General features: G+C 63.8%; 45 protein-coding genes, 3 tRNA genes and 3 pseudogenes (2 of these 51 only partly in view). 23 read left to right on the top strand and 28 right to left on the bottom strand.

The genetic code is table 11. From position 1 onward, the window contains the following. From N5C28_RS05030 to N5C28_RS05050, 5 genes are all read left to right on the top strand, one after another. On the top strand, window positions 1–149 hold the end of the coding sequence (locus N5C28_RS05030; protein WP_279821074.1) for an ABC transporter substrate-binding protein. Its footprint begins 1,405 nt before the window's first position; only the last 149 of its 1,554 coding nucleotides appear in the window; the start codon falls outside the window, past its left edge; its stop codon occupies window positions 147–149. A 67-nt stretch (window positions 150–216) separates the two neighbouring features. Beyond that, window positions 217–1,227: an ABC transporter permease subunit gene (locus tag N5C28_RS05035; RefSeq protein WP_279820775.1), complete on the top strand. Its 1,011-nt coding sequence runs from the start codon at window positions 217–219 to the stop codon at window positions 1,225–1,227. 200 nt (window positions 1,228–1,427) lie between these two features. Beyond that, entirely contained in the window at window positions 1,428–2,336 is a 909-nt protein-coding gene (locus N5C28_RS05040; protein WP_279820776.1) for an ABC transporter permease subunit, read from the top strand. A 39-nt stretch (window positions 2,337–2,375) separates the two neighbouring features. Next, window positions 2,376–3,350 carry an ABC transporter ATP-binding protein gene (locus N5C28_RS05045; RefSeq protein WP_279820777.1) on the top strand — a complete coding sequence of 325 codons (975 nt, stop codon included), beginning with the start codon at window positions 2,376–2,378 and terminating at the stop codon, window positions 3,348–3,350. Beyond that, window positions 3,350–4,324 carry an ABC transporter ATP-binding protein gene (locus tag N5C28_RS05050; RefSeq protein ID WP_279820778.1) on the top strand — a complete coding sequence of 325 codons (975 nt, stop codon included), beginning with the start codon at window positions 3,350–3,352 and terminating at the stop codon, window positions 4,322–4,324. Before N5C28_RS05045 ends, N5C28_RS05050 begins: the two co-directional genes overlap by 1 nt. 31 nt (window positions 4,325–4,355) lie before the next feature. Here N5C28_RS05050 and N5C28_RS05055 read toward each other — a convergent pair whose 3' ends face one another. The 10 genes from N5C28_RS05055 to N5C28_RS05100 all read right to left on the bottom strand — a co-directional run bounded on the left by N5C28_RS05055 (window position 4,356) and on the right by N5C28_RS05100 (window position 16,795). After that, window positions 4,356–5,099, bottom strand: a complete 744-nt coding sequence (locus N5C28_RS05055) for a LamB/YcsF family protein (RefSeq protein WP_279820779.1) — start codon at window positions 5,097–5,099, stop codon at window positions 4,356–4,358. A 145-nt stretch (window positions 5,100–5,244) separates the two neighbouring features. Continuing rightward, window positions 5,245–6,408: a type III PLP-dependent enzyme gene (locus tag N5C28_RS05060; protein WP_279820781.1), complete on the bottom strand. Its 1,164-nt coding sequence runs from the start codon at window positions 6,406–6,408 to the stop codon at window positions 5,245–5,247. A gap of 429 nt (window positions 6,409–6,837) precedes the next feature. After that, entirely contained in the window at window positions 6,838–7,116 is a 279-nt protein-coding gene (locus N5C28_RS05065; RefSeq protein WP_279820783.1) for a DUF2218 domain-containing protein, read from the bottom strand. 13 nt (window positions 7,117–7,129) lie between these two features. Then, window positions 7,130–7,912 carry an ABC transporter ATP-binding protein gene (locus tag N5C28_RS05070; RefSeq protein ID WP_279820784.1) on the bottom strand — a complete coding sequence of 261 codons (783 nt, stop codon included), beginning with the start codon at window positions 7,910–7,912 and terminating at the stop codon, window positions 7,130–7,132. Further along, window positions 7,909–8,970, bottom strand: a complete 1,062-nt coding sequence (locus tag N5C28_RS05075; protein ID WP_279820785.1) for an iron ABC transporter permease — start codon at window positions 8,968–8,970, stop codon at window positions 7,909–7,911. The genes N5C28_RS05070 and N5C28_RS05075 overlap by 4 nt, the downstream gene beginning before the upstream one ends. Continuing rightward, window positions 8,967–10,082, bottom strand: a complete 1,116-nt coding sequence (locus tag N5C28_RS05080; RefSeq protein ID WP_279820786.1) for an ABC transporter substrate-binding protein — start codon at window positions 10,080–10,082, stop codon at window positions 8,967–8,969. Before N5C28_RS05080 ends, N5C28_RS05075 begins: the two co-directional genes overlap by 4 nt. Next, entirely contained in the window at window positions 10,082–12,031 is a 1,950-nt protein-coding gene (locus N5C28_RS05085) for a TonB-dependent receptor (protein WP_279820787.1), read from the bottom strand. Before N5C28_RS05085 ends, N5C28_RS05080 begins: the two co-directional genes overlap by 1 nt. Window positions 12,032–12,119: 88 nt before the next feature. Then, window positions 12,120–13,454: a sensor histidine kinase gene (locus N5C28_RS05090; RefSeq protein WP_279820788.1), complete on the bottom strand. Its 1,335-nt coding sequence runs from the start codon at window positions 13,452–13,454 to the stop codon at window positions 12,120–12,122. Next, a complete protein-coding gene (locus N5C28_RS05095; RefSeq protein ID WP_279820790.1) occupies window positions 13,451–14,149 on the bottom strand; it encodes a response regulator transcription factor in 699 nt (232 codons plus the stop codon). Before N5C28_RS05095 ends, N5C28_RS05090 begins: the two co-directional genes overlap by 4 nt. 117 nt (window positions 14,150–14,266) lie before the next feature. After that, the gene (locus N5C28_RS05100) at window positions 14,267–16,795 is read right to left on the bottom strand and encodes a sulfite reductase flavoprotein subunit alpha (protein ID WP_279820792.1); all 2,529 of its coding nucleotides are present in this window, start codon (window positions 16,793–16,795) and stop codon (window positions 14,267–14,269) included. A gap of 252 nt (window positions 16,796–17,047) precedes the next feature. On the opposite strand from N5C28_RS05100, the gene N5C28_RS05105 reads away from it, so the two are divergent. Further along, entirely contained in the window at window positions 17,048–18,631 is a 1,584-nt protein-coding gene (locus tag N5C28_RS05105; protein WP_279820794.1) for a peptide chain release factor 3, read from the top strand. A 233-nt stretch (window positions 18,632–18,864) separates the two neighbouring features. On the opposite strand, the gene N5C28_RS05110 is transcribed toward N5C28_RS05105, so the two are convergent. Both N5C28_RS05110 and N5C28_RS05115 read right to left on the bottom strand, forming a co-directional pair. Next, window positions 18,865–21,258, bottom strand: coding sequence for a membrane-bound PQQ-dependent dehydrogenase, glucose/quinate/shikimate family (locus tag N5C28_RS05110; protein WP_279820796.1), 2,394 nt, complete (start codon window positions 21,256–21,258; stop codon window positions 18,865–18,867). A 152-nt stretch (window positions 21,259–21,410) separates the two neighbouring features. After that, window positions 21,411–23,453, bottom strand: coding sequence for an AsmA family protein (locus N5C28_RS05115; protein WP_279820797.1), 2,043 nt, complete (start codon window positions 23,451–23,453; stop codon window positions 21,411–21,413). 308 nt (window positions 23,454–23,761) lie between these two features. Here N5C28_RS05115 and N5C28_RS05120 point away from each other — a divergent pair, with 308 nt between their 5' ends. Next, a complete protein-coding gene (locus N5C28_RS05120) occupies window positions 23,762–24,553 on the top strand; it encodes a TatD family hydrolase (RefSeq protein WP_279820799.1) in 792 nt (263 codons plus the stop codon). Window positions 24,554–24,818: 265 nt separating this feature from the next. On the opposite strand, the gene N5C28_RS05125 is transcribed toward N5C28_RS05120, so the two are convergent. From N5C28_RS05125 to N5C28_RS05140, 4 genes are all read right to left on the bottom strand, one after another. Beyond that, a complete protein-coding gene (locus tag N5C28_RS05125; protein WP_279820800.1) occupies window positions 24,819–26,849 on the bottom strand; it encodes a methyl-accepting chemotaxis protein in 2,031 nt (676 codons plus the stop codon). A 501-nt stretch (window positions 26,850–27,350) separates the two neighbouring features. After that, window positions 27,351–28,187: a regulatory signaling modulator protein AmpE gene (ampE, locus tag N5C28_RS05130; protein WP_279820801.1), complete on the bottom strand. Its 837-nt coding sequence runs from the start codon at window positions 28,185–28,187 to the stop codon at window positions 27,351–27,353. Further along, on the bottom strand, window positions 28,184–28,747 hold the full coding sequence (gene ampD, locus N5C28_RS05135; protein ID WP_279820803.1) for a 1,6-anhydro-N-acetylmuramyl-L-alanine amidase AmpD: 564 nt from the start codon (window positions 28,745–28,747) through the stop codon (window positions 28,184–28,186). The genes ampE and ampD overlap by 4 nt, the downstream gene beginning before the upstream one ends. 445 nt (window positions 28,748–29,192) lie before the next feature. Then, a complete protein-coding gene (locus tag N5C28_RS05140) occupies window positions 29,193–31,490 on the bottom strand; it encodes a DUF1631 domain-containing protein (RefSeq protein ID WP_279820805.1) in 2,298 nt (765 codons plus the stop codon). 394 nt (window positions 31,491–31,884) lie between these two features. On the opposite strand from N5C28_RS05140, the gene nadC reads away from it, so the two are divergent. Then, entirely contained in the window at window positions 31,885–32,733 is an 849-nt protein-coding gene (gene nadC / locus N5C28_RS05145; protein ID WP_279820808.1) for a carboxylating nicotinate-nucleotide diphosphorylase, read from the top strand. Between the two features lie 554 nt (window positions 32,734–33,287). On the opposite strand, the pseudogene N5C28_RS05150 reads toward nadC, so the two are convergent. Then, window positions 33,288–33,392 (bottom strand): annotated as a pseudogene (locus N5C28_RS05150) (prepilin-type N-terminal cleavage/methylation domain-containing protein); the annotation flags it as partial. A 358-nt stretch (window positions 33,393–33,750) separates the two neighbouring features. Beyond that, window positions 33,751–33,852, bottom strand: a pseudogene (locus N5C28_RS05155) (prepilin-type N-terminal cleavage/methylation domain-containing protein); the annotation flags it as partial. 228 nt (window positions 33,853–34,080) lie between these two features. Between N5C28_RS05155 and pilB the strand changes: the two are divergent. From pilB to yacG, 5 genes are all read left to right on the top strand, one after another. Further along, on the top strand, window positions 34,081–35,787 hold the full coding sequence (pilB, locus tag N5C28_RS05160; RefSeq protein WP_279820810.1) for a type IV-A pilus assembly ATPase PilB: 1,707 nt from the start codon (window positions 34,081–34,083) through the stop codon (window positions 35,785–35,787). Between the two features lie 2 nt (window positions 35,788–35,789). Beyond that, window positions 35,790–37,013 (top strand): type II secretion system F family protein, encoded by a 1,224-nt coding sequence (locus tag N5C28_RS05165; protein WP_279820812.1) that lies wholly within the window; start codon window positions 35,790–35,792, stop codon window positions 37,011–37,013. 3 nt (window positions 37,014–37,016) lie between these two features. Then, complete coding sequence (locus N5C28_RS05170) at window positions 37,017–37,889, top strand: A24 family peptidase (RefSeq protein ID WP_279820813.1); 873 nt, start codon at window positions 37,017–37,019, stop codon at window positions 37,887–37,889. Window positions 37,890–38,111: 222 nt separating this feature from the next. Beyond that, window positions 38,112–38,723 carry a dephospho-CoA kinase gene (gene coaE, locus N5C28_RS05175; protein WP_279820814.1) on the top strand — a complete coding sequence of 204 codons (612 nt, stop codon included), beginning with the start codon at window positions 38,112–38,114 and terminating at the stop codon, window positions 38,721–38,723. Beyond that, the gene (yacG, locus tag N5C28_RS05180) at window positions 38,720–38,920 is read left to right on the top strand and encodes a DNA gyrase inhibitor YacG (RefSeq protein ID WP_279820816.1); all 201 of its coding nucleotides are present in this window, start codon (window positions 38,720–38,722) and stop codon (window positions 38,918–38,920) included. The genes coaE and yacG overlap by 4 nt, the downstream gene beginning before the upstream one ends. A 4-nt stretch (window positions 38,921–38,924) precedes the next feature. Here yacG and N5C28_RS05185 read toward each other — a convergent pair whose 3' ends face one another. Further along, the gene (locus N5C28_RS05185; protein ID WP_279820817.1) at window positions 38,925–39,140 is read right to left on the bottom strand and encodes a hypothetical protein; all 216 of its coding nucleotides are present in this window, start codon (window positions 39,138–39,140) and stop codon (window positions 38,925–38,927) included. A 162-nt stretch (window positions 39,141–39,302) separates the two neighbouring features. Beyond that, the gene (locus N5C28_RS05190) at window positions 39,303–39,992 is read right to left on the bottom strand and encodes an energy-coupling factor ABC transporter permease (RefSeq protein ID WP_279820819.1); all 690 of its coding nucleotides are present in this window, start codon (window positions 39,990–39,992) and stop codon (window positions 39,303–39,305) included. 140 nt (window positions 39,993–40,132) lie between these two features. On the opposite strand from N5C28_RS05190, the gene N5C28_RS05195 reads away from it, so the two are divergent. The 4 genes and pseudogenes from N5C28_RS05195 to N5C28_RS05210 all read left to right on the top strand — a co-directional run bounded on the left by N5C28_RS05195 (window position 40,133) and on the right by N5C28_RS05210 (window position 42,861). Then, entirely contained in the window at window positions 40,133–40,762 is a 630-nt protein-coding gene (locus N5C28_RS05195) for a DUF1780 domain-containing protein (RefSeq protein ID WP_279820820.1), read from the top strand. After that, window positions 40,759–41,252 (top strand): annotated as a pseudogene (locus tag N5C28_RS05200) (MOSC domain-containing protein). The gene N5C28_RS05195 and the pseudogene N5C28_RS05200 overlap by 4 nt, the downstream one beginning before the upstream one ends. A gap of 70 nt (window positions 41,253–41,322) precedes the next feature. Beyond that, complete coding sequence (locus N5C28_RS05205; RefSeq protein WP_279820821.1) at window positions 41,323–41,496, top strand: DUF3094 family protein; 174 nt, start codon at window positions 41,323–41,325, stop codon at window positions 41,494–41,496. Between the two features lie 63 nt (window positions 41,497–41,559). Beyond that, window positions 41,560–42,861: an NAD(P)/FAD-dependent oxidoreductase gene (locus tag N5C28_RS05210; protein WP_279820823.1), complete on the top strand. Its 1,302-nt coding sequence runs from the start codon at window positions 41,560–41,562 to the stop codon at window positions 42,859–42,861. A gap of 194 nt (window positions 42,862–43,055) precedes the next feature. On the opposite strand, the gene N5C28_RS05215 is transcribed toward N5C28_RS05210, so the two are convergent. The 3 genes from N5C28_RS05215 to N5C28_RS05225 all read right to left on the bottom strand — a co-directional run bounded on the left by N5C28_RS05215 (window position 43,056) and on the right by N5C28_RS05225 (window position 43,299). Beyond that, window positions 43,056–43,131 (bottom strand) — tRNA-Lys (locus N5C28_RS05215). Between the two features lie 5 nt (window positions 43,132–43,136). Further along, window positions 43,137–43,213 (bottom strand) — tRNA-Pro (locus N5C28_RS05220). Window positions 43,214–43,223: 10 nt separating this feature from the next. Then, window positions 43,224–43,299, bottom strand: a tRNA-Asn gene (locus N5C28_RS05225). A gap of 212 nt (window positions 43,300–43,511) precedes the next feature. On the opposite strand from N5C28_RS05225, the gene N5C28_RS05230 reads away from it, so the two are divergent. Both N5C28_RS05230 and N5C28_RS05235 read left to right on the top strand, forming a co-directional pair. Next, the gene (locus N5C28_RS05230) at window positions 43,512–45,839 is read left to right on the top strand and encodes a DUF1631 domain-containing protein (RefSeq protein WP_279820825.1); all 2,328 of its coding nucleotides are present in this window, start codon (window positions 43,512–43,514) and stop codon (window positions 45,837–45,839) included. 9 nt (window positions 45,840–45,848) lie between these two features. After that, a complete protein-coding gene (locus tag N5C28_RS05235) occupies window positions 45,849–46,181 on the top strand; it encodes a PilZ domain-containing protein (RefSeq protein WP_279820826.1) in 333 nt (110 codons plus the stop codon). Window positions 46,182–46,394: 213 nt separating this feature from the next. Here the strand turns inward: N5C28_RS05235 and clpB are convergent, their stop codons facing one another. From clpB to rluD, 3 genes are all read right to left on the bottom strand, one after another. Continuing rightward, window positions 46,395–48,959 (bottom strand): ATP-dependent chaperone ClpB, encoded by a 2,565-nt coding sequence (gene clpB / locus N5C28_RS05240; protein ID WP_279820827.1) that lies wholly within the window; start codon window positions 48,957–48,959, stop codon window positions 46,395–46,397. Between the two features lie 188 nt (window positions 48,960–49,147). Then, a complete protein-coding gene (gene pgeF, locus N5C28_RS05245) occupies window positions 49,148–49,885 on the bottom strand; it encodes a peptidoglycan editing factor PgeF (protein ID WP_279820828.1) in 738 nt (245 codons plus the stop codon). Then, window positions 49,882–50,856 (bottom strand): 23S rRNA pseudouridine(1911/1915/1917) synthase RluD, encoded by a 975-nt coding sequence (gene rluD, locus N5C28_RS05250; protein WP_279820829.1) that lies wholly within the window; start codon window positions 50,854–50,856, stop codon window positions 49,882–49,884. The genes pgeF and rluD overlap by 4 nt, the downstream gene beginning before the upstream one ends. A 149-nt stretch (window positions 50,857–51,005) precedes the next feature. Between rluD and N5C28_RS05255 the strand changes: the two genes are divergently transcribed. Beyond that, complete coding sequence (locus tag N5C28_RS05255; protein WP_279820831.1) at window positions 51,006–52,022, top strand: outer membrane protein assembly factor BamD; 1,017 nt, start codon at window positions 51,006–51,008, stop codon at window positions 52,020–52,022. 60 nt (window positions 52,023–52,082) lie between these two features. On the opposite strand, the gene N5C28_RS05260 is transcribed toward N5C28_RS05255, so the two are convergent. Further along, complete coding sequence (locus N5C28_RS05260) at window positions 52,083–53,714, bottom strand: NAD+ synthase (RefSeq protein ID WP_279820833.1); 1,632 nt, start codon at window positions 53,712–53,714, stop codon at window positions 52,083–52,085. Between the two features lie 209 nt (window positions 53,715–53,923). Between N5C28_RS05260 and N5C28_RS05265 the strand changes: the two genes are divergently transcribed. Genes N5C28_RS05265 through N5C28_RS05275 form a run of 3 tightly spaced genes read left to right on the top strand, consistent with a single transcriptional unit; the run spans window position 53,924 to window position 57,082 of the window. Further along, the gene (locus N5C28_RS05265; RefSeq protein WP_279820834.1) at window positions 53,924–54,160 is read left to right on the top strand and encodes a PP0621 family protein; all 237 of its coding nucleotides are present in this window, start codon (window positions 53,924–53,926) and stop codon (window positions 54,158–54,160) included. Further along, window positions 54,150–55,742, top strand: a complete 1,593-nt coding sequence (locus tag N5C28_RS05270; RefSeq protein ID WP_279820836.1) for an ATP-binding protein — start codon at window positions 54,150–54,152, stop codon at window positions 55,740–55,742. Before N5C28_RS05265 ends, N5C28_RS05270 begins: the two co-directional genes overlap by 11 nt. A 2-nt stretch (window positions 55,743–55,744) precedes the next feature. After that, window positions 55,745–57,082, top strand: a complete 1,338-nt coding sequence (locus tag N5C28_RS05275) for a sigma-54 dependent transcriptional regulator (RefSeq protein WP_279820837.1) — start codon at window positions 55,745–55,747, stop codon at window positions 57,080–57,082. Between the two features lie 192 nt (window positions 57,083–57,274). Here the strand turns inward: N5C28_RS05275 and thiO are convergent, their stop codons facing one another. Further along, on the bottom strand, window positions 57,275–57,671 hold the 3' end of the coding sequence (gene thiO, locus N5C28_RS05280) for a glycine oxidase ThiO (protein WP_279820838.1). The gene runs 722 nt beyond the window's last position; only the last 397 of its 1,119 coding nucleotides appear in the window; the start codon falls outside the window, past its right edge; the stop codon is at window positions 57,275–57,277.

Raw genomic sequence — 57,671 nt, forward strand, 5'->3', positions numbered from 1 at the left:
ACCGCGAAGCCCTGGCGATCTTCCACCAGCAGGCCCCGTGGATTCCCCTGGCCCACCCGAAACAGTTCGTTGCCCTGCGCAAGAGCGTGCAGGGCTTCACCCTCAGCCCCCTGGGCTCGAACAACTACGCCCGGGTTACCCGGCGCTGATACCAAAGAACAGCCCCTGGCCACGTAGCCAGGGGCACCGTGTTAACCGTTGGAGTGCTGATATCGCATGCTGTCCTTTATCGCCAGACGCCTGGGGTTGCTGATCCCCACCTTTTTCGGCGTCACCCTGCTGACCTTCGCGCTGATCCGCATGATTCCCGGCGACCCCGTGGAAGTGATGATGGGCGAGCGCCGGGTCGACCCGGAAATGCACGCCCAGGCCATGGAGCGCCTCGGCCTGAACAAACCGCTGTACGCCCAGTACCTGGACTACATCGGCCAGCTCGCCAGCGGCGACCTGGGCGAATCGCTGCGCTCGCGCGAAAGCGTGTGGAGCGAATTCATCGCACGCTTCCCGGCCACCCTGGAGCTGGCCCTGGCCGCCCTGCTGTTCGCCGGCACCCTGGGGGTGATCGCCGGCGTGGTGGCGGCGCTCAAGCGCGGCTCGCTGTTCGACCATGGTGTGATGGGCATTTCCCTGACCGGCTACTCGATGCCGATCTTCTGGTGGGGCCTGCTGCTGATCATGTTCTTCTCGACCGGCCTGGGCTGGACGCCGGTCTCCGGGCGCAACGACGTGCTCTACGACATCCCGCCGGTCACCGGTTTCATGCTGATCGACACCCTGCTCTACGACGAAGAAGGCGCGTTCCTCGACGCCGTGCGCCACCTGATCCTGCCTGCCATCGTGCTGGGCACCATCCCGCTGGCGGTGATCGCCCGCATGACCCGCTCGGCCATGCTCGAAGTGCTGCGCGAGGACTATGTGCGCACCGCCCGGGCCAAGGGCCTGTCGCCGGCCCGCGTGGTGTTCGTCCACGGCCTGCGCAACGCGCTGATTCCGGTATTGACCGTATTCGGCCTGCAGGTGGGCAGCCTGCTGGGCGGCGCCGTGCTGACCGAAACCATCTTCTCCTGGCCGGGCATCGGCAAATGGCTGATCGAAGCCATCGGCGCCCGCGACTACCCGGTGGTACAGAACGGCATCCTGCTGATCGCCTGCCTGGTCATCCTGGTCAACTTCGTCGTGGACATCCTCTACGGCCTGGTCAACCCCCGCATTCGCCACCAGCGCTAAGAGGAGCTGCCCATGTCCCTGCACCCGTCCTGCTGGCCAAAGCTCTATGTCATAGGGTGGACGACGCTTCAGCCGTCCCCCCTGAATAAACCGCAATGCGTAACCTGGGTTGAGCGCCGCGATACCCGGGAAACCTTCTCCCGGGTGTCGCCTCGCTCGACCGGGGTTACCCCAACATCACATATTCGTGAGGTGCGTCCATGACCTCGACCCCAGCAACGCCCCTCGACCAGAGCCTGCTCTACCCCTCGCCGCTGAAGGAATTCTGGCAGGCGTTTTCCCACAACAAGGGCGCCGTGGCCGGCCTGGTGCTCATCCTGATCATCGTGTTCTGCGCGCTGTTCGCGCCCTGGGTGGCGCCGCACGACCCGAGCGAGCAGTACCGCGACTTCCTGCTGACCCCGCCCGCCTGGCTGGAGGGCGGCCAGTGGCAGTTCCTGCTGGGCACCGACGAACTGGGCCGCGACCTGCTTTCGCGGCTGATCCACGGGGCGCGCCTGTCACTGATGATCGGCCTCGCCTCGGTGCTGCTGTCGCTGATCCCGGGCATCCTGCTGGGTCTGGTCGCGGGCTTCTTCCCGAGCCTGATCGGCCCGTCGATCATGCGCCTGATGGACATCATGCTGGCCCTGCCCTCGTTGCTGCTGGCGGTGGCCATCGTCGCCATCCTCGGCCCTGGCCTGATCAACACGGTGATCGCCATCGCCATCGTCTCGCTGCCGTCCTACGTGCGCCTGACCCGCGCCGCGGTGATGGGCGAGCTGAACCGCGACTACGTGACCGCAGGCCGCCTGGCGGGGGCTTCACTGCCACGCCTGATGTTCATCACCGTGCTGCCGAACTGCATGGCGCCGCTGATCGTGCAGGCGACCCTGAGCTTTTCCTCGGCGATCCTCGACGCTGCGGCCCTGGGCTTCCTCGGCCTCGGCGTGCAACCGCCGACCCCGGAGTGGGGCACCATGCTGGCGTCCGCGCGGGACTACATCGAACGCGCCTGGTGGGTGGTCACCCTGCCCGGCCTGACCATTCTGCTCAGCGTGCTGGCCATCAACCTGATGGGCGACGGCCTGCGCGACGCCCTCGATCCGAAACTCAAGAATGCCGTCTGAGGAGGCCACCATGCAGATCAACCCCGTGGAGCGCCGCCCATGAGCCTGCTCGACATCAAGAACCTCAGCGTGCGCTTCGGCGACGCCAACGCCGTGCCCGTGGTGGACGGCCTCGACCTGTCGGTGGGCAAAGGTGAGGTGCTGGCAATCGTCGGCGAGTCCGGCTCCGGCAAGTCGGTGACCATGATGGCCCTGATGGGGCTGATCGACGCCCCCGGCATCGTCACCGCCGACAGCCTGCAATTCGACGGCACCGACATGCTGCGCCTCAAAGGCCGGCAGCGTCGGCACATCATCGGCAAGGACCTGTCCATGGTGTTCCAGGACCCGATGACCGCGCTCAACCCGAGCTTCACCGTCGGCTTCCAGATCGAGGAAGTGCTGCGCCAGCACCTGGGCCTCAAGGGGCGTGCCGCCCGCCAGCGCGCCCTCGAACTGCTGGAACGGGTGGAAATCCCCGCCCCGGCCAGCCGCCTCGACGCCTACCCGCACCAGCTGTCCGGAGGCATGAGCCAACGGGTGGCGATTGCCATGGCGATCGCCGCCGAACCCAAGCTGCTGATCGCCGACGAACCGACCACCGCCCTGGACGTGACCATCCAGGCGCAGATCATGGAGCTGCTGCTGAACCTGCAGCGCGAACAAGGCATGGGTCTGGTGCTGATCACCCACGACCTGGCCGTGGTTGCCGAAACCGCCCAGCGCGTCTGCGTCATGTACGCCGGCCAGGCCGTGGAAATCGGCACCGTGCCCGCGCTGTTCGACGCCCCGACCCACCCCTACACCGAGGCGCTGCTCAAGGCGATTCCCGAGCACAGCCAGGGCGAACGGCGCCTGGCGACCCTGCCAGGCATCGTTCCCGGTCGCTACGACCGCCCCCAGGGCTGCCTGCTGTCGCCACGCTGCCCGTACGTCCAGCAGCGCTGCCGCGACCAGCGCCCGACCCTGGACCCACACGAGCGTGGCGCAGTGCGCTGTTTCTACCCCCTTAACCTGACCGCCGAGGTGGCTTGATGGACGCGCCCATTCTTTCCGCCCGTGAACTGACCCGGCACTACAGCGTGTCCCGCGGCCTGTTCAAACCCGCCGCCAACGTGCAGGCACTCAACGGCGTGTCGTTCGAGCTGCACGCGGGCAAGACCCTGGCCGTGGTCGGCGAATCCGGTTGCGGCAAATCCACCCTGGCCCGCGCCCTGACCCTGATCGAAGAACCCAGCTCCGGCTCCCTGCAGATCGCCGGGCAGGAAGTCGCCGGGGCCAGCCGGGCCGAGCGCAAGCAACTGCGCCGCGACGTGCAGATGGTGTTCCAGAACCCCTACGCCTCGCTCAATCCGCGGCAGAAGGTCGGCGACCAGCTCGCCGAGCCGCTGGTGATCAACACCTCGCTGTCGCGCAGCGAGCGGCGCGAGAAGGTCCAGGCGATGATGCAGCAGGTCGGCCTGCGCCCCGAGCACTACCAGCGCTACCCGCACATGTTCTCCGGCGGCCAGCGTCAGCGCATCGCCCTGGCCCGGGCGATGATGCTGCAACCCAAGGTGCTGGTGGCGGACGAGCCGACCTCGGCCCTCGACGTGTCGATCCAGGCCCAGGTGCTGAACCTGTTCATGGACCTGCAGAAAACCTTCAACACCGGCTACGTGTTCATCTCCCACAACCTGTCGGTGGTGCGCCACGTGGCCGACGACGTGCTGGTGATGTACCTCGGCCGCCCGGCGGAGATGGGCCCCAGCGAGCGGATCTACGAGCGACCGCTGCACCCCTACACCCGCGCCCTGCTGTCCGCGACCCCGACCATCCACCCGGATCCGGCCAAACCGAAGATCAAGATCGTCGGCGAACTGCCCAACCCGCTGGACCCGCCGGCCGGCTGCGCCTTCCACAAGCGCTGCCCCTATGCCAGCGAACGCTGCCTGAGCGAGGTGCCGCTGCTGCGTCCCCTGGATGGGCGGCAGGTGGCCTGCCACAACGCCGAGACCATCGGCGCCTGAAACCGCCGGGGCTTGCCTTGGCGGCCGTCGCTCAGGCCGCGTCCAGCTGCGCCCGCAACCGGCGCAGCACGGCCAGCGCCTGCGGGTTGTCGCCATGCACACAGAGGCTGTCGGCCTGTAGCTGCAATGGCTTGCCGTCGATGTCCGGGAAGGGCTCGCCCCGGGCGATCGCCAGGGCCTGGTCGAGAATGCGCTGCGGATCGTGGTGCAGCGCCCCACTCAAGCGCCGGGGCGCGAGCTGGCCATCGGCTTGGTAGGCCCGGTCGGCAAAGGCTTCGAACATCAGCGGCACGTCGGCCTCATCGGCCAGTTGCAGCTCGCGCCGGTTGTCGCGTAGCGCCAAAACCATCAGCGGCAGGCCCTTGCGGTACAGGGCGCAGGCCTCCAGCACCGCCGCCAGCAAGGCATCGTCACGCACCAGGTCGTTGTACAGCGCACCATGGGGTTTGACGTAGGCCAGCTGGGTGCCAGCGGCTCGGCAGAACGCTTCCAGCGCACCGATCTGGTACAGCACCAGCGCCGTCACTTCTTCGGCCGAACACTGCATCTGGCGCCGGCCGAACCCCACCAGGTCCGGATACGCCGGGTGAGCGCCGATGCGCACGCCGTGCTCCACCGCCAGGGCCACGGTGCGCTGCATGGTCAGCGGGTCCGCGGCATGGAAACCACAGGCCAGGTTGGCCTGATCCACCAGCGGCATGGCATGGGCATCGTCGCCCATGCGCCACGCGCCAAAGCTCTCACCCATGTCGCAATTCAGCAGGATTCTGTTCATGCCTTCAGCGTAGAAGGGCGCGGGCCTGAGGAAAAGCGCCGCCGGCCGATCACACGTGCAAACGGCTCGGCCCGTTCCGCAACGCGCCAGGCTGTACAAACAAAAACGCCGCGAATGATCGCGGCGTTTTCGTCAGCTCCAGGCCTTACAGGTAGAAGGCCTTCAGCGGTGGGAAGCCGTTGAATTCCACGGCGCTGTAGCTGGTGGTGTAGGCACCGGTGGACAGCCAGTACAGGCGGTCACCGCTGGCCAGGTTCAGCGGCAGGCCGTACTTGTAGTTCTCGTACATGATGTCGGCGCTGTCGCAGGTCGGGCCGGCGATGATGACTTCTTCCATCTCGCCCTTGCGCTCGGTCCAGATCGGGAACTTGATGGCTTCGTCCATGGTTTCGATCAGGCCGCTGAACTTGCCCACGTCGGTGTAGATCCAGCGCTCGACGGCGGTGCGCGACTTGCGGGCGATCAGCACTACTTCGCTGACCAGGATACCGGCGTTGGCGATCAGCGAACGGCCCGGCTCCAGGATGATTTCAGGCAGCTCGTCACCGAAGTCTTCCTTGAGGAAACGGATGATTTCCTCGGCGTAGGTTTCCAGGCTGTTGGTGCGGGTGATGTAGTTGGCCGGGAAGCCGCCGCCCATGTTGATCATCTGCAGCTGGATGCCGTCTTCTTCCTTGAGACGCTCGAAGATCACCTTGACCTTGGCGATGGCGGCGTCCCACACGTCGATGTCGCGCTGCTGCGAACCCACGTGGAAGGAGATGCCGTACGGCACCAGGCCCAGCTGCTTGGCCAGGATCAGCAGGTCCAGGGCCATGTCCGGGTTGCAGCCGAACTTGCGGCTCAGCGGCCAGTCGGCGCTGGTAGAGCCTTCGGTGAGGATGCGCACGTAGATCTTCGAGCCCGGCGCGGCCTTGGCGATGTTGCGCAGGTCGGCTTCGGAGTCGGTGGCGAACAGGCGCACGCCCTTCTCGTAGAAGTAGCGCACGTCGCGGGCTTTCTTGATGGTGTTGCCGTAGCTGATGCGATCCGGGCTGACACCGCGGCCCATGACCTTGTCCAGCTCGTAGATCGAGGCGATGTCGAAGCTCGAACCCTTGTCCTTGAGCAGGTCGATGATTTCGACCGCCGGGTTGGCCTTGACCGCGTAATAGACCTTGGCGAATTCGAAACCGGCACGCAGGTCGTCGTAGGCCTGGGCGATGATCTTGGTGTCGATCACCACGAACGGGGTTTCGTGCTGATCGGCGAACGCCTTCATGCGCTGGAAAGTAGCGGGTGCGTAGTAGTCTTCGACCTTGATCGACATGCTAGGACTCCAAATGGCAAAACCAGGAACACATTGATTCGGGCAATCGAACCGGGCACAGGTTCAATTGCGTGTCGGGGGTGTCAGCACCTGATGTGCCGACCGGAACGCCTGATCAGTTTCCCCACTTTGGTTCGCCTACTTCCCAAGGCATGTCGCCGAGTACCCGAGGGGTCTCTCGTCGTCAGTACTTGAGCCGGATGGATCGTTGCCAGCATGGACGTTCGGGCGCGAACTTTAGGACCATGCTGGTTGTATATCAACCAAAAATTTTCGCTGTTTTACAGACGGGCGCCAACTGTTTTTAATCCTCAACAAAACGTCCTGAATGCTGCACAAAACCTGGCGCGGACGCGGTTTTATGACAGGCGCCTGACAAGCGGCACGCCCGTCCTCGACACGCCCTTTCTGCCCTGCTTGTTTCCGGCGTCAGGTCCAGGCCAGCACCAGGTCGTCCTGGGCGAGAAAGCCTTTCAGGTGACGCTGCATCACGTCCTGCACTTCGAGCAGGTCCGCGGCGTTGTCAGCGGTGCAGGTCAGGCTCAGGCCCTGGGCGTCTGCCAGCAACTGGCAGTGGCCGATGGAAAACGTCAGCTCGCCCCGGGTTTCGTCCCACACGGCGGTGATCTTGTGCGAGAAGTGCTTGCACAGGCGGGACAGCAGGCGCGAGGCCTGGGGCGTCGGCAGGTAGCAATGGCTGGGTGACACGGTGGAACTCCTGTCAGCGATGATTGGCCAGTGGACGGTCCACCAGCACCAGGGGGAAGCCTTGGGAGCAGCGCTCGATGCGCGCCTCCACGCCATAGGCCAGGCGCAGCCAGTCAGGGTCGAGCACCTGTTCGGCCGGGCCCTGTCGGTAGCGCCCGCCGGGGGCCAGCAACAGCAGTTGGTCGCAGAAGCGCAAGGCCAGGTTGAGGTCATGGCAAGCCAGCAGGCCGATGCTGCCCCGCTCCCGGGTCAGTCGGTGCACGGCCTCCAATACCCGCAGTTGCCAATGCAGGTCGAGGGCACTGGTGGGCTCGTCCAGCAACAGCAGGTCCGGTGTGCCCACCATGACCTGGGCCAGACCGACCAACTGGCGCTGGCCACCCGAGAGTTCGTCCAGCCGTCGCAGGGCCAGGTCGCCGATGCCCAGCATCGCCAGCACCTCGGCGATCCGCTCACGCACAGCCACCGTACTCAGCTCAGGACAGCGCGCACGACAGGCGCCCTGCAGGCTTTCGTACGCCAGCAGCGAGGTGGTCTGCGGCAGTTGCTGCGGCAGGTAGGCCACGCGCTCGCGCTGCTTCCACGGCGCAACGCCGAGCAGCGGCGAATCGCCGAAGTGCGCCTGCCCCGCACAGGCCTGCAAGCCACCCAGGGCCCGAAGCAACGACGACTTGCCGACGCCATTGGGCCCCAGCACGGCCACCAGGCTGCCCGCCGCAATGGGGTGCAGGTTCAGGTCGTGGAGGATTCGCCGTCCGCCGTAGGCCAGGTTCAGGCCCTCTGCACGCAGGCTCATACGCCGCTGCTCCGACCACGGGCCAGGATCAAGCCGATGAAAAGTGGCACCCCGACCACCGCCGTCACCAGGCCTACCGGCAGGATCACACCGGGCAACAGGGCACGGCTGGCCAGCGAGGCCAGCGACAGCAGCAAGGCGCCGGCCAGGGCACTGCCCGGCAGGTAGAAGCGGTGATCCTCGCCCAGCAGCAGGCGTGCCACATGCGGGCCGACCAGGCCGATGAACCCCACCTCGCCGACGAAGGCCGTGGCCACGCCAGTGAGCAGGCTGACGCGCAGCAGCACCATCGTGCGCAGGCGACCAACACGAATACCCAGGCTGCGCGCTTGTTCCTCACCGGCCCGCAGGCTGGTCAGCGACCAGGCCTGGCGCATCGACCAGGCCATGCACAGCGCCAGCACCAGGGCCACCAGAGCGACCCGTTGCAGGTCGGCACGGGCCAGGCTGCCCAGGGTCCAGAACACGATCTGCTGCAAGGCATCGGCATCGGCGAGGAACTGCAGCAGGCCGACCAGGGCGTTGAGGCCGAACAACAGGGCGATGCCGAACAGCACCAGCGTGTGCAGCGCCGATCCCAGGATTCGTGCCACCGCCAACAGCAGCAGGCACGACAGGAAGGCAAAGATGAAGGCCGCCAGCGGCAGCAACAGGTCGGCGCCCAGGCCGGCGATGTTCGGGCGCAGCAGAATCACCAGCGCGGCGCCCAGGGTCGCCGCCGCGCCAACCCCCAGGGTGAAGGGACTGGCCAGCGGGTTGTTCAGCGCCGTCTGCATCTCGGCACCGGCCAGGCCCAGGCTGGCGCCCACCACCAGGGCCATCAGTGCATAGGGCACGCGGATGTCGAGGATGATCACCGCCTGCGCCGGGTCCAGCGCCTGGGGCTGCAGCAGCCCCCGCGCCACGTCCCACCAGCTCAGGCCAGCCGGGCCGGTAGCCAGGTCGGCGATGAAGCTGGCCAGCACCAGCGCCAGCAACCCGCCCAGACAGGCCCAGCGCCACCACAGGGTGCGCCGATAGCCGCGGTGCAGCGTCTGCTGCGCACTCAGCGCGGTCACAGGCTGATCCAGTACTGGCCGTCCAGCGCAACGGGCTGGAAGTCACGGTAGAACGCTTCCAGGGTATGCCGCGGATCGACGTCGGCGAACGCCTCGGGGTGCAGCCACTTGGCGAAAACCTGCACCGCCACCACGTTGAACGGGCTGTTGTAGAAGCCATGCCAGATGGCATGCACCCGCCCTTCGCGCACCGCCTTCAGGTGCTGCAAGCCACCACGCCCGACCAGCCGTGCCAGGGACACCAGCGCCGGCTCCGCCTGCACGCCAGGACCCAGTGCGATGTAGGACGCACCGGCCGCCAGGCTGTCCGCCGAACCGACGGCGCTGGCGATGTACAGGTCTGGCGGCTCGCTGAGCAGCAGTTCCAGGTTCAGCACGCCGGCATGCCCGGGCAGACGGTCGCGGGCGATGTTGTCGCCCCCCGCCTCGGTCAGCAGGTCGGCGAACATCCCCCGTGCCATGCTCTCGCAGCAGCCGTCGCCCAGGCCGGCGCGGCTGTGCAGGAACACCTGCGGCCCCGGCGCTTGCGGCAGCCGCTCACGCACCGCCGCCAGCGCGGCGGCGTGGGCAGCGTTGAAGGCGTCGGCCCGGGCTTCACGCCCCAGCGCACGGCCGAGCAGCGTCATGCTGCGCGGCGTGTTGGCCAGGGGCTGCTCGCGAAAATCGACGAACAGCACCGCCACACCGGCGCGCTGCAACTGCTCGATCAGACGGCCCTGTGCACTGCTCGGCCCGTGCCCGGAGAGGCTGAAAATGGCCAGATCCGGACGCAGCGTCAGCACCTGTTCCAGGCTGAAGGTGTCGGCCGAACCCTGGCCGATGCGCGGCACCTGGGCCAGCGCCGGAAACGCCTGCTGGTACTGCCGGGCACTGCCCGGGTCGATCAGCGCCAGGTCCGCCGGCATGCCCACCAGGCGTTGCAGCAACTGCTCGCGTTCGAGCACCGCCAGCACCGGCAGCAATCGCCCTTCACCCAGCACGATGCGCTCGACCTTGGCGGGCACCTCGACCTCACGCCCGGCCAGGTCGGTCAGTACCTGCGCATGCGCCTGTCCCTGTGCGAGAGTTGGCAACGCCAGCCCCAGCAGTACAGCCAGAATCACCCGGTGCATCAGATCCGCCACGCCAGACCCAGACGCAGTTCACGACCCGGCTCGAACGAACCATAGACCGCCTCGTACCCCGGAATATGCCGGAAGTCTTCGTTGCTGGCGTGGTCCACGTACTGCTTGTCCAGCAGGTTCTTCAGGGTCAGGGTGAAGGTCAGCTGCTCCGGCAGCGCCTGCCACTCGGCGGACAGGTCATGCACGCCGTAACCCGCCTTGGAAACGTCGCCGGCGCTGGTGTCCAGGGAGTCGATGCCCCGCACGAAGCGGCCCTGCCAGCCAAGGGTCAGGCTGTCGCTGACACGGTAGTCGGCGAAGGTGGTCCAGGTGTCGCCCAGGCTGGTGCCCAGGCCGTTGTGCTCGTAGACGTTGAGACGGTCGCCATCCAGACGGGCATCGTTGCGGTGGTAGCTCACGCCCAGGCTGACCTGCTGCCAGTGGTAGGCGGTCTGCAGCAGCAGGCCCTTGGTCTTCAGGTCGCCGATGTTCTGGTACAGCGCGGGCGGCTCGACCGGGTCGGCAATGGCGTCCTTGATTCGCGTCACGTAGGCCTTGGCCGACAGTTCCAGGCCGCCGTCGCGGTAGTCGAAACCGACTTCCTCGGTGCGCGCCTTCTCGGCCTTGAGGTCCGGATCGTTGCCGGCAACGTCGAGCTTGAACGCATCGCGCACCTGCGGCCCGCGCAGCGCCTGGGAATGGCCGGCGAACACCGCCAGCTCAGGCGTCAGCTGGTAACGCAGGCTCAGGTTGGGGCTGACGCCGTCTTCACGGAAGCTCTGCTTGGCGCGGTCGTCCAGCTTGTAGCGGTCGTAGCGCAGGCCGGCGCTGAGCAGCAGTTGCGAGGTGATCTGGTAGGCGTCCTGCACGTAGAAGCCGATGACTTCGCCGTCTTCGTGGTCCAGCTCGCGGTCACCTTCCGGGCCGAGGGTGGTGCGGTCGTCGCGGTAGTCCGTGCCGTAGGTCACGGTGTGCGTGCCGATCCGGCTGGTGTTGCGCAGGTCGTAGCCGGTGCTGCGGGTGTCACCGAAGTACAGGCCGAAACGCCCATCCTGCTCCAGCTCGTTGGTGGTGTGGTAGGCGGTCAGTTCCAGGTCCAGCAGGTCGTTGTCCAGCGCCTGCCAGGCATAGTTGGCCGTCCAGGTCTCGCGCTCGGTCTGCAGCGGGTACAGCGGGTTGCGCGGGGTCACGCCCCATTGCGGGCGCTGCGGGCGCTCGCCCTCGTCGAGACGGCGCTCGTAGCTCAGGCGCAGGGTCTGCTCCTCGTTGAGCTTGCCCACCAGCTTGGCGTAGCCGAACTTCTGCCGCGAGGCGGTGCCGAGCACGTCGTCGTTGTTGCCGTCTTCGTAGTCGTTCTGGTCCTGGTAGCTGGTCATGGCCAGGGCCGACCAGTTCTCGCTGAACCGCCCGAACACGCTGGCGCTGGTCTTGTAGCCTTCGCCATTGCTGAAGTAACCAGTCTTGAGCAGCGCACCGAGTTGCTCCCCTTCACGCAGCAGGTCATCCGGGTCCTTGGTGACGAAACGCACCGCACCGCCCAGGGCACCGGGGCCGGCGGTGGCATCACCGGTACCGGCCTGCACTTCGGCACGCTTGAGCAGTTCCGGCTCGATGCTGATGCGCCCGGTGTGGTGGAAGGTCTGCCCTGGCTGGCTGGCACCGTCGATGGTGATGTTCAGCAGGGTGTCTTCCAGGCCGCGCAGGTACAGTTTCTGCGCCGCGGTGGAGCCACCGGCCACGGACACTTCGGGGTTGGACTCGAACACTTCCTGCAGGTCGCTGGCCTGGTAGCGCTCCAGTTGCTCGGCTTCGACGCTCTCGCTGCGGTCCAGCGCGGCGGCGGTAATTTCCTGTGCGTTCAGCTCCAGCGGCTGGGCGCTATGCGCCTGAGCAGCGGCGAGCAGCCCGCCAAAGGTGACAGCGCCAAGCAGACTCAGGCGATACGGGCAATGCGACATGATCGTTCCTCCCCAGAAAAGATGTGAATGTTTCGCATTTGCGAATTCTCATCACATCCGCGGCCCCAGGGAATCACTTTTACAACTGTTACACCGCCGCACGGGGCAGGCGCATTTCCATGATCAGCCCGCCCTCGCGGCGGTTGCGCGCACGGATGCTGCCGCCCGTGGCGCAGATCTGCCGCTGTGCCAGCGCCAGGCCCAGGCCGAACCCGGCACGCTCGCTGCCACCGCGGAAGAACGGCTGGAAGATGCGTTCCAGCCACTGCTCGGCCACCCCCGGCCCCTGGTCGGCAACGGCCAGCAGCCAGTGGCCCTGCTCTTCTGCTAGGTCGACGTCCACGCGGCCGCCAACCGGTGTGTGGTCCAGGGCGTTGCGCACCACGTTCTCGATGGCCTGGCCCAGCGCCCGGCTGCTGCTGCCATGCAGCGGTGCGCTGTCCGGCAACTGGCAGGCAATCTGCCGGTCCGGGTACTCGAAGCGGGCGTCGTCGAGAATGCTGTCGAGCAACTCGGACAGGTCCAGGCTCTCGTCGCGCAATTCCGGCCGTTCGTTTTCCAGCCAGCTCAGGGTCAGGGCATCCTCGACCAGCCGGCGCATGCCGCTGCAATCCTCGCGTATGCGGTCGAGCAAGCCGCGGTTGCCGCCGTCCTGCTCGGCCAGGCTGACCGCCATCTCGATGCGCGTCAGCGGCGTGCGCAACTCATGGGACATGTCCGCCAGGCGCTGACGCTGGTCGATGATCAATTGCCCGGTGCGTTCGGCCATGGCGTCGAACGTGTCGGCCAGGCTCGCCAGCTCGTCGTTGCGCGAACCGAGCAGCGAGCGCACCCGCACATCCAGGCGGCCGTCGCTGAACTGCCGGGTCGCCTGGTCCAGGCGACTCAGCGGCTGCATCAGGTGACGGTAGAGGATCAGGCAGAGAATCAGCAGCAGCACCAGCGGCACCACCAGTTGCAACAGCAGCTTGGCGTAGTGCCAATACAGGCCGGGGCGCATGCGCTGCGGCAGCTGGATGAGGAAATGCGCGCTGCCGTCGCTGAAGGGGATGTCCATGATCGGGTTTTCATGGAAGTACAGGTGAATCTTCCAGCTCAGGTCGCGACCCAGGCCGAAGCTCTCGGTGAAGCGCTGGGACAGCACGCTGCCGGCCAGCGGGCGCACTTCGGCCTCGACCAGCGCGGCCCAGGTCTGCTCCTGTTCCTGCAGGGTGTCCAGCCAGCGCTTGAGCGCCGCGTGGTCGCCGGAGCGGTACATGGCTTCGGCCTGCTGGGCGTAATGGCGCAGGGTCTGCTGGTGCTCGGTGTCGATGAAGCTCATGCGCTCCTCGTTCTGCCAGGCGACCCGGGCGATCACCCAGAACAGCACCACGCTGCCCAGCGCGATGACCAGGCACAGCTTCCAGAACAGGCGCCGGTTCATACGAAGCTGTACCCACGGCCGTGCAAAGTCTGCAGGCGGTCGGTGGCCAGCCCGGCCTCGGTCAGGCGTCGGCGGATGCGGCTGACGTGCATGTCCAGGCTGCGATCGTAGGTGCTGTACTCGCGCTCCAGTGCCACGCGGTAGAGGTAGGGTTTGCTCAGGGCTTCGCCACGGTGACTGACCAGCAGCCAGAGCAGGCGGAACTGCAGCGGCGTCAGCGCCAGGTCGCACTCGCCGACCCGGGCCTGCTGGGCATGGCGATCCAGGTGCAGGGTGTCCACCTGCAGCTGCTCGGCCTGGCTGCCGCGGGCCAGGTCGTGGCTGCGGCTGCGGCGCAACACGGCGTCGATGCGCAGTTGCAGCTCGGTGATGTTGAACGGCTTGGGCAGGTAGTCGTCAGCGCCGTGGCGCAGGCCGCGGATGCGCTCCTCTTCGGCTCCGCAGGCGGTGAGCATGATCACCGGCACCTGCTGCTGCTCGCGCAGGCGGCGCAACACCGTGAAGCCGTTGACGTCCGGCAGCATCACGTCGAGCAGCAACAGGTCCGGCTGCTCGTTCAAGGCCATGTCCAGACCGCTCTCGCCCAGGTGGCTGGTGAGGGTCGCATAGCCCTGGCCACGCAGCAGCTCGCCGAGCTGGGCGGCCAGGGTGCGGTCGTCCTCGATGATCAGGATGCGGGCGAGGCTGGCGGTCATGGCGGGTGCTCGGAGGGTTAAGGCGAATGATTCTCATATATAACCATGAGAACTGCAAAGCCCCTGCACGCCGTAAGGCAAAAAACGGCGGGGACGGCTCAACACCGCGCCGCCGGATCAGTACACGTCGCGGCGGTAGCGCCCGGTCTCGGTCAGGGCCTGGACGGCTTCCGTCCCCAGCAGCTCGCGCAGCGTACTGTCGACCCCGCCGGCCATGCCTTCCAGGCTGCCGCAGACATACAGCGATGCCCCGTCATCCAGCCAGGCCTGCAGCCGCTCGCGGTGCTGGCGCAGCAGATCCTGCACGTAGATCTTCTCCGCCTGATCGCGGGAGAACGCCAGGTCCAGGTGCTGCAATTCGCCCTGGGCCAGCGCGGCGTCCAGCTCGGCGCCGCAGAAGAAGTCATGGGCACGGCTGCGCTCGCCAAACAGCAGCCAGTTGCGATGCTGCCCGGCCAGCGCACGGGCCCGCAGCAACGAACGCAGCCCGGCCAGGCCGGTGCCGTTACCGATCAGAATCACCGGACGCTCGTCGTCCGGCAGGTGGAAACCGCTATTGCGCCGCACCCGGCCCAGCACCTGGCCGCCGTCTGCCAGGTGTTCGGTCAGCCAGCCGGAGCCCAGCCCCAGGAGGCCGTCGCTGCGCCGTTCCTGGCGGACGACCAGCTCCAGCACACCGTCGGCAGCCACCGAAGCGATGGAGTATTCACGGGAGCCTACCGGCACCAGCGCGTCGAGCAGCGCCTGGGCATGCAGGCCCACCAGGTGGGCGAAGGTATCCGGCAACTGGCGCTCGCCCAGGGCCATGGCCAGTGTGGTCGGCTGGTCGCCCAGCATCACCGGTTCGCTGCCATCGAGGCCATGCGCCTGCAACCACTGCTGCACGAACGGCTGCCCGTGGCAGGGACGGATTTCCAGGATATCGCCCGCCTCCCAATCGCCACGCGCCGGGGGCGTGAGGGCGACGTGGTACACCGGTGCGCCCTGGCTGCCCGGGTTGAGCAGCACGCGGCGCTGCAACGCCCAGCCTTCCCAAGGGGTTTCCTTGAAGGCGATCGGCGCGGTGCCGGTCAGGTCACCCAGTTGCTGCTGCCAGCGCTGCAGGGCCGCATGGTCTTCGCCATCGACCTCGATGGTGTCGAACAGACGATGGGCACCCTGCCGCCCCAGCCAGTCACTGACCCTGCGGGCAAAGCCGCAGAACTGTTCATACTGCCGATCGCCCAGGGCCAGCACTGCGTAATTCAGCTGATCCAGGGCCTGGGACGCACCCAGTACCTTGCGTTCGAACGCCTGGGCGCTGTCCGGCGCTTCGCCGTCGCCGAAGGTGCTGACCACGAACAAGGCGTTGCGCGCCTGGCCCAGGCTGTCGGCGTCTAGGCGCGAGAAAGGCTCGACCCGCACCGGGATACCGGCGGCCTGCAACTGGCTGGCGCTCTGCCAGGCCAGTTGCTCGGCGAAACCGCTCTGGCTGGCGAAACCCACCAGCCAGCCTTCGCCGGACGACCCGCTGGTCAGGGTGCCCCGGGCGGCGCGGACGGCTTTTTTCTTGCGGCGTCGGTCCAGGTACAGCAACCAGCCGGTGATGAAGAACAACGGCAACGCGCCAGTGGCCACCATCATCAGGATGCGCCCCGGCAGGCCGAAGTACTCGCCCACGTGCAGGGCGTACATGCTGGCCAGGATCTGCGCCTTGAAGCTCTTCTCGGCGTAGCGTTCGTGCTGGGTGACCTCGCCGGTCTTCGGGTCGATCTGGAACTGGTTGAAGGCACGCACGTGCTCGGCGTCTTCGAGGATGTAGAACACCGTCCCGCTCTGCCCGGCAACTGGTGGCAGGCGCAGGTTCCAGCCGACCATCTGCGGGCCGGCTGCCTGTTGCATGCTGCGCCACACGGCCACGTAGTCGACCTCGGGCGGCGGCCCGACCGGCGCCTCGCGACCCCGGCCACGTCCCTCCTGGCGCTGTTCGGGCGGCGTATCGGACAACAGCCGGGTCATGCCGTCGCGGTACCAGTCATACGACCAGTACAGGCCCGTCAGGCTGGCACAGAGGTAGAACAGCAGCACCCAGGTGCCAGCGACGGCGTGCAGGTCCCAATTGAAGCCGCGGCCTTTCTTCGCCCAGTCCAGCGTCAGCCAGGCGCGCCAGCTCCCCGACTGGCGCGGCCAGCGCAGGTACAGCCCGGACAGGCAGAAGAAGATCAGCGCCACGGTGCTGGCGGCGGTGATCTGCTTGCCCACTTCGCCCATGGCCAGGAAACGGTGCAGTTGCAGGGAAACGCGGAAGAACTCCTGCCCGACCGGGGCCTCGAGGATCTTCCCGGTGTAGGGGTCGAAGGGAAGCCGCGGCCCGCGCCGCTCCCCTGGCGCCGGGCTGAGAAACACCGTGCCCGGCATCGCGTACCGACTGTCCACGAACAGCCCGGTGACCCGATCGTCGGTGGCCGCCTCGATCCGCGCCACCAGTTCGACCGGTTCGAGCATCTGCCGGCCGTTGGCCTCCAGCTGCCAGCGGTCGCCATTCAGCGCCCGCAGGACCTCACCTTCGAAGGTGTAGAGGGCACCGGTAATTCCCATGACGGACAGCACCAGCCCGGCGCTGATGCCAAAGAACCAGTGCAGCTGAAACATGATTTTCTTGAACACGATGGCGAGATACCAAAACGACCCTGGCAATGGGCGCGCACTCTATATGAGAAGCATTTTCATCGCATGACTTTTACTCGATATTTACGAATCCGTCCTACGAACGGTGCCGGAACCGGCGCAGCAGAGGCGCCGCCGACCGATGAACCGCCCCGTGCGCCTTGTTTCGGTCAGCTCCGGCGTTTGACGGTATAATCGCCCGTTTTCCGGGCCCAGCCGCCCCACCATCGATTCCATTCAGGCACGCAATCCATGACCACTCAGGCCGCCGAAGTCGCCAAGCGCCGCACGTTCGCGATCATTTCCCACCCCGACGCCGGTAAGACCACCATTACCGAAAAGCTCCTGCTGATGGGCAAGGCGATTGCCGTGGCCGGTACCGTGAAGTCGCGCAAGTCCGACCGCCACGCGACCTCCGACTGGATGGAGATGGAAAAGCAGCGCGGTATCTCCATCACCACCTCGGTGATGCAGTTCCCCTACCGCGAGCACATGATCAACCTGCTCGACACCCCCGGCCACGAAGACTTCTCGGAAGACACCTACCGCACCCTGACCGCGGTGGACAGTGCGCTGATGGTGCTCGACGGTGGTAAGGGCGTCGAACCCCGCACCATCGCCCTGATGGACGTCTGCCGCCTGCGCGACACGCCCATCGTCAGCTTCGTCAACAAACTCGACCGCGACATCCGCGACCCGATCGAGCTGCTCGACGAGATCGAAGCCGTCCTCAAGATCAAGGCCGCGCCGATCACCTGGCCGATCGGCTGCTACCGCGACTTCAAGGGCGTGTACCACCTCGAAGGCGACTACATCATCGTCTACACCCCGGGCCACGGCCACGAGCGCACCGAGACCAAGATCATCCAGAAACTGGACTCCGACGAAGCTCGTGCCCACCTGGGTGATGAATACGACCGTTTCCTCGAACAGTTGGAGCTGGTGCAGGGCGCCTGCCACACCTTCGACCAGGACGAGTTCATGAACGGCCAGTTGACCCCGGTGTTCTTCGGCACCGCACTGGGCAACTTCGGCGTCGACCATGTGCTCGACGCCGTGGTCGACTGGGCCCCGCGCCCGCTGGCCCGCGTCGCCCGCGAACGCACCGTGGAGCCGGTGGAAGAGAAGTTCAGCGGCTTCATCTTCAAGATCCAGGCGAACATGGACCCCAAGCACCGCGACCGCATCGCGTTCATGCGCATCTGCTCGGGCAAGTACGAGAAAGGCATGAAGATGCGCCACGTGCGCACCGGCAAGGACGTGCGCATCGGCGACGCCCTGACCTTCTTCTCCAGCGAGCGTGAGCAACTGGAAGAAGCCTATGCCGGCGACATCATCGGCCTGCACAACCACGGCACCATCCAGATCGGCGACACCTTCAGCGAAGGTGAAGTGCTGGGCTTCACGGGTATCCCGCACTTCGCGCCGGAACTGTTCCGCCGCGTGCGCCTGAAAGACCCGCTGAAATCCAAGCAGCTGCGCCAGGGCCTGCAGCAGTTGGCCGAGGAAGGCGCGACCCAGGTGTTCTTCCCCGAGCGCAGCAACGACATCATCCTCGGCGCCGTCGGTGTGCTGCAGTTCGACGTGGTCGCCAGCCGCCTGAAAGAGGAATACAAGGTGGAATGCGGCTACGAGCCGATCACCGTGTGGTCCGCGCGCTGGATCGAATGCAGTGACAAGAAGAAGCTCGAGGAATTCTCCAACAAGGCGGTGGAAAACCTCGCCCTCGACGGCGGCGGCCACCTCACCTACCTGGCCCCGACCCGGGTCAACCTGGCGTTGATGGAAGAGCGCTGGCCGGACGTGAAATTCCGCGCCACCCGCGAGCATCATTGAGCGTGTAAAGGATCAGCAGATAAGAAAGAACCGGCCTCTCAAGGCCGGTTCTTTTTTGGGCCAGACGACAGCCCGGGCTGAGCGCTCATCCTGGGTATCGCTGCACCCGACGCCAGGCTACGAGCAGTCCCGTAGGGGAGATACCGCTTCCCCCATCCACCACGCTGCGATTGCCCTGATGGATGAAAGAGCGCGCCATCTACCCTAACGACTGGCTAGTTCCGACTGACCCGCTACTCTTCTGCCAGCGTCCAGGCCGTTACAGAGTCACCGATCTTCGTGCCAAACGAGCCGTGTCCGCCGGCCATTTGTACTACGTACTGTCTGCCTGTTTTTTCCGAGACATACGTCATCGGCGTCGCCTGCCCACCAGCCGGCAAGCGCCCCTTCCAGAGCTGTTCACCGGTCTGCAGGTCGTAGGCGCGCAGGTAATAGTCCAGCGTGCCGCTCATGAACGCCACGCCGCCGGCTGTAACGATCGGGCCACCCAGCGCCGGCGTGCCGACCGGCAGCGCAATGCCCAACGGCGCGCTGTCACGGCTGGTGCCATTCTTGTGCATCCAGACCTTTTTCATCGTGTGCAGGTCAACCGCGGTCACGTAGCCCCATGGCGGCGCCTGGCAGGGCAGTTTGAGCACCGACAGGAACGGCTCCAGACGTACCATGTAAGGCGCGCCAAGGTTGGGCTGCAGCCCGGTCTCGCTGCCACCGCTGCGCACTTCGGGGTCGACCTCGCTGCGCTTGACCATCTGCGAAATGAACGCCAGGTAGTTGGGCGCACCGAACAGCAATTGCCGGCTCGGGTCGACCGCCACCGAGGGCCAGTTGAAAGTGCCGACGTTGCCCGGGTAAATCAGCGAACCCTGCTGCGACGGCGGCGTGAAATCGCCTTCGTACCGCAGCTTGCGAAACTGGATACGGCACATCATCTGATCCAGCGGCGTACCGCCCCACATGTCGCGCTCGTGCAAAGGCTCATCGGGGGCATAGCTGAGCGTCGATACCGGCTGGCTGGGCGCGGTGTGATCGCCGTAGTCGGTGCCCTGCGATACAGGCCTTTGCTCGACCGGCACGATGGGTTTGCCGGTCCGACGGTCGAGCACAAACAGATCGCCGCGCTTGGTCGGCTGGATGATGGCCGGCACCTTGCCTTCGGGCCGGTCGATGTCCACCAGCGTGGGCTGGGATGGCAAGTCGCGGTCCCACAGGTCATGGTGCACGGTCTGGAATTCCCAACGTATTTTGCCGGTCGCCAGCTCCAGCGCGACCAGGGTGGCGGTGAACCGCTCGGCCAGCGGGCCTCGCGGGATCGACCACTGGTCCGGGGTCTGGTTGCCCATGGGGATGTACACCAGACCCAACGTTTCGTCAGCCGTGGCGATGGTCCAGGAATTGGGGGTGCTGCGCACATAGGTTTCGCCCGCGGGCAGGGGCTCGGTGGCATCGGGATTGCCCGGATCGAAATTCCACACCAGGCGGCCACTCTTTACGTCATAGGCGCGGATCACGCCGCCCGGCGAATCCACCGAACCGTTATCGGTAATAGATCCACCCGCGATGACCAGCTTCTCAGTGACCACCGGCGGTGATGTAGGCAGGTAGACGCCTCGCGCATCTTCACCCAGGCCAACCTTGAGATCGACCACACCGGCCTCGCCGAAATCCTCGCACGGCTTGCCGTCGCCGACGTCCAGCGCGATCAAGGTGCCGTCATTGGTAGGCAGGAACAGCCGCCGCTCGCAGCGGGCCGCGGCCTGATCCGGCTGCCCGGGCGGCGCAGCGTAGCGACGACCATCATGGTAGGCCAGGCCGCGGCAGGTCATGTGCTGGTAGTACCCGGCATCGCGATTGATGCTGGGATCGAAGCGCCAGCGCTCCTCGCCCGTGTCCGCATCGAGGGCGATCGCCACGCTGTGCGGCGTGCAAATGAACAACGTATCGCCGACCTTCAACGGTGTGACCTGGTTGGTCAGCTCGACGGGGTCGCCCTCACCCGGCAGATCGCCTGTGTGATATTCCCAGGCCTTCTCCAGCTTGCCCACGTTCTCTGGAGTGATCAGGTCGGCTGTCGAGTAACGGTCACCTCGCTCGGCGCCACCATAAGACGTCCATTCATGCTGCGAGCGACCGACTTGGCCCTGCGAGTCAGGCCCGCGCATCTGAGCGTCGCTGAACGCGCCGTCGATGGTGTGATAATTCTGGGTCAGCGCGTATGCGGCCATCAACGCACCGGCCAGCAACCCGACGCCCAGCAGGACGCTGGCCCCATCGCGCCATACGACTCGCGCACTCACGTGGCGATTGACGAACGGCAGGACCAGCCAGAGGCCGAGGATGCACCAGAGATCGATGCGGGGCGCCAGTTGCCACCAGTCGAAACGCACCTCATAAAACGTCCAGACCAACGTGCCCAGCAACAGCACGGCATACACGCCGATCGCCGCGCGCCGCCGGGCAAACAGCAGGCCTGCCACTACCAGTAACCCGACGCCCGCCACCAGGTAATACCAGGAGCCTCCTAGCATCGCCAGATACCCACCGCCAACGCTCATCAAGGTACCCAGCACCAGCATGATGATCGCTGTCAGGGTGATGCGCAGTGGACGCCGACCATGTTCGCTACTCATCACACTCTCCAGCCGATTCATATCACCACCATCGCCGGTGAACTTTCTGAAACAAGCCCGGCCAGCACTCAGTGGATACGGCGCGACAGCGTTTGTTCAGATTTTCTGACCCGGGCATGGCCGCCGGCGTGGCGCGTGTCAGCTAGGCGATCTCAGCGATTGCCCTGCAACTGCTTCAACAGCGGCCCGCACTGGTCGGGCTGATCGCCGCTGGGCGCGACCAGGGCGAGGACGCCCGCGGCCGGGGCCAGGGTGACGCCGAGCAGCACCATGCCCGCGCCGCGCAAGGCCAGCGGCGTGACCTGCACGCCTGCCGACGGGTTCTTGAAACTGCCCTGGACATAGAGCGGCGAACGCAGGGAGAAGATGCGCAGGCCCTTGGAGGCCGGGGTGATGTCCATATCCAGGCGTTCCTTGGCGAAATCGGCGGTGCCATCGACCCGGATGATGGCGTTCTCGGTGTCCACCACCGCCAGGCGCGTGGTCATCAGGCCATTCTTGAAGCCGAGGTCAGCCAGTGCGCAATTGATCTGCACCTCTTCGTCACCGAACAGCCGGTTCACCAGGTAGTTGCCGACGTTCAGGCCGGCAATTTCCATCAGGCCACGGCTAACCGCGCCATCGTTGATCACCATTTTCAGGTCGCCATTGGCGGTGCCGAGCAGGGCTGCCACCGAGTTGCCCTGGCCGCGCAGGTCGGCGTCGCCATTGAGCTCGCCCAGGCTGGTCTGCATCGGTTCGAAGGTGGGAAACAGCTGCTTGAGCTTGAAGCCCCGGGCGTTCAGCCGTGCCCGCCCCTGCAGCGGCGTGCGGCTGCCGTCCAGGTGGATCAGCGAATCCAGGGTGCCGCCGGCCACGCCGAAGCGCAGCGGGTCCAGGCTCAGCACCCCGGCATCCAGCAGCAGGCGGGTCGACAGGTCGCTGATCGGCAACGCCTCGCTGTGCACGATGCGTTTGCCAGTGAAGCGCACGTCGGCGTCCATGGCCTGCCAGCGGTCGGTCTGGAACTCCTCCACCGGCAACACCCGGTCCGCCGGCTGCCGGCTGGAGGCACCGCGCTCCTTCTTCTCGGCATTGGAGTCGGCGCCGATCAGCGGGGCCAGGTCGGCGAACCGCAACTGGTTGGACACCAGCGTGCCGGACAGCTTGGGCCGCGGCTCGCCGGCGACGAACTCCAGGTCACCCTGGATATCGCTGTCACCGATCCGGCCGCTGAAGCCCTGGTAGCGGAACCGGGCACCGCCCTCATCGTGCAGGCGGGCGATCAGGCGGCCGTCGGTGGCGTAGGCCGGAGTCTCCGGCAGGATCACTCCCGTCAGGCCGTACAGATGCCCCAGGCTGCTGCCTGACAGGCTAAGTTGCAGATCGAGTTCGCCCAGGTTCTTCGGATCGGTCAGGGTGCCGGCCAGGACGATACGGGTGGCACCGGCGCGGATATCCGCCTGCAGCGGGAATGGCACCTCGGCATCGTGCAGCGCCAGCAGCCCGCCGAGCTTGCCATTGCCATTCAGCGGCTGGCCCTTGTAGCGCCCCTTGGCCGTCCAGGCGAAGGCGTAGGCCAGCGCCTCGCTGGCCGGCACCCGCTCCGCACGCTGCTTGCCGACCACATCGCTGAAGGCGAGGGGCGCGCCCAGTTGCGTGACCTGCACCTCGAACGCGCTGTTCAGGCTCTGGTCGTTCAGGGTGATCTGTCCTTCATCGAAGGCGATGCTGCCGATGTCCAGGGTCCAGGGTGAGGGGGCGTCGTCGGTGTTCTCGTCGCCCAGGTCGAAGGTCCAGTTGGCGCGGCCATCGGCAAGGCGCTGCAGGTTGGCCTTGGGCGCACCCAGCTCGATGTAGGGAATCTGCACGGTTTTCCACAGCAACGGCAGCGGCGCCAGGCGCAGGGCTACCCGGTCCAGGCTGACGAAGGTTTCGCCCTCGGCCCACTCCGGGTTGCCGAGCACCAATTGCTCGGCAGACAGATGGGGCCAGGGCACCCAGGCATGCCAGCCGTTCTCGCCCTCCTCGCGCCGCCACACCAGTCGCAGATCACCATTGATCGCAAACGGACGGTGCAGGGCTTCGGACACCTGAGTGTTGATCGTCGGCCGCAGCAGGTTCCAGTCGAACAGCACCACGAACAGCATCAGCGCCGCCACCGGCACCAACACCAGGGCCAGACAGATCCCTACCACTCTGCGAACACGCGTCATGCACACTCCCTTCTCAAACCGCTCTCCGGCGCTCGGTGCTCCATCCTGACGAAGACGGCAGGTTTCCTGCCCGCCTATGTTATCGACAGGAACAATGCCCGTATGATTCCCCATTCCCCCTCAGAAGGGCACCTCTAAAAACGTCGGCGAGGCAGTCAGCGCAAAGCAAAAACAGGCGAAAAAGCGGCATTTACGGCGTGTAAATGAGCATTTTGACTGGGCTGGCAATCCAGCCTGCTTTTAACGCTGCGATGACAACGTAGCCAGTTTTAGAGGTGCCCAGAAGCGAATGCGCCAGGAAATCCACGATGCGCCTCATCGACACCCACACCCACCTCGACTTCCCTGACTTCGACGCCGACCGCGCGGCGTTGCTGGCGCGCAGCCGTGCCGCAGGGGTCGAACGGCTGGTGGTATTGGGCGTCTACCAGGCCAACTGGCAGCGCGTCTGGGACCTGGTGCAGACAAACGATAGCCTGCACGCCGCCCTGGGCCTGCATCCGATCTACCTCGACGACCACCTTCCCGAGCACCTGAGCGAGCTGGGCCAGTGGCTGGAACGTCTGGCAGGCCATCCCCAGCTGTGCGCGGTGGGTGAGATCGGCCTGGACTACTACGTCGAACACCTCGACCGCGACCGCCAGCAGTCCGTCTTCGAGGCGCAGCTGGCGCTGGCCAACGAATTCGACTTGCCGGCGCTGATCCATGTGCGCCGCGCCCACGCCGCCACCATCGCCACCCTGAAACGGGCGAAGCTCAAACGCGCCGGCATCATCCACGCCTTTGCCGGCAGCTACGAAGAAGCCCGGGAATACCTCAAGCTGGGTTTCAAGCTCGGCCTTGGCGGCGCCCCCACCTGGCCCCAGGCCAACCGCCTGCACAAGGTGGTGGCGCGCCTGCCGCTGGAGGCGGTGGTGCTGGAAACCGACGCCCCGGACATGGCGCCGGTGATGTACCCCAACCAGCGCAACAGCCCGGAACACCTGCCCGCCATCTGCACGGCCATCGCCGAGCTGATGGGCGTCAGCGCCGAGCAACTGGCCGACGCCAGCAGCCGCAATGCGGCGGAGCTGTTTGGCTGGGAGCCTGATCCAGCGTAAGCGCTTTAGTGATCCCGGGTATCGCTTCGCTCCACCCAGGCTACGGCTTGTGTCGAGATCCCTTGTAGGAGCCGCGCCCCGCAGCGCATGGCGGCCACGGCATGGATTCCATTGACTGGCTGCAATCGGTTCGCGCCGAGGGCGACGCTCCTACACCCCAGTTGCAGCCCCAGAAAAATGCCGCTTTCCTGGCGAAAGGAAAACGGCATTTATCAAGTGAACAGCATTACGACAGATGGCTGGCCTTCTACAGCGAGAGCAGCGATCAGACGCGAAATGCGCCGATCAGCATTTTCAGACGTGACACCAGTTCGGTCAGTTCGCGGCTGGCCTGTTCGGTCTGGCTGGCGCCCATGGCGGTGCGCTCGCCGGCGTGGTTGATTTCGACGATGTTCTGGTCGATGTCATGGGCCACGGCCGTTTGCTGCTCGGCAGCGGCGGCGATCTGCTGGTTCTGGTCAACGATAGTGCCTACCGCGCCCAGGATGTTCTCCAGGGCCTGCTGCACCTTGCCCGACTCGTTGACCGTGCCGTCCGCCATCTGGTGGCTGACATGCATGGTCTTCACCGCCGCGCCGACGCCGCCCTGCAACTTGGCGATCATCGTCTCGATTTCTTCGGTGGACTGCTGGGTGCGCTTGGCCAGGTTGCGCACCTCGTCGGCCACCACCGCGAAACCGCGGCCCTGCTCGCCCGCGCGGGCCGCTTCGATCGCGGCGTTGAGGGCCAGCAGGTTGGTCTGCTCGGCGATGCCCTTGATCACGTCCAGCACCTGGCTGATCGAGGCGCTGTCGCTGGCCAACTGGTTGATCACCAGCACCGACTGATCGATCTCACCGGCCAGGCGCTGAATACTGCCGACCTGGGACGCCACCAGCGCCCGACCGCTCACGGTTTCCTGGTTGACGCTCTGGGCGCTATCCACAGCCGCCGAGGCGCTGCGCGCCACTTCCTGGGCAGTGGCGGACATCTGGTTCATGGCCGTGGCGACCTGTTCGATCTGGCTGCGCTGCCCGGCCACCGCCTGGTTGCTTTCCCCGGACACCACCTCGACGCGCCCGGCCTGCCGCTCGACTTCGACCACCGTCTGGTCGACCCGCTCGATCAGGTCGTGGATCTTGCGCACGGTCTCGTTGAACACCTGGCCCAGCTCGCCCAGCTCGTCGCGGCTCTGGGCGGTGAAACTGACCGTCATGTCACCCGCCGCCACCTTGTCCATGACCCGCCCCAGGCTTTTCAGGGTGGTGCGGGTGGACACGTAGAAACCGCTGTAGAGGTAGACGATCAGCAGGAACACCACCACCAGGGCCACCACCAGCAGCATCATCTGCGCCCGGTTGTCCTGCAGGCGGGTCTGCAACTGCTGGTCGAGGAACGCCAGCACCGCGTCGTTGAACTGGTAGGTCTTGCCCATGGCGGCGCTGACCTCGTCGTAGAACTGCAGCCACGGGGTGTCCAGAGTGTCAGCGATCACCACCTTGTCTTCGAACAGAGCGATGCTGTCCTTGAGGGTCGCCTGGCTCGCCTTGGCCTGCTCTTCCAGCGCGGCGCGAGCCGCCGGGCTGCTGGTCAGGGCGTCCTGCAGGTTGAGGCCGTATTCGGCGTGCAGCTTTTCCAGCTCCAGCAGCAGCTCATCGAATTTGGTGCTGGCGGACGAATTGAGGAAGCCCTGACCCAGGGAAAACGCACCAATCGCCCGGCCTTCGCTGAGCGGGGCGGTGACCAGCGGCGTGACTGCGGTGACCAGCTCGGTCATCTGCCGCACTTCACGCTGGCGGTCCTGGCTGAGGCCGGCCTGGCTGGCGATCAGTTTGATGAAGACCTGGGAGCTGGCCAGCAGCTTTTCCGCCAGGGCGATCTTGCCCTGCAACGAGGATTCGCTCTCCACCGTCTGCAATTCGGCAAGCATCTCGTCGCGTTTGGCGGTGAACTCCGTGATCTGCTCCGCTTCGTGCACCACCGGCTGCAATGCCTGGATACGCTCGCGCAGTGTAGCTTGCAGCTGCTCGATGCGGTTTTCGAGGTCACCGGCCTGACCGGACTGGCCGATCATGGCGTTGATCTCCACCTGGTCGGCGTAGCTCTCCAGGTCGCGGCGCAGCGACAGCGATTCGCCCAGCAGGTCCAGGCTGTCCAGGGCCGCCTGGGTGCTGACGAACTGACGATAGGAGTCGCGCACCAGGTAGAAATTGGTGACGAGCATGGGCAGGAAGAACAAGACACTGATCAGGCTGAACTTCATCCCGAAGCTGAGACGATTCATCAGCGCGATGGCCGGATACAACACAGTCTTCACAAGACGTCTCCAGTTCTAATTATTGTTGTAGACAGCAGGAACGGCTGCAGAGGATCGCAGAAACGGATGCCCCCGTCCCTTGCCCCTCGACCCGCAGCGCTCTGATCAACAAGCTGGATGCCAGCCGATTAACGTGACTGATGTCACAAAAACCCCAGGCGAGTCCGGCGTCTTATATACCTCTTATCGACGCGTTTCTTTGTAACTTAAGGTTAAGCGCATGCACATTGACGCCGTCGATCTGGCGCCTGGCAGGGAGGCAAGCAAGCCGGTATATCGCGCTACAGCGTGCTTGCGAGGCCTGGTTGGCGGTGGGCGCGAGGCCCTGGCGCGGCAATCCGCCGCGCGGAAGATCAGGTGCAACGCGCTCCTGGGTGGAGCGCGTGAGGGGAAGTTGGCCGTAGCCTGGGTGGAGCGAAGCGATACCCGGGGATGGCGCCCTCCTTCATCAGGTGCTCGACCACGGTCAGATCTCTTGCCAGGCCGCGGTCTGGCAGCCCGTCAGAGAAACAGCGTCCACAGGGCGAAGCCGGCGTACCAGAGCACGGCCGCCCGGACCAGCAGTTGCCAGAGCCCATCCAGGGTGCTGACCCCCTCCTCGCCCACCACAGGCTCGGGCGTTTCGCTGGCGGCACGCCCGACGCTGATCACCAGTTGCGCCGCCGAAATATCCCAACTCAGCAACTCGTGCAGCAGCGCGCGGCTGACCGCGACGAAGTTGCCCACCAGGGCGAAACTCGCCGCCAGCACCCGCACCGGCAGCCAGTCGAAGGCATGGCGCAGTTGCACGGCCCGCTCACGCAGGGCTTCCTGCTCGGCATGCTCGGCCAGCAATGCGAGCAATCGATAGGCCAGGGCCGCCAGCGGCCCCAGCAATGCGTACCAGAAGATCACCGCGAAAAAGCTCTGGTAGGCGTGCCACACCAGATGGCGCTGCACGCTCTGCAGCAGCGCGCCCTCTTCGGCCTCCTCCACCCCCAGGTCACGGCGAGCCACCAAATAGGCGGCTTCGGTGTCGGCACGGCGCCAGCTGTCACGGAACGGCCCCAGCGCGGCCTGCAGATCGCCACGGCCCAGGCTATAGATCACCACCAACAGGTGCACCGGCAGCGCCAGCCAGCCATAGGCGATGGGCTCCAGGAGCGTCAGCACGAGCGCCAGGGCCAACAGCGGCAGAACCACCAGGGCGGCGATCGCCAGCCAGGGGTTGGCCATCAGGTCCTTTTGCCGCTCGACCTTGGCCAGCGCGCGCAACCAGGGCCCATCCTGCTGAATGGCATGACGCCAGGCGGAAAACTTCTCCACCCAGAGCACCAGCAGCAACACCAGAAAACTCATGACGCCTCCTTCGTATCCATCAATGCGCTGCGCAAGCGCTTCCAGTCGAACGCGGGACCGGGGTCGGTCTTGCGCGTCGGGGCAATGTCGCTGTGCCCGCAGATCCGCGCCGGGGTGATGGCCGGATAGGCCGCCTGCAGCGCCCGCGTCAACGCTACCAGCGCGTCATATTGCGCATCGGTAAATGGCAATTCATCGGTGCCTTCGAGCTCGATTCCCACGGAAAAATCATTGCAGTTCTCGCGCCCTTCGAAGCTCGACACACCCGCATGCCAGGCCCGTTCGTTACAGGAGACGAACTGGGTCACCGCACCATCACGTTCGATGAGGAAATGCGCCGACACCTGCAGGCTGACGATGCTGGCGAAGTAAGGATGCTCGTTGGGGTCCAACTGGTTCTGGAAGAAAGTCTGCACCTTGCCCGTGCCGAACTGCCCAGGCGGCAGGCTGATGTTGTGAATCACCAGCAGGGAAATCTCGCCCGCCGGACGTGCGTTGAAATTCGGCGAGGGACAGTGGCGTGCCACATCGCACCAGCCACTGGAACGGTCCAACTGCATAGGGGCTCCTTGAACGAGCCCCCACTCTAGAGCAGCGCCTCGCTCAGGCCAAGGGTGAAGCCGGCTTGCTGGGAAGCGGAACGGTGCCCAGGTGTGACATCAGATTGCCGAGCGCGAGGCCAAAGCCTCACCTCAAGTCGCGCACCTGCGCTGAACCCAACGTAGGGTGGATGACGCTTCACCCATCCATAACCTGCGATTCCATGGTGGATGAAAAAAGCGTCATCCACCCTACATTCGACGCGGGAGTTGTGCAGAAAAGAGGCTTTTTGTAGGAGCGGACTTGTCCGCGAGCACTTCATTTCCGCCGAGATAGAGGCGCACGATCGGCCGCCAAGCTCGAGGTCAAGACCTCTCCTACCGGGCGAAGGCTCACGCAATGTGCCACCCAATAAAAACGCCGCCCTTGGGGGCGGCGTTTTCGGAAGCGCTCGAGCGATGACGATCAGGCGCCCTTGAGCTTGCGCAGGTTGCCGATCACCGACTCCAGGGCACGGTCGAACAGCAGCGCATCGTCCAGCAGGCGAATCGCCTGACGACGGAACTCGACGGCCAGGCCCATACGGGTCTTTTCCAGCACCTTCATGCCGGTGCGGTTGACGAACACGTACTTGCCCGTGGGCTTGATGATCGCCGCCAGCTTGCAACGCACCTTGTGCTCTTCGTCTTCCTGGAACTCGACCCAGCTGCCAACCCGCAGGCTATCAACCTGGATCAGGCTTTCGTCATCGTCCGGCAGGCTGACTTCCGGCTCGCTGACGCGGGTTTCACCCGGCGCGAGCAGGACGATTTCCTCAACCACCTCCACCATCGCCGGAGCGTCTTCTTCCTCGGCGGGCGGCAGCTCCAACAGCGGCAGCTCGAGGCCCATCTCGGCCAGGGCTTCCTGCTGCTCGCTGGTCACTTCCTGAGGCTGTTCAGCTTCCGCAATGCTGCGCTTGAAGCGCTGGAACGCCTGCACATGCAGGGCCTCCAGCTGGCTGAAGAATTCGCTGGTGGAGAACGGGTCGAACGCGGCGCTGGCCATGCCTTCACGCAGGGCCTTGAGCAGCCCGGGCACCAGCTCCAGCAGGCGCAGACGCGCTTCCGGATCCTCGTGGGGCTCGACGCTCCAGACCAGGTCGTCCATGGTATCCAGCGCAGCCTGCCACTCGGCGGATTCCACGCCGTGCTTGAGGCAGATCAGCATCAGCACCTTGCTCCAGGCTTCCTGCAGCAGGCGCACGACGACTTCCGGCAGGGTCTTGCCCAGCAGGCGCTCGTTCAGCGCATGCTCCACCTCGCGGCGGGCCAGTTCGGCCTTGGCGCTGCCCTCTTCGGCATCGCGGGTACGCTGCTCCAGCAGTTCGCTGCGGCGACGCTCATCGCCGGTGAACGCCAGAAAATCAGCCAACAGCTCGGAGAAGATCACCGGATCGTCGGCGAAGTCGTTGAGCAGGCGCATCACCACCTGTTCGATCTTCTGGTACAGGCTGTCGCGTTGGGCGTCATCCTGCTCGCCCCAGCCGAGGGCGGCCGAGGCGATTTCGTTGAGCAGACGACGGGCCGGGTGGCTGCCGCGGCTGAAGAAGGTCTTATCGAGTACCGCGACCTTAAGCATCGGGATCTGCAAACGGCCGATCAGAGCCTTCAGCGAATCCGGCAGGGTGCGGTCGTCGAGAATGAATTCGAAGAGCATCGACACCAGGTTGATGACGTCTTCATCGACCTCACCCACCATGCGCGCCTTGCCGCTCTTGGCACTGGCACGAACCAGCAGGCTCTCGAGCTGCTCGCGCAGGTCGAAATCATCGCTGACCTGGGCCGGCGCACGCTGCTGCATATGCGACAGCAGGCGCATCAGGTCATTGCTGGAAATCGGCAGGGCGCCAGCCGGGGCCTCGCGGCGCGGAATGACGCTACCACGTGCCTGGGACAGCAGTTCCTGCAGGGCACTGAACACTTCCTGCACGCCTTCGTCGGCGAACTCGCCCTGGGCCATCGGCTGCGAGGCATCGCCAGCACCACGGGACACGCTCGAAGAACGGCCAGGATTGCGGCGCGGCGGAGCGGTTTTCAGCTCAGGCAGCACGCCCGCGACGACCAGCGCCTGGTTCGCTTCGGCGTAGAGCTGATCCAGATCGCCCAGCACATACTTCTCGAACAGCTTGAAGATGATCAGCTTGACCTTGATCTCGACCCCGAGGCTGCCACAGGCGTCGAGGAACGCTTCGCACAGCGCGGTCGGGCCCAGCGGGTTGCTCTTGTCGTCCAGCTTCTTGCTGACCATGGCATTCAGGCGCGTGGTCAGGTGGCCGAGGGCCAGGCTGTCGCGACTCATGACCTTGGCAACCATGGCGTCCAGGGCGACCGACTCTTCCAGCTCGTCGTTCTGCACCAGCGACAGGTTGTCGTACGAAACGGCGTCCAGCGGAGCCGGCTTGCCGATTTCGTATTGATTGAGGGTGGCGAAGGTTTCGAACACTTTCTGCAGGAAGCCGCGTTCGATGTTCTTGCGCTTCAGGCGCAAGTCACGCATGGCTTCGAAGAACGCGTTCTGTTCGGCGTTGCTGGTCGCCCGATCCGCCATCTCGAACAGCGTGTCGTCGGCATTGTCGAACAGCGCCTGTAGCGCCTGCTTGAGCTGCTGGGCAGCTTTGTCCCGCACTTGAATGAGCGCCACGGGCAGTCTTCCTACCGACGAAGTGGGCGATTGCTCAGGGGCGATCTTGTTCAGATGCACCACATTCGCATCAGTCTTCATTGCGAGTCTCCTGCAGGCGGCCCCTCTTGGGCGAATACGGCCTGCATAGCGATCAACCGAGCGTCATCCTTAACGTCAAAGGCCTGGCGTCAATTTCGTAAAAAGTAAAGGCATTATAGGGATGTGGGCGCACATACCAAGTCGGCTTTTACTTCAGACATGATCCAGATCACAGATGTAGCGCACTACCCGCTCACCGGCTACTGGCACGCGACAAACGCGACGGAATCGCGTCAAAAGTCCCCAATACGGAACACGTACGGCGACAAAAGTTGCCTTTATCCGCATTTTCGCCCGCTCGACCGGCTCAGCCCTGTGCCGCGCGGCTCGTATTCGCGCTGCAGCATCGCGCCGCTGTCCTTATAATCGCCAAACCTGAACCTGGAGCCCGCGCATGCCGAACCTGACCCTCGCCGACCTGACCGCCGAAATCGATGCCAACGTGCGCCGGGCCCTGGCCGAAGACATCGGCAGTGGCGACATCACCGCCCAGTTGATCCCCGCCGAGCGCCTGGCCCACGCCACCATCATCACCCGCGACGAAGCGGTGGTCTGTGGCGTGGCCTGGGTAGATGCCGTTTTTCGTCAGCTCGATCCACGGGTCGCCGTGCACTGGCAGGTCGGTGATGGCGATCGGGTAAAACCCAACCAGGCCCTGTTCCACCTCGAAGGCCCGGCCCGCGCCCTGCTCACCGGCGAACGCAGCGCCTTGAACTTCCTGCAGACCCTGTCCGCCGTCGCCACCCGCTGTCAGCATTACGCCGACTTGGTGCAAGGTACGTCGGTGAAACTGCTCGACACCCGCAAGACCCTGCCCGGCCTGCGCCTGGCCCAGAAGTACGCCGTGACCCAGGGCGGCTGCCACAACCACCGCATCGGCCTGTACGATGCCTTCCTTATTAAGGAAAACCACATCGCCGCCTGCGGCGGCATCGCCCAGGCCGTCGCCGCCGCCCATCAAATTGCCCCGGGCAAGCCGGTGGAAGTGGAAGTGGAAAGCCTGGAAGAACTGCAACAAGCCTTGGACGCCGGCGCCGACATCATCATGCTCGATGAACTGTCACTGGACGACATGCGCCAAGCCGTCGCCCTCACCCAAGGCCACGCCAAGCTGGAAGCGTCAGGCGGGGTGAATGAAACGACGTTGCGAGGGATTGCGGAGACGGGAGTGGACTACATCTCGATCGGGACGTTGACCAAGGATGTGAAGGCGGTGGATTTGTCGATGAGGTTGGGGCTTTGAAAGCGCCAAAGCAATCCAAAAGTTATCGATATAACCTTAATACCTATGTGATTTTCATTCGGCAGCTAAACGCAGGCGCATAGGGCTGAAGTAGAATCTCAAAGGAGTTTGGATACGAGCGCAATATATAAAGCAGCCAGCAACACACAAGAGATGCATGCACACCAAAAATTGCGCCAAGCTGGGCAGCCAAGCAACATGATCATGAGCCCATGATTACAACCCTACCTCAAAATCGATGTAGTGATCTTAAGGCAAGGGCATAGTAAGCCAAAAAAATTACTTTCAGCCATCAAAAAACAGAACATTGCTATTTAATTGCTACACACCCCACCGTCGACAAGGCTGCAAGTGACAACCGCTGTTCCGGGCGTACGCGGAGTAGCGGTAAAAGATCCAGCCATGGTCAAGCTTGGCCCAGCACCATTGTATGCAGAGCATGCACCAGTACTAGAGGCGACACTTGGCGATTGCGAATTATTTAAACGCACAAGCGCATCATTCGCATAGGCCTTCGCTTCAAGCAAACAGGCGCGGTTCGCCGATGTAACTGTGTAATTCTGGTACAAAGGAAAAGCAACGGCAGCCAAAATACCGATGATTGCCACAACAATCATCAATTCAATCATCGTAAACCCGTTACTGAGATAACGCTTCATACCAGTCCCTAGCCAAAACTTTCACTTGATTCACTAGACAAGCATTAAAATTCGATTTCTTCAACTCAAAAACCGAACACCCCACTAGATGTGGGGTGTTCGTAAACATTACGTTATGATGCCTAGCGCGGCACCATCATGCTTAGTTAGTGCAGGATGCACTTTCATCGCAGGTGGTAGTGGCAGTACCAGGGCTACGCGGAGTACCGGTCATCGGAAGCGTGGTTGTCAAACCAGTACATGCAACGTTTTTAGGGTTCGGAATATCCGCAGCAACGCTACCATTGGAGGTCCACACCAGCACCGCACTGGCCTGAGCCTTGGCTTCAGCCAGGCACGCGTTTTCGGCGGCGGTTTTGGTGTAGTTCTGATAAGCCGGCAGAGCAATGGCAGCCAGAATACCGATGATCGCAACGACGATCATCAGTTCGATCAGGGTAAAACCTTTTTGTGCTTTCATTTCAAATTCTCCTGTTGAGGTTAGGCTTGGGCCTGCCAGAAACCGAGCAGAATGCGTGCCAACTTTTCGCTCCAGCCATTTCCAGGCCTGCGCCCTATCCTGATGCAACAACCTTGATCACTTAAGTGCACCTTCTGACATTTTTCGTCACCTCAAGACATCACGTTTGGCAGGCGCGTCCTTCTGCGCTATAAGGCACGGTACTGCACCTACTGGCTCCTTATCGTTATGAATGACGCCCCATCGCTCTCCGGCCTGGCCAAACAGATCGTCAACGCACAACTCCTCGACGAAAAATCCGCCCTGAATGCCCAGGTTCAAGCCAAACGGAACCAGTTGTCGCTGGTGACCTATATGGTGCAGAACAAACTGGTAAAGAGCCGAGACCTTGCCGAGCTAGCGGCCGAGCAATTCGGCGTTGCCTTTGTCGATCTGCAGGCACTGGATAAAGAAGTTCAGCCGAAGGATTTGATCAGCGAAAAGCTGATGCGTCAGCATCGCGTGCTGCCACTGTACCGTCGGGGCAACAAGCTCTTTATTGGCGTATCGGACCCCAGTAATCACCAGGCAGTCACGGATATCCAGTTCAGCACCGGACTGACCACCGAATCTATCCTGGTAGAGGACGATAAGCTCGGCGATGCCATCGACAGGTTCTTCGAGTCGGCCAATACCGGCATGGGCGACCTGGCCGATGTCGACCTCGACGGCCTGGATGTGGAAGCGGTCGATGATGACAAGCAAGGCGGCGATGGTACCGGCCAGGATGCTGACGACGCTCCTGTGGTGCGCTTCGTCAACAAGATGCTGCTGGACGCAATCAAAGGTGGATCCTCGGATCTGCATTTCGAGCCTTATGAAAAAGCCTACCGTGTGCGCTTTCGTACCGACGGCATGCTGCATGAAGTCGCCCGCCCACCGATCCAACTGGCCCCCCGAATTTCCGCACGATTGAAGGTCATGGCCGCCTTGGATATCTCCGAACGCCGTAAACCGCAGGACGGTCGGATCAAGATGAAAATATCCAAGACCAAGTCCATCGATTTTCGCGTGAATACCCTGCCCACGCTGTGGGGCGAAAAAATTGTGATGCGGATCCTCGACCCCACCAGCGCTCAAATGGGCATTGATGCACTGGGCTATGAGGAGGATCAGAAAACCCTCTATATGAATGCCCTCAAACAGCCCCAAGGCATGATTCTGGTCACCGGGCCTACGGGCTCCGGCAAGACGGTATCCCTCTATACCGGCCTGAATATTCTCAATACACCGGACGTGAACATCTCCACTGCTGAAGACCCGGTGGAAATCAACCTGGAAGGCATTAACCAGGTCAACGTCAACCCCAAGCAAGGCATGGACTTTACCCAGGCCCTGCGTGCGTTTCTGCGCCAGGACCCGGATATCATCATGGTCGGCGAGATCCGTGACCTGGACACCGCCTCCATTGCCATCAAGGCCGCACAAACTGGCCATATGGTGATGTCGACCCTGCACACCAACAGCGCAGCGGAAACCCTGACCCGCATGCGCAATATGGGCGTCCCCTCCTTCAACATTGCCACCTCGGTCAACCTGATCATCGCCCAACGCCTCGCGCGCAAGCTGTGCAGCACCTGCAAGAAGGAAATCGATGTCCCCCGCGAGACATTACTGGCAGAGGGATTCCCGGAAAACAAGATCGGCACCTTCAAGATTTACGGCCCGGTTGGCTGCGACAATTGCAAGGGCGGCTACAAAGGTCGTGTCGGGATTTATGAAGTGGTTAAAAACACGCCCAACCTGCAACGGATTATCATGGAGGAAGGCAACTCCATCGATATCGCTGCGCAGATGCGCAAAGACGGCTTTAATGATCTACGCACCTCGGCCCTGGTAAAAGCCATGCAAGGCGTCACCAGCCTCGAGGAAGTCAACCGCGTGACCAAGGATTAACCATGGCGACAAAAGCACTCAAGACCAGTGTATTTACCTGGGAAGGCAAAGACCGAAAGGGCTCCGTCGTCAAGGGAGAACTCAGCGGACAGAACCCCGCGCTCGTAAAAGCACAACTACGCAAGCAAGGCATCAACCCCACCAAGGTTCGAAAGAAAGCGGTCTCTATTTTCAGTCAAGGCAAAAAAATCAAGCCGCTAGACATTGCGATGTTTACCCGGCAAATGGCCACAATGATGAAGGCAGGCGTTCCACTCCTGCAGTCCTTCGACATTATTAGCGAAGGTGCGGACAATCCGAATATGCGAAAGCTGGTAGACGAGATAAAGCAAGAAGTAGCTGCCGGTAACTCGTTTGCTTCCTCCTTACGCAAGCATCCACGCCACTTTGATGATCTATACTGCAACCTGGTTGACTCCGGCGAGCAGTCCGGCTCGCTTGAAGCCTTATTAGATCGAGTTGCGACATACAAAGAAAAAAGTGAATCACTGAAAGCCAAAGTCAAAAAAGCAATGACTTATCCGATTTCGGTTTTGGTAGTCGCGGTCATTGTGTCGGTGATTTTGCTGGTCAAGGTGGTACCGACTTTTGAAGGTGTTTTCAAAGGATTTGGTGCCGAACTCCCTGCCTTTACTCAATTTGTGATCAACCTTTCCTATGGCCTCCAAGATTGGTGGTTCCTTATTCTAATTGTGTTATTTGCCTCTGCCTACACCTTCAAAGAAGCACACCATCGCTCCGAAAAATTTCGGAATATGATTGATCGTAGCCTGTTGAAGCTGCCAATTCTCGGCGATGTTCTTTATAAATCCGCAGTAGCTCGTTACGCCCGTACATTGTCTACGACTTTCGCAGCCGGCGTTCCATTGGTGGAAGCCTTAGACTCTGTAGCGGGAGCGACGGGCAACGTAGTTTTCAAGAATGCCGTGATGCAAATCAAGCAAGATGTGTCCAGCGGCACGCAGCTTAATTTCTCGATGAAGAACGTAGCAGTTTTTCCTACACTGGCTGTTCAAATGACGGCTATTGGCGAAGAATCGGGCGCCTTGGACCAAATGCTGGATAAAGTGGCGACATTTTATGAAGAAGAGGTCGATAACATTATCGACAACCTCACGACCTTGATGGAGCCAATGATTATGGCAATCCTCGGCGTACTAGTCGGAGGTCTGATCATCGCCATGTACCTGCCTATATTCCAACTTGGTTCGGTGGTTGCAGGCTAACCTATGCACCTTATCGACTTCCTGGCCGGCAACTTGCCGGCCTTTGTTTTGTGCGCCCTGCTGCTCGGCTTGCTGATCGGTAGCTTCCTCAATGTCGTGGTGTATCGCCTGCCAAAGATGATGCAGCGCGATTGGCGGATTCAGGCCCGTGAAGTGCTGGAGCTGCCGGAAGAGCCCGCGGGCAAAACCTTCAACCTGATTCTGCCGAACTCCAGTTGCCCGCGTTGCAACCATGAGATCAAGGCCTGGGAAAACATCCCGGTAATCAGTTACCTGGCGCTGCGGGGCAAATGTTCCGGGTGCAAGGCGCCCATCAGTGCGCGCTACCCGCTGGTGGAATTGGCGTGCGGCCTACTCTCGGCCTATGTGGCCTGGCATTTTGGTTTTACCTTGCAGACCGCCGGCATGCTGGTGCTGACCTGGGGCCTGTTGGCCATGAGTCTGATCGACGCCGATCACCAGTTGCTGCCGGATGTGCTGGTACTGCCGCTGCTCTGGCTGGGGCTGATCGCCAACCATTTTGGCGTGTACACCAGCCTGGAAGATGCGCTGTGGGGTGCCGTAGCGGGCTACCTGAGTCTGTGGTCGGTGTATTGGCTGTTCAAGCTGATCACCGGCAAGGAAGGCATGGGCCATGGCGATTTCAAGCTGCTGGCCATGCTCGGTGCCTGGGGCGGCTGGCAGGTGCTGCCGCTGACGATCCTGCTGTCGTCGCTGGTGGGCGCGGTGCTCGGGGTGATCATGCTGCGCCTGCGCAATGCGGAAACCAGCACGCCAATTCCCTTCGGCCCGTACCTGGCCATCGCTGGCTGGATCGCGCTGCTCTGGGGTGATCAGATCACCAGCACTTACCTGCAGTTTGCCGGGTTTCATTGATAAGCGGCTCGCGCCCATAGGCACTGCACACTCTGTAGGAGAGGCCTTGGCCTCGAGCTCGGCGATTTTTGTCCACCCTCAACCTGGAGGGTGAAAGAAGAGTTCGCGGGCAAGCCCGCTCCTACAGGGCCTTAGCCAGAAGACCGCCCCACCGATTCGCCAGCCTGCTTGCACCTACACTACAATCGTCGCCCTGTTGAACACTGACGAGCGTTTTGCCCGATGACTAGACCCTGGATTCTCGGCCTTACCGGCGGTATCGGTAGTGGCAAGAGTGCGGTTGCCCAGCTGTTTATCGAGCAGGGCGTGCACCTGGTGGATGCCGATCACGCGGCACGCTGGGTGGTCGAACCGGGCCGGCCGGCCCTGGAAAAGATCGTCGAACACTTCGGGTCCGAAATTCTGCAGGCCGACGGCCAACTGGACCGCACGGCGCTGCGGGCCCGGGTGTTCAGCGATGCCGAGGAGCGTCGCTGGCTAGAGGCCTTGCTCCACCCGCTGATCGGCCAGGAAATCATGCAGTACTTGGCTAAGGCCGAATCGCCGTACGCCATCCTGGTTTCGCCGCTGCTGATCGAATCCGGCCAGCGCGCCCTGACTCAGCGCATCCTGGTAGTGGACGCCCCGGAGCATCTGCAGATAGAGCGCACCATGCTGCGTGACCAGGCGACAGCCGAGCAGGTGCAGGCGATCCTCAAGGCCCAGGCCATTCGCGAAGAGCGCCTGCGCCATGCCGACGATGTCCTGCTCAACGACCGTGATCTCGACTGGCTACGCAGCGAAGTCGAGCGCCTGCACACCTTTTACCTGACCCTGCGCGGAGGCCAACCATGAGCACCCCCACCCTAGTCGCCTGCCCGACCTGCGGCGCGCCTGTCGAATGGGGCCCACAAAGCCCGAGCCGCCCGTTCTGCTCGGAGCGCTGCAAGCTGATCGACCTCGGTGCCTGGGCTTCGGAAGAGCACGCCATTCCTGGCAACGACCTGGAAGACGACCTGTTCTCCGACGACCTGCCACCCCGTCGCCACTGATCCCTCAAGGCCGCATGAAGCTGTAGTCGCGCTCGTCATCCAGATTATCGGCGAGAAACTGCAGCTCGGCGGCCAGGTCAGCAGCTTCTCGCCGCTCGCGACTGCATTCGACCACCGCACTCAACAGTGCCCGCAGCGCCAGCCCTTGCTCCAGCCCCTCTGCCGCCGCCTGCGCCAGGCTCTGCCGTATTTCCTGACGCGCCCACTCATGCATGCCCATCCCGCTTCTCCCATGATTGCCCTGAAGGCGTCGTCCGACACGTGATCAACTCGGCGACTGGTTGCCGCCAACGCACCGAGCCTAACTCTGTCAGTCGGGCACGGCTGTCCGTTGACCTGGATCAAGCCAGACCGGGGTATCGATACGGTGAAGCAGGCGCTATTACTTGCGCGTACTGTCGTCTTTCCAGGGGGCGGACAGGTAACGGCTGCGGTTGAAGGTTTCCAGCCAGTCCGGATAGAAGACCACCAGCGCGGTGACCAACATCCCGTTGATGAACGCCTCGGGAAAGATCACCAGCCACAGGTAGCCGACGAAATCCTCCAGCCAGGGCGGCATTGGGAACAATCCATCGAACCACAGCACGCCAAGGCCGAGCAGGATGCACGCCAGCGCCGCCAGGGCTGCAGGAAAGAAGCCGCAGAAGAAGATGTAGACAAACAGGTTGCGCGGCTGCGCCTTTTCGACCCGCAAGGCGCACAGCTCGGTCACCGCCACCGGAATCAGCACCAGCAACAGGCCATTCACCCCCAGCGCTGCCAGTTCCTGACGCCCCAACGCCAACAGCCCCAGCTGCGCGGCTACGCCGGCCAGGATCGCCAAGGGCCAGTCGAGCAACAGGGTGACGGCTGTCATGCCGATGAAGTGGTAGGAAAGGCCGGACTCGAAGTCCCGCCGCACCAGCCACAGCAGAAACAGGGCAAATGCGGTGCCGAACAGCAGGTGCTGGCGGCGCAGGTCGCTGAACAACTCCACCCACGGCGCTCGACAGACGGCCCAGAGCACCAGCGGCGCATACAGCGCCCAACCGGCAACCTGGGTGAAGGGTGAAAGGAGTTCGGCAGCGATCATGGCGGGCAATCCGGTACTTAAGCAGGTCGCGGCCAGTCTACACCGTGCCCTCGCCAACGCGCTGTACTGACCACCCGCCGCCCGAACGGAATGCATGCTCGGGATACCGGAGCACCATGAGGACGCGCTAAGCTCTGGACATGGATGACTCCGACTACCTGCGCCTGCTCACCCATCAGGCCGAGCAGGCCAATGCCTTTCTCTCCAACGCCCGCAAATGGGAGCGTGAGCGCTGGGTCTGCCAGCGCCTGTTGCAAGCCCTCAACATCAGCCATCGCCTCGAAGAATTCGGCGCAGCCGGACAGGAGCCGCCAGACGTGCTGTTTCGGGAGGCCAGCTTCGAGGTGTTCTTCGTCCTGGACGAAGGCCGCCGTCTGAACGACGAGTGGCGCGCCGAGCTGGAGCGCCGTCGTAGTGCGTTCTCCCTCAGCCAACTGGTTCGCCGCGAAGCACGGCCAAGGCGCATCCCGGCGGCCGACCTGCAGGCGCGCCTGGCACCCACCTTGCGCAAGAAGGCCCACAACTACCGGGAGCGCGGGTTGGATCTAGGTGAGCTGGACCTGCTGGCCTACGTGAACCTCAAGCGCGCGGTACTCGACTTCAACAGTCATTTCCCGCCACCTACCGAATACCTGCGCCAGGGCTGGCGCTCGCTGTCACTGGTTGGCCCGACCTTCGCCCGGGTACTGTTCGCCCATCCCGATGCTCCGGATTTTCTGCGCAACAACCTGGGCCGCAGCGTGCAATTCGATGTCGGGATCAGCCTGTGAGCCCCTTGCAGGAGTTGCTGGCCGCGGTGCCCCAGCAAGGCCAGGTACGCTGGATAGGCGTACGCCCAGCCTTGCGCGCCCGATGCTCGAACTGGATGCCGTGGAAGCGCGCCGCGAAGCCGGCCTTACCGGTGACCACGCACGCCCCGGGCCACGCAATGCGCGCCAGGTCACTCTGATTCAGTGGGAGCACCTGACGGTCATCAGCGCCCTGCTCGGCCGCCCACCGGAGCAGGCCATCCAGCCGCAGGATCTGCGCCGCAACATCGCGATCAGCGGTATCAACCTGTTCAGCCTCAAGGGCAGGCGCTTTCGCATCGGCCAGGCCATCTTCGAGACCACGGGCTGGTGCCAGCCCTGCGCGAAACTGGAAGAGCGCCTGGGCAGCGGCGCGTTCCAGGCCATTCGCGGGCACGGCGGCATCACAGCCCGCGTGCTCATGGGTGGAATTATTCGCCTGGATGACGCTCTACGCGTTGAGCCCCTGTGAAAGGCACGGCAGAATGGCAGTCAACAGCAGGCCACGCGCCCATTCGCGCCCCTGAACCTTCGAGGTCACTATGCCCAGCCGCCTGAACCCCGATGACCAAGCCCGCGTCGACCAATACCTGAGCGCGCCTCAACACCAGGTCGAGCGTCAGCCCTTCAAGGTCTGGCGATTGCTGGGGATCATCCTGGTCGTGGTTGTCGCCCTGGGCCTGCTGAGCCGTCTTCTGAGTCGACTGGTGCTATGAGCTGCCTCGCGCTCGCCCAGCCGCGCTCTTCCCGCTTTATTCAAAGCCTTGTGAGCGTATCCCATGTCCCATCGAATCGTGATCGTCGGCGGTGGCGCCGGCGGCCTGGAGCTTGCCACCCGCCTGGGTAGAACCCTGGGCAAACGTGGCCAGGCGCGTATAACCCTGGTCGACGCCAACCTGACCCATATCTGGAAACCCCTGCTGCATGAAGTGGCGGCAGGTTCGCTCAACTCCTCGGAAGACGAGCTGAACTATGTCGCCCAGGCGAAATGGAACCGCTTCGAGTTCCAGCTGGGACGCATGAGCGGGCTCGATCGCGCCGCACGCCAGATCACCCTGGCGGCCACGCTGGACGAGCGGGGCGGTGTGCTGATGCCCGAGCGCCAGCTGAGTTACGACAGCCTGGTCATTGCCGTCGGCAGCACCACCAATGACTTCGGTACGCCGGGCGCCGCCGAGCACTGCATCTTCCTCGACACCCGTGAGCAGGCCGAGCGCTTCCACCGTCAGTTGCTCAGTCACTACCTGCGCGCTCACGCCAGCCAGGGCGAGAACACCGAGCAGGTCAGTGTCGCCATCGTCGGCGCCGGTGCCACCGGTGTGGAGCTGGCTGCCGAGCTGCACCACGCCGCCCATGAGCTGGCCGCCTACGGCCTGGACCGCATTCGCCCGGAAAACATGCGCATCACCCTGATCGAAGCCGGTCCGCGGGTGCTCCCCGCCCTGCCGGAGCGAATCAGCCAGCCGGTGCACAAGACCTTGGAAAAGCTAGGCGTCACCGTCATGACCAGCTCGGCCGTAAGTGAAGTCACCGACGACGGCCTGCTCACCGCTCAAGGTGAAACCATTGCTGCCAGCCTGAAAGTCTGGGCGGCCGGTATCCGGGCGCCGGAGTTCCTCAAGAACCTCGACGGCCTGGAGAACAACCGCATCAACCAATTGCTGGTCCGCCCGACCCTGCAGACCACGCTGGACGACAACATCTTTGCCTTTGGCGATTGCGCGGCCTGCCCCCTGCCCGACAGCGAAGGTCGCAACGTACCGCCCCGGGCCCAGGCCGCTCACCAACAGGCATCGCTGCTGGCCAAGTCGCTGAAGTTGCGCATCGATGGCCAGCCACTGCCGGAGTACCACTACCGGGATTACGGCTCGCTGATCTCGCTGTCGCGCTTCTCGGCGGTGGGCAACCTCATGGGCAACCTGATGGGCAGCGTGAAACTGGAAGGCTGGCTGGCGCGGGTGTTCTATATCTCGCTCTACCGCATGCACCAGATGGCCCTCTACGGCGTGTCGCGCACCCTGCTGCTGATGCTCAGCGATCGCATCGGCCGCAGCACCGAACCCCGCCTCAAGCTGCACTGACAAACAGCGCGCCCCGTAGGAGCGGACTCGTCCGCGAGCTTTTCGCGGCATCAGCCTGCCGCAGAGCCCGAGGCCAGGGCCTCTCCTACGGACCGCGTGCCCCTTGCGCGTGAGGTTTTCCGTAGCAACAGCCAAATCGCAGGCAATAAAAAACCCGCTCTAGGCGGGTTTTTTACTTTCAAGCGTGCTTGAAATGGTGGGTCGTGTAGGATTCGAACCTACGACCAATTGGTTAAAAGCCAACTGCTCTACCAACTGAGCTAACGACCCTAAAATGGTCGGGGTAGGGGGATTCGAACTCCCGACATCCTGCTCCCAAAGCAGGCGCGCTACCGGACTGCGCTATACCCCGATAAGAAGTTTGGCTCCGCGACCTGGACTCGAACCAGGGACCCAATGATTAACAGTCATTTGCTCTACCGACTGAGCTATCGCGGAACTGTGCAACTTCCAGTTCTCCGTTACCGGCTTTGGCTTTCGCCGTTTCCCGTATCAGAGGCGCGCCATTTTACGGTTCCAGAACGCGCTGTCAACCCCTTAAATTGCTTTTATGACAATGCTTTGCAGTCGACAGACAGGCTGCTATATCTTCCATAGGATAGTCTTCATTCGCAGGACGCTCGGCCACATGGCCTCTGCCAGGAAAGTCCATGAGTAACCGGGACACCCCCGCCAATCCCCCTCCCCTTAACCAAACCCTTGCCAGCCGAGGCATCCAGCCGCGCTTTGGCGAGTTGGGGCAGAGCTGTCGCAAGCTGGTGATGAACCGCCTGGCCGAGCACCTGGCCGGTGTTTTCGGGCAGGTTGACGACACCCTGTTCGATTGCGCGGAGAAGGCCGAGAACAATCAGGTGCAGACGCTGTTCTTCGACAGCATGCGCGAGATACGCAAGCAGCGCCCGCTGATCGAACGCACCTACCACCAGAAAGTGTCGCAGAACTTCAGCGACTTTCTCGACGGCACCCTCAAACCGGTGCCACTGGCCACCGAGGTGGATGCCGAGCAACTGGCCCTGGTGCAGAACGAGGATTACGAAGAGATCCTGCAGGTCACCAATATGGTGAGCCGGGTCAAATCGCGCTGCGCCCAGGCACTGTTCGCCCTGGAACAACGCCTAGCCCTGCTCAACAGCGGCCAGAAGCTTGGCGAGGACAGCAACCCTTTCGGCCCGCAAATGATCGCCCAGGCGTTCCAGGAAGCCCTGGCACCCTGCCCGTTTCCGCTGCGCATCAAAGTCATCCTTTATACGTTGTTCGACCAGCACGTCATGCACAGCCTGGATGGTGTCTACGACGCCCTCAACCGGCGCCTGATCGACGACGGCATACTGCCGAACCTCAAATACAGTGCCCCGCGCAACCCGGACAGCGGCCGTTCCAGCGCCCCTCGCGAGGACAAGAAGGAAAGTACCGCCGCGGCGCCCACGGCAAAGAACACCACAAGCCAGGCAACCGTAAAGGCGACCCAGGCAGACCTCAACGGCCCGCCGCCGGATGACCCGGACACCTTGCTCGACGGCCTGTCGACCCTGCTCGGCGAACACCGCCAACGCGACGTGCACGCGCCCCTGCTGGGCGGCACCCGCAGTATCGCCAGCTATGCGCCCCAGGGCGCCACGCGGACCTACAGCGCCAACGAGCTGATCGAAGCGCTGAACCGCATGCAGCGCCAGTCGGCCGATGACCTGGCCCAGCGCCTGCAAGCCCCTCAACCGGTCGAGAGCCTTAAAGCGGATCTGCAACAACAACTGGAAACCCACAGCGACCTGCCGGGCCAGCAAAAGCTCTCCGACCAGGAAGCCGATGTCATCGACCTGGTGGGCATGCTCTTCGACTTCATCCTCGATGACGACAACCTGCCGGACGGCTGCAAGACCGCCCTCTCCCACCTGCACACGCCGTACTTGAAAATCGCCCTGCTGGACAAGGCGCTGTTCACCCAGCACCACCACCCGGCCCGCCGCTTGCTCAACACCATGGCCCAGGCCGGCGTCCTGTATGGCGGAGAAGGCGACGAGCGTGGCCTGCTGGCCAAGATGCAGTGGGTCGTGGAGCGGGTCATCCACGACTTCGCCGGCGACCTGCAGCTGTTCGACAACCTGCTGGAAGAATTCAACGAGTTCACCGCCACCCTGCGGCACAAGGTCGAGCTGCGCGAACGGCGCGCAGTGGAAGCGGCCAAGGGCCGCGACAAATTGCTGGGGGCCCGCCAGCAGGCCGTCGACGTCATTACCCACTGCCTGCAGAAGCGGGACTTGCCAGCCATCATCCGCAGTTTCCTCGAACAGACCTGGACCGACGTCCTGGTGTTCGTCCTGTTGCGCCACGGCGACCGCAGCGACGACTGGCGGCGTGCCAGCGACGTGGCGGAACAACTGGCCTGGAGTGCCACCCCGCTGGATGAGGCCGGCGCCCTGCGCTTGCAGGAGATACGCCTGACCATGCTGGAAGACCTACGAGAAGGCTTGCAGGTGCTCGGCGGCTACCACGAAGACGGTATCCGCCGCCTGCTCCAAGACCTGGTGGCCTGCCAGCATGCCGTGCAGGCCAAGCAACCGCAGCTCGCTGCCAAGCTCAATCCCACCCTGCTGGAAAGCCCCCTCGGCGCCATGCTCGGCGAAGACGCCGCGCTGGCCACCCTTGCGCCGCGCGTCTCGGGCTTGTCACCACGGGCGCAGGCGCTGGCCAAGGAGCTGGAGCAGGTCGAATTCGGCACCTGGTTCGAGTTTGTCACAGACGGGCAAACTCGAACCCTCAAACTCTCCTGGTTCAGCCCAACCACCCATAACTACATGTTCGTCGATCACAGCGGCCAGCGCGTGGCGATCAAGCCTATCGCCCTGCTGGCCAGTGAAATGGAACAAGGACTGGCACGGATCGTAACCCCGGAACGCAGCACACCCTTGGTGGACCGCGCCCTCTCGGCCATCTACCGGGTTCTGCAACGTTTCACCGGACGTGCGGCCGAGACCCGCTAAGGAGCTTCTATGGAAGATCGTCGTCAGCACAGCCGCCAGAGCACCGAGCTGCAGCTGGAAGTCTTCGAGCTGCACACCGGCCAGCGCCTGGGCCGGGTCGTGGACCTGTCCTTCGACGGGTTCATGCTGTTCAGCGATACGCCTCACACAGCGGACGCGCTGATTGAGTGCCGGCTGGTGAGCGAACAGGTGGTGGAGGGCGTCTGCGAAATCAAACTGGGCGCCGATTGCCTGTGGAGCCGACCCGGCGCCGACGGCCAGCACTGCTGGGCCGGGTTCCACATTATCGACCTGGCTGAAGACCAGGCCGCAGCGCTGGAGATACTGCTCAAGCACCTCTGAGCCAAAAAAGCGGCGTCGCCAGATTTGGCGACGCCGCTTTTTTGAACCGATACACCGTCGAGTGCCGACCTGTAGGAGCGGGCTCGCCCGCGAGCTTTTCCCTCAATCAGCCCAGTTGCTAACAAACTCACCTATTAAAGCTCGAGGCCAAGGCCTCTCCTACAGATTCGGGCACCCACAAACGTGCAGGCGCCCTCTCAAGGCCAAACAGCCTCAGTTGAAGACGATCTCCTCGCCCTCGACGCTGCCGCTCACGCTGCTGCCCGGCGCAAACTTGCCTGCCAGGATCAGCTGCGCCAGCGGGTTTTCGATCCAACGCTGGATCGCCCGCTTCAGCGGCCGAGCGCCATAGACCGGGTCGTAGCCAATGGCGATCAGCTTGTCCATCGCCTCCTCGGATAGCTCCAGGCTCAGTTCGCGCTCGGTCAACCGCTGACGCAGACGGCTCAGCTGGATCTGCGCAATACCCGCGATCTGCTCGCGCCCCAGCGGCTCGAACACCACCACTTCGTCGATCCGGTTGATGAACTCCGGCCGGAAGTGGCTGCTCACGGCGTCCATCACCGCCGCATGCTGCGCCTCGCGATCGCCCACCAGCTCCTGGATCTGCGCCGACCCCAGGTTGGAAGTCATCACCAGCACGGTGTTCTTGAAGTCCACGGTCCGGCCATGGCTGTCGGTCAGGCGGCCGTCTTCTAGCACCTGCAACAGGACGTTGAACACATCCGGGTGCGCCTTTTCCACCTCGTCGAGGAGGATCACCGAGTACGGTTTGCGCCGCACGGCCTCGGTCAGGTAACCGCCCTCTTCATAGCCGACATAGCCCGGCGGTGCGCCGATCAGGCGAGCCACCGAGTGCTTCTCCATGAATTCGGACATGTCGATGCGCACCAGCGCCTCTTCGGTGTCGAACAGGAACTCGGCCAGGGCCTTGCACAGCTCGGTCTTGCCTACGCCGGTCGGACCGAGGAACAGGAACGAGCCACTGGGCCGGTTCGGGTCTGCCAGGCCAGCGCGTGAACGCCGCACGGCATTGGAAACCGCGACCACCGCCTCGTTCTGCCCGATTACCCGCTGGTGCAGCAGGCCTTCCATCTTCAGCAGCTTGTCGCGCTCGCCCTCGAGCATTTTCGACACCGGAATGCCGGTCCACTTGGACACCACCTCGGCAATCTCTTCCTCGGTGACCTTGCTGCGCAGCAACTGGTTTTCGGTCTTGCCGTGCTGGTCGACCATCTGCAGGCTGCGCTCGAGGTCCGGGATGATGCCGTACTGCAGCTCGGCCATGCGGCTCAGGTCGCCCTTGCGCCGGGCTGACTCCAGCTCCTGGCGCGCCTGCTCGATCTTCTGCTGGATCTGCGCCGAGCCTTGTACCTCGGCCTTTTCCGACTTCCAGATATCTTCCAGGTCGGCGTATTCACGCTCCAGGCGTGCGATGTCTTCCTGCAGTTTGACGAAGCGCTTCTTGGCCGCTTCGTCTTCCTCTTTCTTCAGCGCCTGGGCCTCGACCTTGAGCTGGATGAGTCGACGGTCCAGGCGATCCAGCACTTCCGGTTTGGAGTCGATTTCCATGCGGATACGGCTGGCCGCCTCGTCGATCAGGTCGATGGCCTTGTCCGGCAACTGCCGGTCGGTGATGTAGCGGTGCGACAGCTTGGCCGCCGCGATGATCGCACCGTCGGTGATCGCCACCTTGTGGTGAACCTCGTAGCGTTCCTTCAGCCCCCGCAGGATGGCGATGGTGTCTTCCTCGCTGGGCTCGTCCACCAGCACCTTCTGGAAACGCCGCTCCAGCGCCGCGTCCTTCTCGATGTACTGGCGGTACTCGTCCAGGGTGGTGGCACCGACGCAATGCAGTTCACCCCGGGCCAGGGATGGCTTGAGCATGTTGCCCGCGTCCATGGCACCCTCAGCCTTGCCGGCCCCGACCATGGTGTGCAATTCGTCGATGAACAGGATGATCCGCCCTTCCTGCTTGGCCAGCTCGTTGAGCACGGCCTTCAGGCGCTCCTCGAACTCGCCACGGAACTTGGCGCCGGCGATCAGCGCGCCCATGTCCAGGGACAGCAAACGCTTGTCGCGCAGGCTGTCCGGCACTTCGCCATTGACGATGCGCTGGGCCAGGCCCTCGGCGATGGCAGTCTTGCCGACGCCGGGCTCACCGATCAGCACCGGGTTGTTCTTGGTGCGACGCTGCAACACCTGGATAGTGCGACGGATTTCGTCGTCACGGCCGATCACCGGGTCCAGCTTGCCTTCTTCGGCGCGCTTGGTCAGGTCGACGGTGTACTTGTCCAGTGCCTGGCGGGATTCCTCGATATTCGGGTCGTTCACCGCATCGCCACCACGCAGGTTGGCGATGGCATTTTCCAGCGCCTTGCGGCTGACGCCCTGCCCCAGCAGCAGTTTGCCGAGACGGGTGCTCTCATCCATGGCAGCCAGCAGCACCAGTTCACTGGAGATGAACTGATCGCCCTTCTGCTGCGACAGACGGTCGGCCTGGTTGAGCAGGCGCGCCAGGTCCTGGGACAGGTTCACGTCACCGGTGGGGCTCTGGATTTTGCCCAGGTGATCGAGTTCCTTGGTCAACGCCTGGCGCAGGCTGTTGACGTCGAAGCCTACCTGCATCAGCAGGGGCTTGATCGAGCCACCCTGCTGGTCGAGCAACGCCTGCATCAGGTGCAGCGGCTCGATGGCGGCATGGTCGAGGCCGACGGCCAGGGACTGGGCGTCGGACAGCGCGAGTTGCAACTTGCTGGTCAAACGGTCGATTCGCATTGCGTCATCCTTCCTGTAAAGAGCAGGCCGGCGCGATGAAAGCACCTGAACTGAAAACCTGCCGAGATGAAGACTAGATGAGGCCGATTGTCTGCGTTTCAAGCCATAGGGCATTGATCGAGGTCAGGCACGCACGCCGGCCATGAAGGCGCGGATTGACCAGACGGGCGGCAGGCACCCGGCGGGGATCAGTCGGCCAGCCAGATGAGGGAGGCGAAACGCCCGGTGCGCGGGGCGCGGCGATAGGAGAAGAAACGCGGGTCCGTGTAGGTGCAGAAGCCGCCGCCGTAGACGGCAGTCACGCCGCGCGCCGCCAGACGGATGCGCGCCAACTGGTAGATATCCGCCATGAAGCGACCGGCATTGGCGCTGGGCACGAAGGCATGGGCCGCGTGCGGGTGCTGCGCGAGGAATACGTCGCGAACCTCGGCCCCGACTTCGAACGCCTGCGGACCGATGGCGGGCCCCAGCCAGACCAAGACGTCTTCGGCAGCGCATTCGAAGGTGTCCAGCGTCGCTTCCAGCACACCTGCGGCCAAACCACGCCATCCGGCATGGGCAGCAGCAACGCGGGTGCCCGCACGATTGCAAAACAACGCAGGCAAGCAGTCGGCGGTCATTACCGTACAGGCAACACCGGATCGATCGGTCCAGCTGGCGTCGGCCTCGACCACCTGCTCCGGATCGGCCTGGGCGACGACGATTCCGTGTACCTGGCGCAACCAGGCCGGCTGACAGCCCAACTGGCTGACCAGGCGCTGGCGGTTCACGCCGACGTGCTGCGGGTCATCCTCGACATGGTCGCCCAGGTTCAGGGTGTCGAAGGGCGCGACGCTGATGCCGCCGGAGCGCGTGGTGGTACAGGCCCGGACCCGGGACGGTGCCGGCCAGTCCGGAATCAGCCAGTCATGGGGCTCGTGCGTCACCCGATGAACGCCTCGCGGTCCTGGCGCAGCAGCGTCAGCAGCCAGACGAAATCATCCGGCAGCGGCGACTGCCACTTCATACGCTCGCCGGTCAGCGGGTGGTCCAGCTCGAGAAAACGCGCGTGCAGCGCCTGGCGCGGGAACTCCTTGAGGTGCTGCACCATGGTCTGGCTGGCCGCCGGTGGAATACGGAAACGCCCGGCGTACACCTGGTCGCCGACCAGCGGATAGCCGATGTGGCTCATGTGCACGCGAATCTGGTGGGTCCGGCCGGTTTCCAACTTGACCCGGGCGTGGGTGTGCGAGCGGAAACGCTCCAGCACACGGTAATGGCTGACCGCCGGCTTGCCGCCGTCGGTCACCGCCATGCGCTGGCGCTGGGAGGAACTGCGGCCGATCGGGGCATTGATCTTGCCGCCCGACGTAATCACACCGATCACGATGCACTCGTAGATCCGGCTGACAGTGCGCTTCTGCAACTGGTCGACCAGGCGGGTCTGCGCCTCGATGGTCTTGGCCACCACCATCAGGCCGGTGGTGTCCTTGTCCAGGCGGTGAACGATCCCGGCACGCGGCACATTGACGATGTCCGGCACGTGGTGCAGCAGGGCATTGAGCAGGGTGCCGTCGGCATGACCGGCGGCCGGGTGCACGACGAGGCCGGCCGGCTTGTCGATGACCAGGATCTGGTCGTCTTCATAGACGATATTCAGCTCGATGTCCTGGGCGATCCATTCGCCCTGGGCTTCCTGCTCGGCGGACAATTCCAGCTTGGCGCCGCCATGAACGATGTCACGCGGACGCACGACTGCGCCGTCGACAGTGAGCAGCCCATCCTTGATCCAGGCGGACAGGCGCGAACGCGAATGCTCAGCGAACAGCTGGGCTGCGACTTGGTCGAGGCGCTGTCCACCCATGTCGGACGGGACCTCGGCACTCAATTGAATGGCCTGCTTATTTATAGAAGACATGCTCTGCAACGGCGGGAAGGTGGAGCCTTTGGTTTCGGCTGCACGCTTGTGGTTAAATACGGCGTCTTTGCCCCAGGGGTACCGGGGGCGCTCATCATAACAGGACGGCCATGTTCAAGACAGCCGCCGTCACAGGGACGCAAGCCGCCATGCAAGTGAAACACCTGCTGCTGATCGCCATCCTCGCCCTTACCGCCGCTTGCTCCTCCAACGAGGTGCTGGACGAAAACCTGAGCGAGACCGAGCTCTACCAGCAGGCTCAGGACGACCTGACCAACAAGAGCTACACCAGCGCCGTGACCAAGCTCAAGGCCCTGGAGTCCCGCTATCCGTTCGGCCGTTACGCCGAGCAGGCCCAGCTCGAGCTGATCTACGCCTACTACAAGAACGTCGAGCCGGAAGCCGCCCGCTCCGCCGCCGAGCGCTTCATCCGCCTGCACCCACAGCACCCCAACGTCGATTACGCCTACTACCTCAAGGGCCTGGCCTCCTTCGACCAGGACCGTGGCCTGTTGGCGCGCTTCCTGCCGCTGGACATGACCAAGCGTGACCCAGGCGCCGCCCGCGACTCCTACAACGAGTTCGCTCAGCTCACCAGCCGCTACCCGAACAGCCGCTACGCCCCGGACGCCAAGCAGCGCATGATCTACCTGCGCAACCTGCTGGCCGCCTATGAAATCCACGTAGCCCACTATTACCTGACCCGCCAGGCCTACGTTGCCGCTGCCAACCGTGGCCGCTACGTGGTGGAAAACTTCCAGGAAACCCCGTCCGTCGGCGATGGCCTGGCCGTGATGACCGAGGCCTACCAGCGCCTGACCCTGGATGACCTGGCGGCCACCAGCCTAGAAACCCTCAAGCTCAACTACCCGGATCATCCGAGCCTGGTAGACGGCGAGTTCGTCCCGCGCGAGGAAGAAGCCGACAACCGCTCCTGGCTGGCCAAGGCCACCCTGGGCCTGATCGAGAACGACGCGCCGCTGCCGCCGGGCGAAACCCGTGCCAGCCAGGACGTGATCCGTCAGTACGAAGAAGCCGAAGAGCAGATCCCGGACGAGCTGAAGCCGGAAAACCAGGATGAAGTGCGCGAAGAGCGCAGCGAAGCGGAAGCCAGCAACAGCAACCGCTCCTGGTTCAGCTACATGACCTTCGGCGTCTTCGACTGAGTCGCAGACCCGGAATGAAAAAAGGAGGCCACTGGCCTCCTTTTTTATAGCTCGCTCGCCTCAGTCGCCCAGGCGCCAGCCCGAGGTGATCGGGTAGCGGCGGTCACGCCCGAAACCGCGCTGGGTCACTCGCGGCCCCACCGCGGCCTGACGGCGCTTGTACTCATTGATATCCACCAGGCGCAGAACGCGCTTGACGGTTTCTTCGTCAAACCCTTCGCCGATGATGGCGTTGGCCGACAGGTCATGTTCGATATACAGACGCAGGATTTCGTCGAGTACCGGGTAGGGCGGCAGGGAATCCTCGTCCTTCTGGTCCGGCGCCAGCTCAGCGGATGGCGGACGGTCGATGACCCGCTGCGGAATCACCAGCCCCAGGGTGTTGCGGTACTCGCACAGGCGGAAAACCAGGGTCTTCGGCACATCCTTGAGCACGTCGAAGCCACCGGCCATGTCGCCGTACAGGGTGGCATAGCCCACCGCCATCTCGCTCTTGTTGCCGGTGGTCAGGACCAGGTAGCCCTTCTTGTTGGAGATCGCCATCAGCATCGTGCCGCGGCACCGTGCCTGTAGGTTCTCCTCGGTGGTATCACGGCCCAGCCCTTCGAACACCGGCGCCAGCGTGCCCAGGAAGGCCTCGACCATCGGCGCGATGGGCAGCACGCGGTAGACCACGCCCAGCGCCTGGGCTTCGGCCTCGGCATCGTCCAGGCTGATCTGGGCAGTGTAGTGATACGGCATCATCACCGCCTCGACATGCTCGGCACCCAGGGCATCGACGGCCACCGCCAGGGTCAGCGCGGAGTCGATACCGCCAGACAGCCCCAGCACCACGCCCTTGAAACCGTTCTTGCGCACGTAGTCCCGCACGCCCACCACCAGCGCCTGGTACACGCTGGCCTCCAGCTCAGGCAGGGGAGAACGCGCCGCCTGTTGCGGCGTGACCTGCTGGCCCGCAAGCGCCAGCTCCAGCGGGTACAGGCCCTCTTCAAAGGCCGGGGCCCGCTGGCAGATATCACCATCAGCCGCCACCACACAACTGCCACCGTCGAAGACCAGCTCGTCCTGACCGCCGACCTGGTTGACGTAGACGATCGGCATGCCGCCCTGCCGGGCGCGCTCGGCCAGCAACTCTTCACGCTCACGCTGCTTGTCGAGGTGGAACGGCGAGGCGTTCAGGCTCAGCATCAACCGCGCCCCCGCCTCCCGGGCCTGCAGCATGGGCTCCGCAAACCAGATGTCTTCACAGATGGTCAGGGCCACCGGCACGCCCTTGATCGTCACGATGCAGGGCTGGTCACCCGCCTCGAAATAACGCTTCTCATCGAAGACCCGATAGTTCGGCAGGTTCTGCTTGTAGTAGCGCGCGAGCACCTGGCCGTCGGCAATCACCGCACAGGCGTTGTAACGCCCTTCTTCCGCCAGCCAGGGAAAGCCGATGACCAGGTGAATCCCCTGGACCTGCTCCTGGATCTGCTGCAACGCCTGTTCAATGCGCAGTTGCATGCTCGAACGCAGCAGCAGGTCCTCCGGGGGATAGCCGCACAGCGACAGCTCGGAAAACACGATGACATCCGCCTGCCACTGCTCACGGGCAGTGCGCGCAGCCTCGACGATCCGCTCGGTGTTGCCATGCACATCGCCAACACGCAAATTCAACTGGGCCATCACGACCCGCAGGGTTTGGCTCATCGCCGTCTCCACCTATGAATACCGATTCGCGCACGCCTCTTGCGAAGGGTCGCGACCTGAATGCCATTCTCCCGCATCGCCCGCCACGGAAACAACGCACAGCGTGGTGTTTAGCCGCTGGGCTGCGAGGATATCCTTGGCTAAACTGCCAGCCTTGCCAAACAAAGCCCGCTTCGCAAACAACGCCGGCTTAAAACAAAGAGAGTGCCATGGGTCTGTTCCGCCTGCTGTTCTGGATCGCCATCATCGTTGCCGCCTTCTGGCTCTGGCGTCGCTTCATGCGCCCAACCCCTCGCCCCGCACCGAAGACCGAACAGGCCTCGCCGATGGTGCGATGCGCCCAGTGCGGCGTGCACCTGCCCCGCGAGCATGCCCTGCCGCTGGCGGAGCGCTGGTACTGCACCCAGGCCCATTTGGAACAAGGCCCCAAACCCGGTGCACGCTAACGCCCCCAGCCTGAAAGGCCCACACGGTGGCCGCATCCTGCGGCTGTACCACCTGTATCGCCTGGCCATCGGCCTGGCCCTGGTGCTGCTGATCTCCAGCAACCTGGACACTCAGTTACTTGACCTCGCCCACCCCACGCTGTTCCGTAATCTCAGCTGGTTCTACCTGATCCTGAACATTCTGGTCGCCGTGCTGGTACAGCGCCCCCGCAGCCTGGTGCAGGTCTTCAGCCTGGCCCTGGCGGACGTAATCTTGCTGTCCGGGCTGTTCTACTTCGCCGGCGGTACCGCCAGCGGCATCGGCAACCTGATGATCGTCGCGGTGGCCATTGCCAACTTCCTCCTGCGGGGGCGTGTCGGCCTGCTGATCGCCGCGATCGCGGCCATTGGCCTGATCTACCTGACGTTCTACCTCAGCCTGGCCCACCCCACGGCGACCGCCCAGTATGTACAGGCCGGCGCCCTGGGTGCCCTGTGCTTCGCGGCCGCCCTGTTTGTCCAGGGGCTGACCCGGCGCCTGCAGGCCAGCGAAAGCCTGGCCGAACAACGGGCCGCCGACGTCGCCAACCTTGAGGCTCTCAACGCACAGATCCTGCAGCGCATGCGCACCGGCATCCTGGTGCTGGACGAGCAGCACCGTGTCCTTTTGGCCAACCAGGGGGCCCTGAGCCTGCTGGGACAGACCGCGCTGGAGGGCAGGATCCTCGACCCGCACTGCCCGGAACTGATCAAGCGCCTGCAACAGTGGCAGGACAATTCCAGCCTGCGCCCACCAAGCCTGCAGGCCTTCGCGGACGGCCCGACCCTGCAGCCGAGCTTCATCCCCCTGCAGCGGGGTGAACAGCAACACATCCTGGTGTTCCTCGATGACATCTCGCAGATCGCCCAGCAGGCCCAGCAGCTCAAGCTCGCTTCCCTGGGCCGACTGACCGCGGGTATCGCCCACGAGATTCGCAACCCTCTGGGTGCCATCAGCCACGCCGCTCAACTGTTGCAGGAGTCGGAAGACCTGCAAGGCCCTGACCAGCGGCTGGCCCAGATCATTCAGGATCACTCGCGCCGGATGAACCTGGTGATCGAGAACGTCCTGCAGTTGTCGCGTCGGCGCCAGGCGGAACCGCAGCTGCTTGACCTGAAATACTGGCTGCACCGCTTCGCCAGCGAATTTCGCAGCGCCGCACCGGTGACCCAACGCCTGCACCTGGAAACCGCCAGCGGCACCATCCAGACTCGCATGGACCCGCACCAGTTGAACCAGGTGCTGACCAACCTGGTGCAGAACGGCATGCGCTACAGTGCCCAGAAACACAAGCAGGGCCAGGTCTGGCTGAAATTGTTCCGTGATGCCGACAGCGACCTGCCCGTACTGGAAATCCTCGACGACGGCCCCGGAGTTCCTGCGGAGCAGGTGCACCATATCTTCGAGCCCTTCTACACCACCGAGAACAAGGGCACCGGCCTGGGCCTGTATATTTCCCGCGAGCTGTGCGAAAGCAACCAGGCGCGACTCGACTACAAACCTCGCGAAGAAGGCGGAAGCTGCTTCCGCATGACCTTTTCCCACCCGCGCAGACTGAGCTGAACATGACCCGCCAGAGAGCCCTGATCGTCGATGACGAACCCGATATCCGCGAACTCCTGGAAATCACCCTGGGGCGGATGAAGCTCGACACCCGCAGCGCGCGCAACGTCAAGGAAGCCCGGGAATGGCTGGCCAAGGAGCCATTCGACCTGTGCCTGACCGACATGCGCCTGCCGGATGGGACCGGGCTGGATCTGGTGCAGCACATTCTGCAGCGCCACCCCCAGGTGCCGGTGGCAATGATCACTGCCTACGGCAGCCTGGACACGGCGATTAACGCGCTCAAGGCCGGGGCTTTCGACTTCCTCACCAAACCCGTCGACCTGGGCCGCCTGCGAGAACTGGTGGCCACGGCATTGCGCCTGCGTCAGGGTGACGACGAAGAACAGACCGTGGACAGCCGCCTGCTCGGCGACTCGCCCCCCATGCGCACCCTGCGCAAGCAGATCCAGAAGCTCGCCCGCAGCCAGGCGCCGGTCTACATCAGTGGCGAGTCCGGCAGCGGCAAAGAGCTGGTTGCCCGCCTAATCCATGAACAGGGTGCGCGCGAGCAACACCCCTTCGTGCCGGTGAACTGCGGCGCCATCCCCTCGGAGTTGATGGAAAGCGAATTCTTCGGCCACAAGAAAGGCAGCTTCACAGGTGCCGTCGAAGACAAGCAGGGGCTGTTTCAGGCGGCCAATGGCGGCACGTTGTTCCTCGACGAAGTGGCCGACCTGCCATTGCCGATGCAGGTCAAACTGCTGCGTGCCATCCAGGAGAAGGCCGTGCGCGCGGTTGGTGGTCAGCAGGAGGTCGTGGTCGACGTGCGCATCCTCTGCGCGACCCACAAGGACCTCGCCGCCGAAGTCGCCGCCGGACGCTTCCGTCAGGACCTGTACTACCGCCTCAACGTGATCGAACTGCGTGTTCCGCCGCTGCGCGAACGCCGTGAAGACATCGCCCAGCTTGCAGAGGTGATGCTCCAGCGCCTGGCCGAAGGCACCGGCCTCAGCGCCGCCCGGCTGCACGCCGATGCCTTGGAAAAGCTCAAAAGCTACCGTTTCCCAGGCAACGTCCGCGAACTCGAAAACATGCTCGAACGTGCTTACACCCTGTGCGAAGACGACCAGATCACCGCCCAGGACCTGCGACTCGCCGACGCCAGCCCCGCCGGGGAAAACGGCGAAGCCAGCCTGGCGCAGATCGAGAACCTGGAAGACTACCTGGAAGACATCGAGCGCAAACTGATCATGCAGGCCCTCGAAGAAACCCGCTGGAACCGCACCGCGGCCGCCCAGCGCCTGGGCCTGACCTTCCGTTCGATGCGCTACCGCCTGAAAAAGCTCGGGATCGACTGATCAGTCCCTCAGCGAGAGTGGCGTTTCTACTGATCGGTAGATGAGCAGAGCGTCATCCACCCTACCCAGGTTGCCGTCTCGGCTGTTCCTTCAGCACGAGTATGCAATCCGTAGGAGAAGCCTTGGCCTCGAGCTCGACGAGCTTCGCCTGACATTGGTCCAACGACCGGACGAAGCCCGCGAGGCCTCACGCTACAGCCTGGCCAGACGCTCAACCGGCGCATACGGCATCGGATCAATGATCGGCGTTCGCCCCAGCATCAGGTCAGCCAACAACCGACAGGACGCCGGCGCCAGGACCAGGCCATTGCGGTAATGCCCGCAGTTCAGCCACAAGCCCGCCTGCCCGGGCACCTCCCCAATAAAGGGGATACCGTCCGGCGAGCCGGGGCGCAGGCCCGCCCAGTGCCCGACGACCTCCGCCTCCGCCAGTGCCGGCAACAGTTCGACGGCCGAGGCCTTGAGGCTGGCGAGAGCCGAGTCGGTCGGCGTCTTGTCGAAGCCGGCGTGCTCCAAAGTGCTGCCGACCAGGATATGACCGTCCCGACGCGGGATCGCATAACGCCCTTTGGCCAGCACCATGCTCGGC

Origin of the sequence: Pseudomonas sp. GD03944 (assembly GCF_029839275.1) — a bacterium.
Classification (GTDB): Bacteria; Pseudomonadota; Gammaproteobacteria; order Pseudomonadales; family Pseudomonadaceae; genus Aquipseudomonas.

What these genes read in the sequence shown, in the direction of transcription:
- N5C28_RS05195 (WP_279820820.1), top strand. Translation starts at nt 40,133, where the DNA reads ATGGATGACTCCGACTACCTGCGCCTGCTCACCCATCAGGCCGAGCAG.
- yacG (WP_279820816.1), top strand. Translation starts at nt 38,720, where the DNA reads ATGAGCACCCCCACCCTAGTCGCCTGCCCGACCTGCGGCGCGCCTGTC.
- coaE (WP_279820814.1), top strand. Translation starts at nt 38,112, where the DNA reads ATGACTAGACCCTGGATTCTCGGCCTTACCGGCGGTATCGGTAGTGGC.
- N5C28_RS05185 (WP_279820817.1), bottom strand. Translation starts at nt 39,140, where the DNA reads ATGGGCATGCATGAGTGGGCGCGTCAGGAAATACGGCAGAGCCTGGCG.
- N5C28_RS05275 (WP_279820837.1), top strand. Translation starts at nt 55,745, where the DNA reads ATGACCCGCCAGAGAGCCCTGATCGTCGATGACGAACCCGATATCCGC.
- N5C28_RS05260 (WP_279820833.1), bottom strand. Translation starts at nt 53,714, where the DNA reads ATGAGCCAAACCCTGCGGGTCGTGATGGCCCAGTTGAATTTGCGTGTT.
- pilB (WP_279820810.1), top strand. Translation starts at nt 34,081, where the DNA reads ATGAATGACGCCCCATCGCTCTCCGGCCTGGCCAAACAGATCGTCAAC.
- N5C28_RS05035 (WP_279820775.1), top strand. Translation starts at nt 217, where the DNA reads ATGCTGTCCTTTATCGCCAGACGCCTGGGGTTGCTGATCCCCACCTTT.
- N5C28_RS05085 (WP_279820787.1), bottom strand. Translation starts at nt 12,031, where the DNA reads ATGTCGCATTGCCCGTATCGCCTGAGTCTGCTTGGCGCTGTCACCTTT.
- N5C28_RS05060 (WP_279820781.1), bottom strand. Translation starts at nt 6,408, where the DNA reads ATGTCGATCAAGGTCGAAGACTACTACGCACCCGCTACTTTCCAGCGC.
- rluD (WP_279820829.1), bottom strand. Translation starts at nt 50,856, where the DNA reads ATGTCTTCTATAAATAAGCAGGCCATTCAATTGAGTGCCGAGGTCCCG.
- N5C28_RS05235 (WP_279820826.1), top strand. Translation starts at nt 45,849, where the DNA reads ATGGAAGATCGTCGTCAGCACAGCCGCCAGAGCACCGAGCTGCAGCTG.
- N5C28_RS05080 (WP_279820786.1), bottom strand. Translation starts at nt 10,082, where the DNA reads ATGCACCGGGTGATTCTGGCTGTACTGCTGGGGCTGGCGTTGCCAACT.
- N5C28_RS05055 (WP_279820779.1), bottom strand. Translation starts at nt 5,099, where the DNA reads ATGAACAGAATCCTGCTGAATTGCGACATGGGTGAGAGCTTTGGCGCG.
- clpB (WP_279820827.1), bottom strand. Translation starts at nt 48,959, where the DNA reads ATGCGAATCGACCGTTTGACCAGCAAGTTGCAACTCGCGCTGTCCGAC.
- N5C28_RS05190 (WP_279820819.1), bottom strand. Translation starts at nt 39,992, where the DNA reads ATGATCGCTGCCGAACTCCTTTCACCCTTCACCCAGGTTGCCGGTTGG.
- N5C28_RS05050 (WP_279820778.1), top strand. Translation starts at nt 3,350, where the DNA reads ATGGACGCGCCCATTCTTTCCGCCCGTGAACTGACCCGGCACTACAGC.
- N5C28_RS05205 (WP_279820821.1), top strand. Translation starts at nt 41,323, where the DNA reads ATGCCCAGCCGCCTGAACCCCGATGACCAAGCCCGCGTCGACCAATAC.
- N5C28_RS05210 (WP_279820823.1), top strand. Translation starts at nt 41,560, where the DNA reads ATGTCCCATCGAATCGTGATCGTCGGCGGTGGCGCCGGCGGCCTGGAG.
- N5C28_RS05110 (WP_279820796.1), bottom strand. Translation starts at nt 21,258, where the DNA reads ATGAGTAGCGAACATGGTCGGCGTCCACTGCGCATCACCCTGACAGCG.
- N5C28_RS05115 (WP_279820797.1), bottom strand. Translation starts at nt 23,453, where the DNA reads ATGACGCGTGTTCGCAGAGTGGTAGGGATCTGTCTGGCCCTGGTGTTG.
- N5C28_RS05045 (WP_279820777.1), top strand. Translation starts at nt 2,376, where the DNA reads ATGAGCCTGCTCGACATCAAGAACCTCAGCGTGCGCTTCGGCGACGCC.
- N5C28_RS05120 (WP_279820799.1), top strand. Translation starts at nt 23,762, where the DNA reads ATGCGCCTCATCGACACCCACACCCACCTCGACTTCCCTGACTTCGAC.
- N5C28_RS05140 (WP_279820805.1), bottom strand. Translation starts at nt 31,490, where the DNA reads ATGAAGACTGATGCGAATGTGGTGCATCTGAACAAGATCGCCCCTGAG.
- nadC (WP_279820808.1), top strand. Translation starts at nt 31,885, where the DNA reads ATGCCGAACCTGACCCTCGCCGACCTGACCGCCGAAATCGATGCCAAC.
- N5C28_RS05265 (WP_279820834.1), top strand. Translation starts at nt 53,924, where the DNA reads ATGGGTCTGTTCCGCCTGCTGTTCTGGATCGCCATCATCGTTGCCGCC.
- N5C28_RS05090 (WP_279820788.1), bottom strand. Translation starts at nt 13,454, where the DNA reads ATGAACCGGCGCCTGTTCTGGAAGCTGTGCCTGGTCATCGCGCTGGGC.
- ampD (WP_279820803.1), bottom strand. Translation starts at nt 28,747, where the DNA reads ATGCAGTTGGACCGTTCCAGTGGCTGGTGCGATGTGGCACGCCACTGT.
- N5C28_RS05095 (WP_279820790.1), bottom strand. Translation starts at nt 14,149, where the DNA reads ATGACCGCCAGCCTCGCCCGCATCCTGATCATCGAGGACGACCGCACC.
- N5C28_RS05040 (WP_279820776.1), top strand. Translation starts at nt 1,428, where the DNA reads ATGACCTCGACCCCAGCAACGCCCCTCGACCAGAGCCTGCTCTACCCC.
- N5C28_RS05105 (WP_279820794.1), top strand. Translation starts at nt 17,048, where the DNA reads ATGACCACTCAGGCCGCCGAAGTCGCCAAGCGCCGCACGTTCGCGATC.
- N5C28_RS05255 (WP_279820831.1), top strand. Translation starts at nt 51,006, where the DNA reads ATGCAAGTGAAACACCTGCTGCTGATCGCCATCCTCGCCCTTACCGCC.
- N5C28_RS05070 (WP_279820784.1), bottom strand. Translation starts at nt 7,912, where the DNA reads ATGAGCCTGCGTGCAGAGGGCCTGAACCTGGCCTACGGCGGACGGCGA.
- N5C28_RS05165 (WP_279820812.1), top strand. Translation starts at nt 35,790, where the DNA reads ATGGCGACAAAAGCACTCAAGACCAGTGTATTTACCTGGGAAGGCAAA.
- N5C28_RS05230 (WP_279820825.1), top strand. Translation starts at nt 43,512, where the DNA reads ATGAGTAACCGGGACACCCCCGCCAATCCCCCTCCCCTTAACCAAACC.
- N5C28_RS05170 (WP_279820813.1), top strand. Translation starts at nt 37,017, where the DNA reads ATGCACCTTATCGACTTCCTGGCCGGCAACTTGCCGGCCTTTGTTTTG.
- ampE (WP_279820801.1), bottom strand. Translation starts at nt 28,187, where the DNA reads ATGAGTTTTCTGGTGTTGCTGCTGGTGCTCTGGGTGGAGAAGTTTTCC.